51 protein-coding genes (2 of these 51 cut by a window edge) are annotated in these 55,601 nt (G+C 72.5%); 23 read left to right on the forward strand and 28 right to left on the reverse strand.

Annotation, left to right across the window (positions count from 1 at the left end; genetic code table 11):
* Positions 1-351: the 5' portion of a regulatory protein RecX gene (locus MOTC310_RS15690; protein WP_331302432.1), read on the reverse strand. It extends 186 nt beyond the left edge of the window; 351 of the gene's 537 nt are visible here — the first part of the coding sequence; it begins with the start codon at positions 349-351; the stop codon falls past the left edge of the window.
* Between the two features lie 224 nt (positions 352-575).
* Between MOTC310_RS15690 and MOTC310_RS15695 the strand changes: the two genes are divergently transcribed.
* The 3 genes from MOTC310_RS15695 (at position 576) to grpE (ending at position 5,556) form a co-directional block, all read left to right on the forward strand.
* Positions 576-1,994, forward strand: a complete 1,419-nt coding sequence (locus tag MOTC310_RS15695; protein ID WP_331302433.1) for a TAXI family TRAP transporter solute-binding subunit — start codon at positions 576-578, stop codon at positions 1,992-1,994.
* Positions 1,995-2,045: 51 nt separating this feature from the next.
* Complete coding sequence (locus MOTC310_RS15700; protein WP_331293796.1) at positions 2,046-4,838, forward strand: [protein-PII] uridylyltransferase; 2,793 nt, start codon at positions 2,046-2,048, stop codon at positions 4,836-4,838.
* An 88-nt stretch (positions 4,839-4,926) separates the two neighbouring features.
* Complete coding sequence (grpE, locus tag MOTC310_RS15705; RefSeq protein ID WP_419539911.1) at positions 4,927-5,556, forward strand: nucleotide exchange factor GrpE; 630 nt, start codon at positions 4,927-4,929, stop codon at positions 5,554-5,556.
* Positions 5,557-5,574: 18 nt separating this feature from the next.
* Here the strand turns inward: grpE and MOTC310_RS15710 are convergent, their stop codons facing one another.
* The 3 genes from MOTC310_RS15710 to MOTC310_RS15720 all read right to left on the reverse strand — a co-directional run bounded on the left by MOTC310_RS15710 (position 5,575) and on the right by MOTC310_RS15720 (position 7,035).
* Positions 5,575-5,952: a phospholipase A2 family protein gene (locus MOTC310_RS15710; RefSeq protein ID WP_331302435.1), complete on the reverse strand. Its 378-nt coding sequence runs from the start codon at positions 5,950-5,952 to the stop codon at positions 5,575-5,577.
* A 193-nt stretch (positions 5,953-6,145) separates the two neighbouring features.
* Complete coding sequence (locus MOTC310_RS15715) at positions 6,146-6,760, reverse strand: outer membrane protein (RefSeq protein ID WP_331302436.1); 615 nt, start codon at positions 6,758-6,760, stop codon at positions 6,146-6,148.
* Between the two features lie 134 nt (positions 6,761-6,894).
* On the reverse strand, positions 6,895-7,035 hold the full coding sequence (locus MOTC310_RS15720) for a hypothetical protein (protein ID WP_331302437.1): 141 nt from the start codon (positions 7,033-7,035) through the stop codon (positions 6,895-6,897).
* A gap of 466 nt (positions 7,036-7,501) precedes the next feature.
* On the opposite strand from MOTC310_RS15720, the gene MOTC310_RS15725 reads away from it, so the two are divergent.
* The gene (locus tag MOTC310_RS15725) at positions 7,502-8,347 is read left to right on the forward strand and encodes a DUF6502 family protein (RefSeq protein ID WP_331302438.1); all 846 of its coding nucleotides are present in this window, start codon (positions 7,502-7,504) and stop codon (positions 8,345-8,347) included.
* Here the strand turns inward: MOTC310_RS15725 and MOTC310_RS32825 are convergent.
* A complete protein-coding gene (locus tag MOTC310_RS32825) occupies positions 8,302-8,682 on the reverse strand; it encodes a hypothetical protein (protein ID WP_419539912.1) in 381 nt (126 codons plus the stop codon). The two genes, MOTC310_RS15725 and MOTC310_RS32825, sit on opposite strands and share 46 nt — an antisense overlap.
* Before the next feature lie 102 nt (positions 8,683-8,784).
* Between MOTC310_RS32825 and MOTC310_RS32830 the strand changes: the two genes are divergently transcribed.
* Positions 8,785-9,549, forward strand: coding sequence for a hypothetical protein (locus tag MOTC310_RS32830; RefSeq protein WP_419539918.1), 765 nt, complete (start codon positions 8,785-8,787; stop codon positions 9,547-9,549).
* A 229-nt stretch (positions 9,550-9,778) separates the two neighbouring features.
* On the opposite strand, the gene MOTC310_RS15735 is transcribed toward MOTC310_RS32830, so the two are convergent.
* Both MOTC310_RS15735 and MOTC310_RS15740 read right to left on the reverse strand, forming a co-directional pair.
* Complete coding sequence (locus MOTC310_RS15735; protein ID WP_331302439.1) at positions 9,779-10,447, reverse strand: response regulator transcription factor; 669 nt, start codon at positions 10,445-10,447, stop codon at positions 9,779-9,781.
* Positions 10,448-10,459: 12 nt separating this feature from the next.
* Positions 10,460-10,762, reverse strand: coding sequence for a PepSY domain-containing protein (locus MOTC310_RS15740; protein WP_331302440.1), 303 nt, complete (start codon positions 10,760-10,762; stop codon positions 10,460-10,462).
* Between the two features lie 112 nt (positions 10,763-10,874).
* Between MOTC310_RS15740 and MOTC310_RS15745 the strand changes: the two genes are divergently transcribed.
* Positions 10,875-11,045 carry a hypothetical protein gene (locus tag MOTC310_RS15745; RefSeq protein WP_331302441.1) on the forward strand — a complete coding sequence of 57 codons (171 nt, stop codon included), beginning with the start codon at positions 10,875-10,877 and terminating at the stop codon, positions 11,043-11,045.
* 33 nt (positions 11,046-11,078) lie between these two features.
* Here MOTC310_RS15745 and ada read toward each other — a convergent pair whose 3' ends face one another.
* On the reverse strand, positions 11,079-12,143 hold the full coding sequence (gene ada, locus MOTC310_RS15750; RefSeq protein WP_331302495.1) for a bifunctional DNA-binding transcriptional regulator/O6-methylguanine-DNA methyltransferase Ada: 1,065 nt from the start codon (positions 12,141-12,143) through the stop codon (positions 11,079-11,081).
* Positions 12,144-12,324: 181 nt separating this feature from the next.
* On the opposite strand from ada, the gene MOTC310_RS15755 reads away from it, so the two are divergent.
* Positions 12,325-13,311 (forward strand): alginate O-acetyltransferase AlgX-related protein, encoded by a 987-nt coding sequence (locus MOTC310_RS15755; protein WP_331302442.1) that lies wholly within the window; start codon positions 12,325-12,327, stop codon positions 13,309-13,311.
* A 22-nt stretch (positions 13,312-13,333) separates the two neighbouring features.
* Here MOTC310_RS15755 and MOTC310_RS15760 read toward each other — a convergent pair whose 3' ends face one another.
* Positions 13,334-14,080 (reverse strand): YebC/PmpR family DNA-binding transcriptional regulator, encoded by a 747-nt coding sequence (locus MOTC310_RS15760; RefSeq protein WP_331293676.1) that lies wholly within the window; start codon positions 14,078-14,080, stop codon positions 13,334-13,336.
* A 229-nt stretch (positions 14,081-14,309) separates the two neighbouring features.
* On the opposite strand from MOTC310_RS15760, the gene MOTC310_RS15765 reads away from it, so the two are divergent.
* Positions 14,310-15,350, forward strand: a complete 1,041-nt coding sequence (locus MOTC310_RS15765) for an SDR family oxidoreductase (RefSeq protein ID WP_331302443.1) — start codon at positions 14,310-14,312, stop codon at positions 15,348-15,350.
* Between the two features lie 95 nt (positions 15,351-15,445).
* A complete protein-coding gene (locus MOTC310_RS15770) occupies positions 15,446-16,420 on the forward strand; it encodes an MBL fold metallo-hydrolase (protein WP_331302444.1) in 975 nt (324 codons plus the stop codon).
* Here MOTC310_RS15770 and MOTC310_RS15775 read toward each other — a convergent pair.
* The 4 genes from MOTC310_RS15775 to MOTC310_RS15790 are packed head-to-tail and all read right to left on the reverse strand — an operon-like array spanning position 16,381 to position 19,809.
* Entirely contained in the window at positions 16,381-17,169 is a 789-nt protein-coding gene (locus MOTC310_RS15775) for an HAD-IA family hydrolase (protein ID WP_331302445.1), read from the reverse strand. The genes MOTC310_RS15770 and MOTC310_RS15775 overlap by 40 nt on opposite strands.
* Complete coding sequence (rpe, locus tag MOTC310_RS15780; RefSeq protein ID WP_331293683.1) at positions 17,163-17,849, reverse strand: ribulose-phosphate 3-epimerase; 687 nt, start codon at positions 17,847-17,849, stop codon at positions 17,163-17,165. Before rpe ends, MOTC310_RS15775 begins: the two co-directional genes overlap by 7 nt.
* Before the next feature lie 20 nt (positions 17,850-17,869).
* Positions 17,870-18,730: a phosphoribulokinase gene (locus tag MOTC310_RS15785; RefSeq protein WP_012320495.1), complete on the reverse strand. Its 861-nt coding sequence runs from the start codon at positions 18,728-18,730 to the stop codon at positions 17,870-17,872.
* A gap of 23 nt (positions 18,731-18,753) precedes the next feature.
* Positions 18,754-19,809 carry a class 1 fructose-bisphosphatase gene (locus tag MOTC310_RS15790; protein WP_331302446.1) on the reverse strand — a complete coding sequence of 352 codons (1,056 nt, stop codon included), beginning with the start codon at positions 19,807-19,809 and terminating at the stop codon, positions 18,754-18,756.
* Between the two features lie 194 nt (positions 19,810-20,003).
* On the opposite strand from MOTC310_RS15790, the gene MOTC310_RS15795 reads away from it, so the two are divergent.
* Together MOTC310_RS15795 and MOTC310_RS15800 are read left to right on the forward strand one after the other, a co-directional pair.
* Entirely contained in the window at positions 20,004-20,951 is a 948-nt protein-coding gene (locus MOTC310_RS15795; RefSeq protein ID WP_331293798.1) for a LysR family transcriptional regulator, read from the forward strand.
* On the forward strand, positions 20,948-22,192 hold the full coding sequence (locus tag MOTC310_RS15800) for an NAD(P)/FAD-dependent oxidoreductase (protein WP_331302447.1): 1,245 nt from the start codon (positions 20,948-20,950) through the stop codon (positions 22,190-22,192). The genes MOTC310_RS15795 and MOTC310_RS15800 overlap by 4 nt, the downstream gene beginning before the upstream one ends.
* A 2-nt stretch (positions 22,193-22,194) precedes the next feature.
* On the opposite strand, the gene MOTC310_RS15805 is transcribed toward MOTC310_RS15800, so the two are convergent.
* The 3 genes from MOTC310_RS15805 to MOTC310_RS15815 all read right to left on the reverse strand — a co-directional run bounded on the left by MOTC310_RS15805 (position 22,195) and on the right by MOTC310_RS15815 (position 25,186).
* Complete coding sequence (locus MOTC310_RS15805) at positions 22,195-23,436, reverse strand: MFS transporter (RefSeq protein ID WP_331302448.1); 1,242 nt, start codon at positions 23,434-23,436, stop codon at positions 22,195-22,197.
* Positions 23,437-23,517: 81 nt separating this feature from the next.
* Complete coding sequence (locus MOTC310_RS15810) at positions 23,518-24,432, reverse strand: amino acid ABC transporter substrate-binding protein (protein WP_331302449.1); 915 nt, start codon at positions 24,430-24,432, stop codon at positions 23,518-23,520.
* 118 nt (positions 24,433-24,550) lie between these two features.
* The gene (locus MOTC310_RS15815; RefSeq protein WP_331302450.1) at positions 24,551-25,186 is read right to left on the reverse strand and encodes a glutathione S-transferase family protein; all 636 of its coding nucleotides are present in this window, start codon (positions 25,184-25,186) and stop codon (positions 24,551-24,553) included.
* A 193-nt stretch (positions 25,187-25,379) separates the two neighbouring features.
* Here MOTC310_RS15815 and MOTC310_RS15820 point away from each other — a divergent pair, with 193 nt between their 5' ends.
* The 4 genes from MOTC310_RS15820 to MOTC310_RS15835 all read left to right on the forward strand — a co-directional run bounded on the left by MOTC310_RS15820 (position 25,380) and on the right by MOTC310_RS15835 (position 29,875).
* A complete protein-coding gene (locus MOTC310_RS15820) occupies positions 25,380-25,760 on the forward strand; it encodes a response regulator (RefSeq protein WP_012320502.1) in 381 nt (126 codons plus the stop codon).
* A 57-nt stretch (positions 25,761-25,817) separates the two neighbouring features.
* Positions 25,818-27,791: an AI-2E family transporter gene (locus tag MOTC310_RS15825; protein WP_331302451.1), complete on the forward strand. Its 1,974-nt coding sequence runs from the start codon at positions 25,818-25,820 to the stop codon at positions 27,789-27,791.
* 132 nt (positions 27,792-27,923) lie between these two features.
* Positions 27,924-29,543 carry a hybrid sensor histidine kinase/response regulator gene (locus MOTC310_RS15830; RefSeq protein WP_331302452.1) on the forward strand — a complete coding sequence of 540 codons (1,620 nt, stop codon included), beginning with the start codon at positions 27,924-27,926 and terminating at the stop codon, positions 29,541-29,543.
* Positions 29,544-29,560: 17 nt separating this feature from the next.
* Positions 29,561-29,875: a plasmid stabilization protein gene (locus tag MOTC310_RS15835; RefSeq protein ID WP_331293704.1), complete on the forward strand. Its 315-nt coding sequence runs from the start codon at positions 29,561-29,563 to the stop codon at positions 29,873-29,875.
* Between the two features lie 51 nt (positions 29,876-29,926).
* On the opposite strand, the gene MOTC310_RS15840 is transcribed toward MOTC310_RS15835, so the two are convergent.
* On the reverse strand, positions 29,927-30,817 hold the full coding sequence (locus MOTC310_RS15840) for a ketopantoate reductase family protein (RefSeq protein ID WP_331302453.1): 891 nt from the start codon (positions 30,815-30,817) through the stop codon (positions 29,927-29,929).
* A gap of 8 nt (positions 30,818-30,825) precedes the next feature.
* Positions 30,826-33,909, reverse strand: a complete 3,084-nt coding sequence (gene ydiJ, locus MOTC310_RS15845) for a D-2-hydroxyglutarate dehydrogenase YdiJ (protein WP_331302454.1) — start codon at positions 33,907-33,909, stop codon at positions 30,826-30,828.
* Between the two features lie 106 nt (positions 33,910-34,015).
* Between ydiJ and MOTC310_RS15850 the strand changes: the two genes are divergently transcribed.
* The 6 genes from MOTC310_RS15850 to rpmG all read left to right on the forward strand — a co-directional run bounded on the left by MOTC310_RS15850 (position 34,016) and on the right by rpmG (position 39,459).
* Complete coding sequence (locus MOTC310_RS15850) at positions 34,016-34,354, forward strand: hypothetical protein (RefSeq protein ID WP_331302455.1); 339 nt, start codon at positions 34,016-34,018, stop codon at positions 34,352-34,354.
* 137 nt (positions 34,355-34,491) lie between these two features.
* Entirely contained in the window at positions 34,492-36,813 is a 2,322-nt protein-coding gene (gene rnr, locus MOTC310_RS15855) for a ribonuclease R (protein ID WP_331302456.1), read from the forward strand.
* A 23-nt stretch (positions 36,814-36,836) separates the two neighbouring features.
* Complete coding sequence (locus MOTC310_RS15860; protein WP_331293712.1) at positions 36,837-37,301, forward strand: DUF983 domain-containing protein; 465 nt, start codon at positions 36,837-36,839, stop codon at positions 37,299-37,301.
* Entirely contained in the window at positions 37,258-38,001 is a 744-nt protein-coding gene (locus tag MOTC310_RS15865) for an NUDIX hydrolase (protein ID WP_331293714.1), read from the forward strand. The genes MOTC310_RS15860 and MOTC310_RS15865 overlap by 44 nt, the downstream gene beginning before the upstream one ends.
* Positions 37,998-39,185, forward strand: coding sequence for an MFS transporter (locus MOTC310_RS15870; RefSeq protein ID WP_331302457.1), 1,188 nt, complete (start codon positions 37,998-38,000; stop codon positions 39,183-39,185). Before MOTC310_RS15865 ends, MOTC310_RS15870 begins: the two co-directional genes overlap by 4 nt.
* 106 nt (positions 39,186-39,291) lie before the next feature.
* Positions 39,292-39,459 (forward strand): 50S ribosomal protein L33, encoded by a 168-nt coding sequence (gene rpmG, locus MOTC310_RS15875; RefSeq protein ID WP_012320513.1) that lies wholly within the window; start codon positions 39,292-39,294, stop codon positions 39,457-39,459.
* Between the two features lie 390 nt (positions 39,460-39,849).
* Here rpmG and MOTC310_RS15880 read toward each other — a convergent pair whose 3' ends face one another.
* The 5 genes from MOTC310_RS15880 to MOTC310_RS15900 all read right to left on the reverse strand — a co-directional run bounded on the left by MOTC310_RS15880 (position 39,850) and on the right by MOTC310_RS15900 (position 47,561).
* The gene (locus MOTC310_RS15880; protein ID WP_020092569.1) at positions 39,850-40,767 is read right to left on the reverse strand and encodes a LysR family transcriptional regulator; all 918 of its coding nucleotides are present in this window, start codon (positions 40,765-40,767) and stop codon (positions 39,850-39,852) included.
* 76 nt (positions 40,768-40,843) lie between these two features.
* Positions 40,844-42,505: an OFA family MFS transporter gene (locus tag MOTC310_RS15885; RefSeq protein ID WP_331302458.1), complete on the reverse strand. Its 1,662-nt coding sequence runs from the start codon at positions 42,503-42,505 to the stop codon at positions 40,844-40,846.
* A gap of 258 nt (positions 42,506-42,763) precedes the next feature.
* Complete coding sequence (locus MOTC310_RS15890; RefSeq protein ID WP_331302459.1) at positions 42,764-43,450, reverse strand: metal ABC transporter permease; 687 nt, start codon at positions 43,448-43,450, stop codon at positions 42,764-42,766.
* 164 nt (positions 43,451-43,614) lie between these two features.
* Positions 43,615-46,314 carry an aconitate hydratase AcnA gene (gene acnA / locus MOTC310_RS15895; protein WP_331302460.1) on the reverse strand — a complete coding sequence of 900 codons (2,700 nt, stop codon included), beginning with the start codon at positions 46,312-46,314 and terminating at the stop codon, positions 43,615-43,617.
* A gap of 428 nt (positions 46,315-46,742) precedes the next feature.
* The gene (locus MOTC310_RS15900; protein WP_331302461.1) at positions 46,743-47,561 is read right to left on the reverse strand and encodes a tetratricopeptide repeat protein; all 819 of its coding nucleotides are present in this window, start codon (positions 47,559-47,561) and stop codon (positions 46,743-46,745) included.
* A gap of 126 nt (positions 47,562-47,687) precedes the next feature.
* On the opposite strand from MOTC310_RS15900, the gene MOTC310_RS15905 reads away from it, so the two are divergent.
* Complete coding sequence (locus tag MOTC310_RS15905; RefSeq protein WP_331302462.1) at positions 47,688-49,088, forward strand: leucyl aminopeptidase family protein; 1,401 nt, start codon at positions 47,688-47,690, stop codon at positions 49,086-49,088.
* On the opposite strand, the gene chrA is transcribed toward MOTC310_RS15905, so the two are convergent.
* From chrA to MOTC310_RS15925, 4 genes are all read right to left on the reverse strand, one after another.
* The gene (gene chrA, locus MOTC310_RS15910) at positions 49,089-50,471 is read right to left on the reverse strand and encodes a chromate efflux transporter (RefSeq protein ID WP_419539913.1); all 1,383 of its coding nucleotides are present in this window, start codon (positions 50,469-50,471) and stop codon (positions 49,089-49,091) included.
* Positions 50,429-51,601, reverse strand: coding sequence for a M20 aminoacylase family protein (locus MOTC310_RS15915; RefSeq protein WP_331293800.1), 1,173 nt, complete (start codon positions 51,599-51,601; stop codon positions 50,429-50,431). The genes chrA and MOTC310_RS15915 overlap by 43 nt, the downstream gene beginning before the upstream one ends.
* A 65-nt stretch (positions 51,602-51,666) precedes the next feature.
* A complete protein-coding gene (gene cueR / locus MOTC310_RS15920) occupies positions 51,667-52,125 on the reverse strand; it encodes a Cu(I)-responsive transcriptional regulator (protein ID WP_331302463.1) in 459 nt (152 codons plus the stop codon).
* Positions 52,122-53,903, reverse strand: coding sequence for a heavy metal translocating P-type ATPase (locus tag MOTC310_RS15925; protein ID WP_419539919.1), 1,782 nt, complete (start codon positions 53,901-53,903; stop codon positions 52,122-52,124). Before MOTC310_RS15925 ends, cueR begins: the two co-directional genes overlap by 4 nt.
* Positions 53,904-54,077: 174 nt before the next feature.
* Here MOTC310_RS15925 and MOTC310_RS15930 point away from each other — a divergent pair, with 174 nt between their 5' ends.
* Entirely contained in the window at positions 54,078-54,689 is a 612-nt protein-coding gene (locus MOTC310_RS15930) for a glutathione S-transferase family protein (protein ID WP_331302464.1), read from the forward strand.
* Here the strand turns inward: MOTC310_RS15930 and MOTC310_RS15935 are convergent.
* On the reverse strand, positions 54,671-55,601 hold the 3' portion of the coding sequence (locus tag MOTC310_RS15935) for an ATP-binding protein (RefSeq protein WP_331302465.1). 341 nt of this gene lie beyond the right edge of the window; the window shows 931 of its 1,272 coding nt (coding positions 342-1,272); its start codon lies beyond the right edge, outside the window; its stop codon occupies positions 54,671-54,673. The genes MOTC310_RS15930 and MOTC310_RS15935 overlap by 19 nt on opposite strands.

A 55,601-nucleotide genomic window follows, 5' to 3' on the forward strand; every position in this document is an offset into this window, starting at 1 on the left:
TTCCGCCTCACCGTCCGGCAGGGCGTCGCGCTCCGCCAGCATGGCGGCCTCCACGACGTCGCGCGGGACCCCCTTGGCGGCGAGCTTGGCCGAGACGCCGCGGGTCGACGTGCCGCGGCGGCGCAGGGTGGCGAGGCGGGTGTCGGCGAAGCGCGCGTCGTCCACGAGACCGGCCGACACCGCCCGCGCCACGGTCGCCGTCACGAGGTCGGCGAAGAGCTCGGGATCCTCGCCCCGGGCCCGGGCCCGCTTCTGGACGCGGCGCGCGAGTGTCCGGCGCAGCATCTCGGTCGAGGCGCTGTAGCGCTCCAGGTAATGAAGCGCCGCCCGCTCGAGCCAAGCCGGGCTCACGGGGCCGGGCGGCTTGATCTCCCGGTCGCGACGTTCTGGCGCGGATCCTGCAACGAATGGAGATTTCACCGGTTCTTCACGATCTCGACAGGTTTGCGTTCCATGACTCGGGTATGGAACGCGCGCAACGCGACAGGCTCGGCCATGGCCCGAACCACCGTTCTTCGACCGGCGATCCGCAGGGCCGATGGCGCCGGCGGCTGCACGGCGCGGCGGCCGTTCTGATGCGGCGCGAATGGCTCCTGGTCCTCGTGGCCCTGGGGCTGGCCGCGGCCGCGGCCGCGATCGTCTACCTGTCGCGCCCGAACACCCTCACGGTCGCGGTCGGTCCGCAGGACGGGCCCGAAGCCGCGCTGATCGAGGCCTATGCCAGCGCCCTCGACCGGGCGCGGGAGGATGTCAGGCTCAAGGTCGTTCGCTACGGCGACGTGCGCGACAGTGCCCTCGCGCTGCAGCGGAACAAGGCCGACCTCGCGGTGGTGCGGCCGGACGTGTTTCTGCCCGAGAACGGCCTGACCCTGGCGATCCTGCACGACGAGGCGATGGTCATCGCGGCGCCCGAGGCCGCCGATCTCGACGACGTGCCCGCCCTGGCGCGCAAGCGGCTCGGCATCGTGGTCCGCCACAGCGCCGACCTGTCGTTCCTCACGAACCTGCTCTCCTTCTACGACCTCGTGCCGGACAGCACGGGCGAGGACGCGGCGGAGGCCGGCCACGCCGCCGAGGCGGAGCCCGGTCACGTGGTCGTGGTGCCCCTGAAGGTCGGCGACGTCACGGCCGCGCTCACGGAGAAGCGCGTCGACGCGGTGGCGGTGATCGCGAGCCCCGCCTCCAAGCCGGCCGCCGCCGTGGTCCGCGCCGTCGAGCTGGGCTCGCCGGACCGGAAGGTCGGCTTCGTCTCGATCCCGGACGGCGACGCGATCCTGCAGCGCTTCCCCGAACTCCAGTCGGTGACGATCCCGGCCGGCACATTCGGCGGCCGCCCGAAGCGGCCCGACGAGGAGATCAAGACCGTCGGCGCCTCCTATCGCCTGATGGCCCGGGGCACGGTCAGCCGCGTCGCGGTCGCCTCGGCGACGCAGCACCTGTTCGAGTGGCGCTCGCGGCTCGCCTCGGCGGCACCGGTGGCCAAGCTGATGAAGGCGCCGGACTTCGACACGACGGTGGCGGCGACCTCGGCGCGCCTGCCGAACCACCCCGGCGCCGTCGACTATTTCGAGCGCGAGCAGCAGACCTTCCTCGATCGCTACGAGGATTACATCTACCTGTTCGCCTTCTTCGGCGGCACGATCGGCTCGTGCTTCGCCTGGATCGGCCAGCGCCTCGCCCGCAAGCGCCGGGAGCGCGTGGATTTCGTCCTCGACCGGCTGCTCGACATCATGCGCGAGGTGCGCGCGGCGACCAGCGCCACGGAACTCGACGCGATCGCGATCGAGACCGACGGGCTGGTGGCCGACGTGGTCTGCTACGCCCGCGAGCGCAGCATCGACGCGCGGACGGTCAGCGCGCTGATCCTGGCGGTCGACGGCGTCCACGCGGCCATCGCCGACGCGCGGCGGCAGACGAGCGAGACCGAGCCCCGATCGGCGACCCGCAATCGCACGGCGCGGCTGCTCGCTCTCGACCTGCCGGCCGCGGAATAGCGGCGGGCGCCGCATGGCTGGCGGCGTAGGGATATCATGCTAACGGGAACCATGTTCGATCCCGTCGCCGCCCTCGATACGGTCCTCGAGAACCTCGACCGCGAGGCCCGCGAGCCCACCAAGCTCCGGGCCGCGCTGGTGCCGCAGCTGCGCCGGGTGATCGAGGAGGGGCACCGCGCCGCCGAGGCGCAGCTTCTCGAGGACCGCAACGGGCTGCTCTGCGCGCAGACGCTGTCCAACCTGACCGACGCGGTGGTTCGGGCGATCCACGATGCCGTGGTCTGGCGGCTCTACCCCAACGACAACCCGTCGACCGGCGAGCAGCTCGCGGTGGTCGCCACCGGCGGCTACGGCCGGGGCACGATGGCGCCGGGATCGGACATCGATCTGCTGTTCCTGCTGCCCTACAAGCAGACCGCGTGGTCGGAGAGCGTCGTCGAGGGGATGCTCTACGTCCTGTGGGACCTGAAGCTGAAGGTCGGCCACGCCACCCGCTCGGTCGAGGAGTGCCTGCGCGAGGCGCGGGCCGACATGACGATCCGCACCGCCCTCCTGGAGGCGCGGTTCCTGTTCGGCACCCGGGTCCTCTACGAGGAGCTCGTGACGCGCTTCGACGCCGAGCTCGTGGTCGGTTCCGCGGCCGAGTTCGTGGAGGCGAAGCTGCGCGAGCGCGACATGCGCGTCTCCAAGGCCGGCACCTCGCGCTACCTCGTCGAGCCGAACGTCAAGGACGGCAAGGGCGGCCTGCGCGACCTGAACACGCTGTTCTGGATCGCCAAGTACACCTACCGGGTGCGTGATCAGGCCGAACTCGTCAGCGCCGGCCTGTTCACCCCGGAGGAGTACGCGCTGTTCGAGCGGTGCGAGGAGTTCCTGTGGCGGGTGCGCTGCCACATGCACTTCGCCACGAAGCGCGCCGAGGAGCGCCTGTCCTTCGGCCTGCAGCCGCGGATCGCCGAGCGCTTCGGCTACGAGGCCCGGGGCGGCCTCTCCGGCGTCGAACGTTTCATGAAGGCCTATTTCCGGATCGCCAAGGATGTCGGCGATCTCACCGCCATCGTCTGCGCGGAGCTTGAGGCGCGCCACGCCAAGCGGACCCCGGTGCTCGACCGCTGGATCGGTCGGTTCCGCGACCGCTTCCGGGCGACCGCCATGGAGGCGGAGGATTTCTGGATCGACCACGGCCGGGTGAACCTGCGCGCGGAGGACGCGTTCGAGCGCGACCCCGTGAACCTGATCCGGCTGTTCTGGCTCGCCGACCGGCACAACCTCGCGATCCATCCGGACGCCAAGCGGCTGGCCAACCGGTCCCTGCGCCTCGTGAACCCGTCGCTGCGCGTGGACCCCGAGGCGAACCGGCTGTTCGTCGAGATCCTCACCTCGCGGAACGCGCCGGAGGAGGCGCTGCGCGAGATGAACGAGGCGGGCGTGCTCGGCCGCTTCATCCCGGATTTCGGCCGCATCGTCGCGATGATGCAGTTCAATATGTACCACCACTTCACGGTGGACGAGCACCTGCTGCGCACGGTCGGGGTGCTGGCCGACATCGAATCGGGCCGGGTCCAGGAGACCTACCCCCTCGTCTCGCGCCTCGTGCACTCGATCCACAACCGCACGGCGCTCTACGTGGCGATCCTGCTGCACGACATCGCCAAGGGGCGGCCGGAGGATCACTCGATCGCGGGCGCCGCCATCGCCGAGAAGCTCTGCCCCCGCTTCGGCCTGAACCAGGCCGAGACCGAGACCGTGCGCTGGCTCGTGGAGCACCACCTGCTGATGTCCATGACGGCGCAGAGCCGGGACCTCTCGGACGCCAAGACGATCGAGCGCTTCGCCGCGAGCGTGCAGAGCCTGGAGCGGCTGAAGCTCCTGACCATCCTGACGGTGGCCGACATCACCGCGGTCGGGCCCGGGGTCTGGACCGCCTGGAAGGGCACGCTGATCCGAACCCTGTACGACGAGACCGAAGTCTACCTGTCGGGCGGCCATTCCGAGATCGCCCGCACCGACCGGGTACGCCTCGTCCAGATGGGCCTGCGGGAGCAGCTGCCGGGCTGGGGCTCGGAGGAGTTCGACGCCTACGCGGCCCGTCACAGCCAGGCCTACTGGCTCAAGGTCGACGGCTCGCGCCAGCTCAAGAACGCGATCTTCCTGCGCGACGTCGTCCGCGACGGGCGGACCAGCGCGACCGACGTCGCCCTCGACCCCGTGCGGGGCGTGACCGAGATCACCGTCTACTCGCCGGACCATCCCCGCCTGCTCGCCATCGTCACCGGCGCCTGCGCGGCGGCCGGCAGCAACATCGTCGACGCGCAGATCTTCACCACCACGGACGGGTTCGCCCTCGACACGATCTTCATCTCCCGCGCCTTCGAGCGGGACGACGACGAGCTGCGGCGGACCAAGCGCATCACCGCGGCGATCGAGCGGGCGCTCAAGGGCGAGATCAAGATCGCCGACCTCGTCGCCGACAAGCACCCGCCGACGAGCACCCGCGCCAAGACCTTCCCGGTGCCGCCGGACGTCATCATCGACAACGCCCTGTCGAGCCGGGAAACCGTGGTGGAGATCACCGGCCTCGACAGGCCGGGCCTGCTCTACGAGCTCACCACCGCCTTCAGCCGGCTGTCGCTCAACATCACGTCGGCGCATGTCGCGACCTTCGGCGAGCGCGCCGTGGACGTCTTCTACGTCACCGACCTCACCGGCACGCGGGTGACGCAGCCCGACCGGCAGGCCGCGATCCGGGCCGCCGTGATGGACGTGTTCGCGCACGACGTCGCGACCCTCAAGGCCGAGGGTCTGGAGGCGCTGGTGGCGGCGCCGCCGCCGCGCGAGGCGTGAGCGTACGGGTTGATTTCGCGGCCCCGTGGCCAGATATCAGCGCCGATTCCATCATCGCCCACCGATTCCCGCCCACGACTGAAACGTGATGACGAGCAACGACATGCCACAGGATGACCAGCGCCAGACCACGGTCGAAGCCGGTGCCGGCGCGGCCCAGGACCCCGCACCCGCGGGCCAGGGCGGCGAGTCGGCCTCCGTCGATCCGGTCGCGGAGGCCCTGGCCCTGCTGACCGCCGAGCGCGACGAGCTGAAGGACCGGACGCTGCGCACGCTCGCCGAGATGGAGAACCTGCGCCGCCGGACGGAGCGCGAGGTCGCCGACGCGCGCGCCTACGCGGTGACCAACTTCGCCCGGGACGTGCTCAACGTCGCCGACAACATCCGCCGCGCCCTCGACAGTGTCCCGGCCGACGCGAAGGCCACGGCCGACGGCGCCCTGAAGGGGCTGATCGACGGGATCGAGCTCACCGAGCGCGACCTCGGCAAGACCCTCGAGCGCCACGGCGTGAAGATCGTCGAGCCGCAGGGCCAGAAATTCGACCCGAACCGCCATCAGGCGATGTTCGAGGTGCCGAATGCCGAGGTTCCGGCCGGCACCGTCGTGCAGGTCGTGCAGGCGGGCTACGTCATCGGCGAGCGCGTGCTGCGCCCGGCCCTGGTGGGCGTCGCCAAGGGCGGCCCGAAGGCGGCCGCCAACCCGGCCGACGCCGCCTGAGCGTTTCCGCGGCGCGCCCTACTGACAGGGCAGCGCCGCGGCAAAATCCGAGATGAACTGCGCGGTCTGGCGCGTCTGGGCCGGCGCGGCCGGATCCCGGGCCACGAGCCCCGCCTCGGCGCGGAGGCGGCCGTTGCAGGCGCAGGTCGGCAGCATGCCCGAGGCCGGCTCGGGCGAGCAGGCATCGTGGTGTGCGCAGGCGAGATCCAGCGCGTCGATCGGCTTGTAGCCGGGCCCGCGGCTGCCGGGGCCACAGAAGTTTCCGTAGATCAGGATGGCGCCGCGCCCGGAGGGTCCGGGCGGGACGATCTCCTGGGCCCGCGCCGGGACGGCGCAGGCCGCGAGCGCGACGGCGAGCAGCATTGTCGAGAGAGGGGTCGGGCTGGGAATGCTCACGGCCGATCCTGTCGGAGAGAACCCCGGGTCCCGCGGGGCACGACCCGCGCGGCATCCGGCCTCACCGACATCCCTCGGCCGTCGACAGGCTCGCGCGGCCGACAGATTCGCGAAGCCGAATGCCCGGCATTGCGACCCAGCTCGACCGTTCCGTCAAGCTCTCTGCCTGCGAATACTGCTCAGAATCGGTAATTCACACCAGCCCGAGCCGGCGCAAAACCGATTGCTGTTTGCCGGCACCATAGAACGCCGGAACACTGGCGTTGTAGTACGTGGCGGCGTTCGTCCCGCGGCCGAGATGGAGGTAGAGCGCCTCGACCTTCGCGGAGAGCTTCTCGGTGAAGGCGTACTCGATGCCGCCGGCCGCGTAGACGGTCCGGTCGGTCGACGGCAGGGCGTAGGAGTAGGAGCCCGCACAGATCGAGCGCGCGCCGCCGCCGCAGGCGAAGCCGCAGGTGCCGTAGACGAGGACGCGGTCGAACGCGTGGCCGAGCCGGGCGCGGACCGTCCCGAAAGAGTCGAGGCTCGGTCGGACCCCGTAATACGGCGTGCTGCCGAGATAGGCGGCGTCCGCCTTGGCGAAGGCCGTGCCCTGGATGTCGGTCTCGACGCCGCCGCCGACGCCGGAGCCCGGCATGGACTGATAGTTGTAGCCGATCTGACCGCCGGCGAAGCCGCCGGACCGGCCGCCGCCCGTAACGGTGCCGTAGGTCGGGTCGGTGAAGCCGCCGCTCCCGGTCGGGAACGCGTGGCCCGCATTCACGCCGGCATAGAAGCCGGTCCCGGTGAAGACCGGCAGCGACGGCATCGGCGGCGGCGCGCGGGGGGCAGATCCGCCGCCTGGGCGGCGAGGGCCGGGCAGCCGCACGCGGCGCCGGCGAGGGATGTGTGAGTTCCAGCGTTCACGGGAGCCTCGTTCTGGAACGCGGCGGCGCCGCCCGATCAGAGGGCCAGGAGGAGCAGGCCGACGACGGTCACGGACAGGATCAGGCAGAGAGCGAGATCGAGGATGGCCGCTCCACCGCAGGTCGGCACGGGTCGGGCGCTTTCAGAGGCGGACAGGGCGATCACGACCGGACCCACCGGACCTCGTCGGGACGGGCCGCGATCCTCACGGCTCTCGCGGCGCGCCGGGGCGAGGTGGCACCCGATGGTGCCGCCGCCCCGTCTGAGGGGAAGACGGGAGCGGCGGCCTGCGGCGCCCTCTGTGGACTGGCGCGGTGGACCGTTTCCGCGACAGCGACACCGAGGACGGGCAGCGTGAGCGCGGCGACGACGCAGACGAGGCGCCGGAGCCGCGGAAGGGGATCGGCCAGGCGCGCGCGGTCAGCCTGGGCGTAGGGTAGCGTGAGCGGCGGCAGGGTCTTCGCCACGAGGATGCGCGTTTCAACCATCATCGCTCGGTGCCTCCGGTACTGCGTGGGAAATTTGACCACGCGATTGATCTACGTGTGCAAAAATCCCACGTCAACGCGAAGGCGATGGTTTCATGTGCGCCGCCGCACCATGTGGGATTGTATCCCACGTCACAAGCCGTCACGATGAGCCGATGTTTGAGACTGCCGATACACCGCGGGAGGGCGCCGGCCTGCACGCGCCGCTGGCGCGGCTGCTGCGCCCCCTCGTGCGCCTGCTCGTGGCCCGCGGCATCACCTTCCCGGCCCTCACGGACCTGCTGCGCGAGCTCTACGTGAACGTCGCCGAGTCCGACTTCGCCCTCGCCGGCAAGGAGCAGACCGACAGCCGCGTCTCCCTGCTCACCGGCATCCACCGCAAGGAGGTCCGGCGTCTGCGCGGCGCCGGCGCCCCTGTCAGCGCCGTGCCGGCAGTCGTCTCCCGCACCAGCCGGATCATCGCCCGCTGGATCGCCGACCCGGCCTTCACCGACGCGCGGGGCCAGCCCCTGAAGCTGCCGCGCACGGCCGAGGGCGGCGCGCCCTCGTTCGAGTCGCTGGTCGCGGGCGTCACCCGGGATCTGCGGCCCCGCGCGGTTCTCGACGAGTGGCTCGACCGCGGTCTGGCCTTCACCGATCCGCAGGACCGGATCGTGCTGGCGGAGGCCGCCTACGTGCCCCGCGGTGACGGCGCCGAGGGGCCGCAGCTCTACTATTTCGGCCGCAACCTGCACGACCACATCGCGGCCGCCGTGGCCAACATCCTCGGCGACGCGCCCCGGTTCCTGGAGCGGGCGGTCCACTACGACGGGCTGTCCAAGGACCTCGCCATCAGGCTCGAGGCGCGCGCCCGCGAGATCGCCATGGAAGCGCTGCAGCAGGCCAACCGGGAGGCGCACGCCGCCTGCGAGACCGACCCCGGCGGCACGCATCGCTGGAACTTCGGCCTCTACGTCTACACCGAAGCGGCGCCGCTGGCGCAGCCCGCGGACGAGCGGTGAGAACCCGGCCGGTGCGCGCCTCGCACAACCGCCGGTTCGTCCTGCGCCTGCTCGCGGGCGCCGCGGCCCTGCTGCCCGGCACCGTCCGGTCGCAGGAATCGCCGCGCGACCAGGGCATCGGCGGCACCGGCATGATGCGGACCGACGAGCCGCGGAACGGGTCCCTCGGCGAGGGCGACCGCGGCATCGGCGGCACCGGCGTGATCGGCACGATCCGCCGCTTCGGCTCGATCGTCGTCAACGACCTGCGCATCGCCTATCCGCCCGAGGTGGAGGTGCGCATCGACGGCGCGGCCGCGCAGGCCGCCGACCTGAAGATCGGGCAGGTCGTCCACGTGGTGGCGCGGCCCGAGAGCGGCGGGCTCGCCACGCGGCGGATCGACGTGACCAGCGAGGTGGTCGGTCCGGTGGAGTCGGTCGCGCCGGGGCGGCTCGTGGTGCTCGGGCAGCGGGTCTCGACCGCGGGTATCGGCGGCGCGTGGCGGCCGGGCGCGCGGGTCGCGGTGAGCGGGCTGCGCCGGCCCGACGGCGTGATCGTGGCGAGCCTGATNGCCCGGGCCAGCGCCCGCTCCACCTGCCCGCCCATGGCCCGCGCCTGCTCGGCGATCTCGGCCGCCAGCGCCGGGTCGGCCGATCCGGTCCGGCGCGCCAGGGCGTCCAGCACCGCCAGCGGGGTCTTGAGACCGTGGGCCATGTCGGCGGCCGCGTCCCGGGCGCGGATCAGGGCCCGCTCCTGCGCGTCGAGCAGCCGGTTGAGGTCGGCGACCAGCGGCCGGACCTCGTCGGGGAAGTGCTCCGGCAGCCGCGCCCGCCGCCCGGCATGGACCGCCAGGAGCTCCGCCTGCAGCACCCGGAACGGGCCGAGCGCCCGGTGCACGAACAGGCCCATCGCCAGCGTCAGGACGGCGAACAGGGCGATCAGGGCCGGGACGAGCAGGCGCAGGAAGGTGGTCCGGCTCGCCGCGAGGCCGCGCCGGTCCTCCGCCACCGCGACGCGCAGCGCGGTCTCGGAGCCCGGCGCGCCGATCTGCAGCGGCCGCACCACCGCGATCAGCCGGCCGCCGTCGGGCCCGGTCGTGTCGCGGGTGACGGGGGCCTGGGCGTCTGCCCCGGGCCGGCCCAGGTCGAGGCTCTTGTCCCAGAGCGAGCGCGAGCGCAGCAGGTGCGATCCCGCCTCGACCTGCCAGTACAGGCCGCCGTAGGGCGTGGCGAAGCGCGGGTCCGGCAGGTCGCGCGAGAGCGTCGGCGCCCCGTCCGGCGCGAGGCCGACCCGCCCGGCGATGAGCTTGGCGGTCCGGTCCAGATCCTCGACGGTGCGGGCGTCGAGCACCCGGTCGAGGATCACCGTGAGGCCGATCCCGGCGAGCACCAGCGCCAGCGCGATCAGCGCGGAAGCCGCGAGGCCGAGCCGTAGGCGGAGGGAATCGCGCCTCACGATCCGCCGGGTCCGGGAACGCGGTAGCCGTGGCCCCGCCGGGTCTCGATCACCCCCGGCCCGAGCTTGCGGCGCAGGCGCGTCAGCAGCGCCTCCAGGGCGTTGGCCTCGCGCTCGGTCCCGACCCCGTGGAGGTGGTCGAGCAGCTCGCCCGCCGGCACGACCTGCCCCTGCCGGTGCAGCAGGAAGGCCAGCAGCCGGTATTCCAGGGCGGTCAGCTCCGCGGGCCGCCCGTCGACGCTGACCGCGCGGGTGCGGGTGTCGAGCTCCACCGCGCCGACGCGCAGCACCGGCGAGGCGTGGCCGGCAGTGCGGCGCAGGATCGCCCGGAGCCGCGCCACCAGCTCCTCCATGCGGAACGGCTTGGCGAGGTAGTCGTCGGCGCCGGCGTCGATGCCCTCGACGCGCTCGCGCCAGCCGTCCCGGGCGGTGAGGATCAGGACCGGCAGGGCGACGTCGGCGGCGCGCAGGCGGCGCAGCACGCCGAGCCCGTCGAGCCGCGGCAGGCCGAGATCCAGCACCATGGCGTCGTACGCCTCGGTCTCGGCGCGGAACCACGCCGCCTCGCCGTCCGCCACCACGTCGGCGGCGTAGCCGGCCCGCTCCAGCCCCTGCCGGATGTCGGCGGCGATGCGCGGCTCGTCCTCGACGATCAGGACGCGCACGGCCCGGCCTCCTCAATCATCGTCGTCCTCGTCCAGGATCCTGAGCGTGCCGGCATCGACCTTCACGGTCCGGCGCTTCCCGTCGGCGCCGAGGATGCGGAGCTTGTACAGCCAGTGCCCCTCGTCGTGCTTGAGATCGACCGACACGACGTCGCCCGGCACCGCCGCCCGGGCCGCCGCCAGCACCGCGTCGAGGGGGCGGATCGCGCCGCTCTCCAGGGCCCGGCGGGCGCGGTCGGCATCCTCGGAGGCGCAGGCGGGAGCGCTGGCGAGGGCGGCGAGCAGGCAGAGGAAGGCGGCGCGGCGGGTCGTCATGCGGGCACGCGGTAGCGCGGGTTGCCTGACGGGACGCTGACAGGCGGCGTCAGGGTCGCGGGGCGGGGCTTCGGCACAAGGGCGGCCATAGCGTTTCCGGAGACCTGAGACCATGTCGCTCTTCGTCGGTATCCTCCTCGCCTGCGCGGCCGGCCTCGCCGGCACCCTCCTCTGCCCGGACGACCGGGCCGGCCGCTCGCGCCTGCCGCTCCTGGCCGCGCTCCTGGCGGGCGGCCTCGCCTGGCACGCCCCCCCTGGCGGTCCCGGCGGCGGCCGCCGCTAGGGCAGAGCGCGAGGAGCACCGGAGCGCGGGGCCTCAGCCCTCGGCCTCCCGGTCGAGCAGCGCCCGCTTGCGCGCGACGCCCCAGCGATAGCCCGACAGGGCGCCGTCCGAGCGGACGACCCGGTGGCACGGGATGGCCACCGCGACCGGGTTCGCCCCGCAGGCCTGCGCGACCGCGCGCGTCGCCGTCGGCAGGCCGATCGCCCGGGCGATCTCCGCGTAGGTCGCGGTGGATCCGACCGGGATCTTGCGCAGCGCCGCCCAGACCCGCTGCTGGAACGCCGTGCCGCGGATGTCGAGCGGCAGGTCGAGGCCGCTGCCCGGCACTTCCACGAGCCCGATGACCCGCGCCATCCAGCCCTCGAAGGCCGGGTCGCCGCCCTCGATTTCCGCGGCGGGGAAGCGGTCCTGGAGATCGCGCAGGAGCGGCTCGGGCGCGTCCCCGAGGAGGATCGCGCAGACGCCCGCCTCGGTGGCGGCCACGAGGATCGCCCCGAGGGTGCAGGCGCCGATGCCGAACCGGATGCGCAGGCCCGCGCCGCCGGTCCGGTAGGCGGCGGGCGCCATGCCGAGGCGCGGCGCGCCCCCCGCGTAGAACCGGCTCGCCGCACCGTAGCCGGCCTCGTACAGCGCCTCCGTCACCGAGGCGGCGCCGGGCAGCCGCCGGGCCAACGCGGCGGCGCGGTGGGCAGCCGCGTAGGCCTTGGGCGTCACGCCGGTGGCGTCCTTGAACACCCGGTGGAAGTGGTAGGCGCTCAGGCCGGCGGCGCGGGCGAGGTCGGCGAGGGACGGCATCGTGTCGGCCGTCTCGATCAGGCGGCAGGCGCGGGCGACCGCCTCGGCCCGGCGCTCGGCCAGGGCGGGCTCGTCCGGACGGCAGCGCCGGCACGGCCGGAAACCGGCCGCCTCGGCGTCGGCGCAGGTCCGGTGGAAGCTGACATTCTCGGGCCGGGCCGCCCGCGCGGCGCAGCTCGGCCGGCAATACACCCCGGTGGTGCGGACCGCGTACACGAAGGTGCCGTCGGCCCGCGCGTCGCGGGCGGCGAGGGCCGCCCAGCGCTCGGCCTCACTGAGATCTGTCCGGGGAACGGGGCTCATGGCGGCGGCACTATGCGGCTTGGCGCGGGCGTTGAGGAGGGGCATGACGGGGCCTGCCGGGTGGGGGATGACGCGCGCAGCACTGTGTCGGTCCGCCGCTGCGCCGGCATCCCGCTCCTTGCTGCCGAATCGGATATCCGCGGCGGCCGCCGGAGCGGGCGACCCGCCTCACGAGTGCGCCATGACGTCGAGCACGCCCGAGCATATCCATGTCGGCCAGGACGGCTGGCTGTTCCTGAAGACGGGAACGAACGACGTGCTGGGCCAGTACGAGCGGCCGGAGGAGACGACGGAGCTGATCTGGCAGTGGCGCAGCCTCGTGACGACGCGGGAGCGGCGTCTGCGCGCCCTGGGCATCCTGTACCGCCACGTCGTCGCCCCGGAGAAGCTGATGATCTACGATCACCGGCTCGACGGGCTCACAATCCGGCCGAGCGCGTCGCCGGCCTACCGGCTCCTCCACAGCGAGCCCCCGGCAAGCCGTTTCCCCAATCCGGTCGGATTGTACGCGGCCTGGCGCCGACGGAAGCGCTGGCGGCAGACCTGCATCGATCTGGTGACGCCGATGCGGGCGCAGCGCGACGCGGCCGACCTCTACTGCCGGACCGACACCCACTGGTCCGCCGACGGCTGCTATCTCGCCTACGCGGAGATCTGCCGGGCGCTGGGCGCCGAGCCGCGGCAGGATCTCCGGGAGCGGCCGTCCTTCGAGACCGACCACGACGGCGATCTGGGCAGCGCCTTCGATCCGCCCCGGCGGGCCCGCTCGCGCACCGTCCTGATGCAGCAGGACGCGGTCCGGACCTACGGCAGCCCGATCGTCGAGGCGCGGGAGAAGGCCGGCCTGCTGCACACGCTGCATGTCGGCGCGCACGTGGTCTACGGCAACGCCGAGGCCACCGACCCGCGCCGGCTGGCTTTGTTCGGCGATTCCTTCTCGCACGTCATGCCGTACATGCTGACGATCATGCTGGCCGAGACGTTCCGCGAGGTGCACTTCGTCTGGAGCACGTCGCTGGACTGGGCCTATATCGAGCGCGTCCGGCCCGACATCGTGCTGACCGAGGTGGCCGAGCGCTTCATGGTGCAGGTGCCCGACGACACCTTCTCGGTGGAGCGCTACGCGCAGGACCGCTTCGGGGCGGAGCTCGCGGCCGCGGGCACCTGAGGGGCCGGCGGCCAAGCCGTCCTCAGGCCTGCAGCTTGGCCACCAGATCGTCCGACAGGGCGAAGTTGACGTAGACGTGCTGGACGTCGTCCTGGTCCTCGATCACCTCGACGAGGCGGATCAGCTTCTCGCCGGTCTCGTCGTCGACGTTGATGGTGTTCTGCGCCTTCCAGATCAGACCCGTGCGGGCGGGCTCGCCGAAGCGCGCCTCGAGCGCCTTCGTGACCTCGCCGTACGAATCCTGGGCGCAGATGACCTCGTGGCCGTCCTCACCGGAGCTGACGTCGTCGGCGCCGGCCTCGATGGCGGCCTCCAGCATCGTGTCGGCATCGGCCACGGAGGCCGGGTAGGCGATCACGCCGACGCGGTCGAACATGAAGGCGACCGCCCCGGTCTCGGCCAGGCTGCCGCCGGACTTGGTGAAGGCCGAGCGCACGTCCGAGGCCGTGCGGTTGCGGTTGTCGGTCTGCGCCTCGACGATCAGCGCGGCCCCGCCCGGCCCGTAGCCCTCGTAGCGGATGTCCTCGTAGTTCTCGCCGTCGGCGCCGGCCGCCTTCTTGATGGCGCGCTCGATGTTGTCCTTGGGCATGTTCTCGGCGCGGGCCGCCAGGATCGCGGCGCGCAGGCGCGGATTCATCGCCGGGTCGGGCGTGCCGAGCTTGGCCGCCACCGTGATCTCGCGGGCGAGCTTGCCGAACACCTTCGAGCGGACCGCGTCCACCCGGCCCTTCCGGTGCATGATGTTCTTGAACTGCGAATGGCCTGCCATGACGGTTCGGACTTTTGTTCGTTGGCGAGGGCGGGCGTGCGGGAGCCCGCCGTCGCGGCTGTGAGGTCGCGCCGTATATAGGCCGTCGCCTCCAGACGAAGCAACGCGGCCGCCGCCGTGCGATACGGCGCGGGCGGACACGATCGCCCAGACTTCGCAATCCCGTGACCGCGGAAAGAATGGCCGCCTGGAGCGTTGGCGCTGGACTTCACGCGCAGATGGAAATCTGATGTCGAGCCGGAACGGACGCAGCACGGTCATGGTCACGGGCGCGAGCGCCGGCGTCGGCCGCGCCGTAGCCCACGAATTCGCCCGGCACGGCTGGAATGTCGGCCTGATCGCCCGTGGCGAGGCGGGACTGAGGGGTACCATCCGCGACGTCGAGCGGGCCGGCGGCCGCGCGCTGGCCTTCGCGGCCGACGTCGCCGACGCGGACGCCGTCGCCCAGGCCGCCGACGCGCTGGCCGAGGCGTTCGGCGGCATCGACGTCTGGGTCAACAACGCGATGGTCACGATCTACGCGCCCGTTCAGGAGACGAGCCCGGAGGAGTTCCGCCGCGCCACCGAGGTCACCTATCTCGGGCAGGTGCACGGCACGCTGGCGGCGCTCCGCCACATGGTGCCACGGGACCGGGGCACGATCGTTCATATCGGCTCGGCGCTCGCCTACCGGTCGATCCCGCTCCAGGCGAGCTACTGCGCCGCCAAGGCCGCCGTGCGCGGCTTCGTCGATTCCCTGCGCAGCGAGTTGCTCCACGACGGCAGCCGCGTGCGCCTGACCATGGTGCAGCTGCCGGCGGTGAACACGCCCCAGTTCGACTGGGCGCGCTCGCGGCTGCCGCGCAAGCTCGAGCCGGTGCCGCCGATCTACCAGCCGGAGGCGATCGCCCGGCACGTCTTCCGGGCGGCCCACGACGCGCCGCGGGAATTGTGGATCGGCGCCTCGGCCTGGAAGGCGATCATCGGAAACATGCTGATCCCGGGCTGGATCGACGGCTACCTCGCCCGGCACGGCTATCGCGGGGAGATGACCAGCGTGAAGGCGCAGAAGAACCGCCCCGACAACCTTTACGACCCGGTGGACACCGATCCCGGGGCGCACGGCCGCTTCGACGACCGCGCGACCGGCCACGTCGCGGCGGCCGACCCGCACTGGCTCAAGTTCGGGATCGCGGCGGCGCTCGGCCTGGTGGCCGGCACGATGCTGTTCGCCACCGAGGCGCACGGGCGGGCCGAGGCGCGCGCCGATCGCCGGCTGGGCCGACGCTAGGACGGGCGCCTTCGCGGGCCGGGCGCGCAGCCGCGAGGGCCTTGCGGAAGACGCCGCTTCGCGCCCAACCCGGCGCGGGTTTCTGGGAGGATCCGATGCCGGTCACGAACCGTCGCGATCTGGTGCGGGGTGCGCTCGTCGGAGGGGCCGCCCTGGGGCTCGGCGGCGGCGCCCGCGCCACCGCACCCCTGGGCGGCGCACAGGCCCCGGGCTTCTACCGGACCCGCGTCGGCAGCTGCGAGGTCACGATCCTCAACGACGGGGCGCGCAGCTTCCCGATGCCGGACCGCTTCGTGCGCAACGTCCCCCGGGACGAGGCGCTCGGCGCCGCGCGGGCGGCTTACATGCCGCCCGGTCAGGTGACGGTGCCGTTCAACCCGACGCTGATCAACACGGGCGCGAAGCTCGTCCTGATCGACACCGGCAACGGCCCGGTGCCGGGCGCGCCCGTCGGCCGCCTCCTGGCGAACCTCGCGGCGGCCGGGATCAGACCCGAGGAGATCGACCTCGTCCTGCTCTCGCATCTCCATCCCGACCACACGAACGGCCTCAGGACGGCGCAGGGGACCCTCGCCTTCCCGAACGCCGAGATCCGGGCCGCAGCGCCGGACTGGGCGTTCTGGATGAGCGACGACAACATGGCCCGCGCCGCCGACCCGGTGACGCAGGGCTACTTCGCCAACACCCGCCGAGTTCTCGGCGACCTGAAGGACCGGATCGGCACCTACGCGTGGGACGAGGAGATCGTGCCCGGGATCACCGCCCTCGCCGCCCCCGGCCACACGCCGGGCCACACGGCCTTCGCGGTCGCCTCGGGTGCGGACCGTCTGCTGATCCAGTCCGACGTGACCAACATCCCGGCCTTCTTCCTGCAGCACCCGGACTGGCACGTGATGTACGATCACGACGCCGATCAGGCGCAGGCGACGCGCCACCGCTTCTACGACACGGCCGCGTCCGAGAGGGCCCTCGTGGTCGGCTACCACTTCCCCTTCCCGTCGCTCGGCCACGTGGAACGGGACGGACCGGGCTACCGGCTCGTGCCCATCGCCTGGGCTGGCACGCTCTGACCGTCCCGGGATTCGTGCCACCGGATCAGGGAGGCCAGATCCACGACCCCGCCCGGCCATTCGACGCCCGCGAGGTGCCGGTGCGGCCGGTCCGGCTCGCCGAGATCCGAGACGGCGGAGAAAGCGCCGTCGAGCCGGTGGCTCTCGGTGTAGCGGCTCCGGGTCGCCAGGACCGGCAGCCCGGCGGCCCGGGCCGAGCTGATGCCGGCGGCCGAATCCTCGAAGGCCACCGCCTCGGAGGCCGGGATCTCCAGGCCGGCGAGCGCCAGCAGGAACACGTCGGGGGCGGGCTTCTTGCGGCTCGCCTCGTCGCCGGCCGCGATCACGTCGAAGGGCGCGACGTCCGGCGGGAAATTGGCGGCGAGGAGCCGGTCGACGTTCGGGCGGCTCGTCGTGGTGGCCACCGCGAGCCGGATTCCCGCGGCCCGGGCCTCGGCGATCAGCCGGGCGATCCCGGGACGCAGCGGCAGGCCGTTCCGTGCGACGAGGTCGCCGTAGGCGCGCGTCTTGCTGGCGTGGATCTCCGGCGCGCGGGCGTGGAGCGCCTCGGCTTCCGCCGGGTGCTCGGTGTCGATGTAGTGGGCGAGCCGCTCCTTGCCGCCCATGACGGCCAGCAGGTCGGCGTAGAGCGCCTCGTCCCACCGCCAGGGCAGTCCGAGCTCCGCGAAGGCGCGGTTGAACGCCTGCCGGTGCAGGTCCTCGGTCTCGGCGAGGGTCCCGTCGACGTCGAAGATCAGCGCCCTCAGCACGACAGGTCGCGACCGGAGGCGCCCTCCGCGCCCTCGCGGATCGCCGCGATGCGCTCGGCGTAGGCGCCCGGGCCTCCGCTGAACACGGCGTTGCCGGCGACGAACGTGTCGGCCCCGGCGCGGCTCGCGACCTTCACGGTCTCGGGGTCGATCCCGCCGTCGACTTGGATGCGGATGTCACGGCCGGCCACCATGGCGCGCACCCGCGCCACCGATTCCATCGCGCTCTTGAGGAAGCTCTGGCCGCCGAAGCCGGGATTGACGGTCATCACCAGCACGAGATCCACGAGGTCGAGCACCGGCTCGACCATGGCGGCCGGCGTGCCCGGGTTGATCGCCACGCCGGCGCGCTTGCCGAGGTCGCGGATGGTCTGGAGCGAGCGGTGGATGTGCGGCCCGGCCTCGGCGTGGACCGTGATGCCGTCGGCCCCCGCCTGCGCGAAGGCCGCGAGGTACGGATCGGCCGGCGCGATCATCAGGTGCACGTCGAAGTACTTCTGCGTGTGCGGCCGGAGCGCTTTCACCACCGGCGGCCCGAAGGTGATGTTGGGCACGAAATGCCCGTCCATCACGTCGAGGTGGATCCAGTCGGCCCCGGCCGCGTCCACGGCGCGGGTCTCCTCGGCCAGCTTCGAGAAGTCGGCGGACAGGATCGACGGGGCGATGACGGGTGCGAGCATGGGAGGCTTTCGGGGTCGGCTCAGGCCAGCCGGCGGCGGCGCTCGACGAGCTGCATGATCATCGGCGTCAGGATCAGCTGCATCGCCAGGTCGAGCTTGCCGCCGGGGATCACGATGGAGTTGGCCCGGCTCATGAAACTGTCGTGGATCATGGAGACGAGATACGAGAAGTCGATCCCCTTCGGATCCTTGAAGCGGATCACGACCATCGATTCGTCGGCGGTGGGAATCCAGCGGGCGATGAACGGGTTCGAGGTGTCGACCGTCGGCACCCGCTGGAAGTTGATGTCGGTGAACGAGAATTGCGGGCAGATGGTCTGCACGTAGTCGGGCATGCGCCGCAGGATCACGTCGGTCACCGCCTCGGTGGAGTAGCCGCGGAACGAGCGGTCCCGGTGCAGTTTCTGGATCCATTCGAGGTTGATCACCGGCACGACGCCGATCTTCAGGTCGGCGTAGCGGGCGATGTCGACGTCCTGGTCGGCCACGCAGCCGTGCAGACCCTCGTAGAACAGGAGGTCGGAATCGGGCGGGAACGTCTCCCAGTCCGAGAAGCTGCCCTCCGGGATGCCGTAGGCCTGCGCGTCGTGCTGATCGTGGGCGTAGTGACGGGTCCGGCCCGTCCCGGACTCGGCGTAGCTGCGGAACACCGCCTCCAGCTCGGGCAGGAGGTTGGCCCGCGGCGCGAAGTGGGAGAGCGTCGGCTCGTTCGCCATCATCGCCCGCATCGTGTCGCGGTCGAAGGCGTGGAAGCCGTCACCCTCGATGAAGACCGCCCGCACGTCCTCGCGGCGGAAGATCTGCTCGAAGGTGTTGCGCACCGAGGTGGTCCCGGCCCCGGAGGAGCCGGTCACCGAGATGATGGGGTGCCGCGCCGACATCGTTTCGTACTTCGGGCTCCGAGCTACGAGCGCATCAGGCCCCGCTGGCCGAACAGCGGCGAGCGGCCGGCATCGGGCTTGCCGCCCGCGTAGTAGGTCGCCACGCAGGACACCTCCTCGGTCGAGCCGCAGACCAGCGGCGCCCGCTCGTGGATGCCGGTGGCCACGAGGTCGAGGATCCGCGTCTGGCCGTCGGTGGCCGCGCCGCCGGCCTGCTCGACCAGCATGGCCACGGGGGCGACCTCGTAGAGCAGCCGCAGGCGGCCGCGGGCGTAGTTCTTCCGGGCGTCGCTCGGGTAGAGGAACACGCCGCCGCGGGTCAGCACGCGCTGGATGTCGGCCACCAGGGAAGCCAGCCAGCGCATGTTGTAGTCCTTGTCGCGCGGGCCCTCGGTGCCGCGCTGGCAATCCTCGATATAGGCCTTCACCGGGGCGTCCCAGTGCCGGACGTTCGAGGCGTTGATGGCGAATTCCTTGGCGGAGGCCGGCACCGACATGGCCTGGCTCGTCAGCTTGAACCGGCCCTCGGCGCGGTCGAGCACGTAGGATTGGGTGCCCTCGCCGAGCGTCAGGATCAGCGCCGTGGCCGGGCCGTAGGTGACGAACCCCGCGGCGACCTGCGTCGAGCCGGGGGTCGTGAACGAGGCCAGCGGGTTCGCGGGATCCTTGATCGACGGCCGGATGCCGAAGATCATGCCCACGGCCATGTTCACGCCGATGTTGGAGGAGCCGTCGAGGGGATCGATGGCGACGGCGAGCGGCGCGTCCGGGTTCAGACGCATCACTTCCTCGGCCTCCTCGGAGGCGACCTCGGCGACCGGAGCGCCCCGCAGCGCCGCGGTCACGCTCTCGTGCGCGATGACGTCGAGGGCCTTCTGGACGTCGCCGTCGCTGTTGTGATCGCCGGCCGCCGCGAGGTCGCCGCCGAGCGCGCCGCGCCCGATCCGCTCGCTGATCTCCACCGCCGACCGCGCCACGGCCGCGATCACCGCGGCGGCGTCCTTCAGCGCCGGATTGGCGTCCACGGCCTGCGCCAGGCAGGTCTCGAGGGGCGTCCCGATCGCCGCTGAAATTGCCATCGGCCTACTCCTCCTGCTCGGATCCCGTCCGCGGGGATCGCGCGTTCCGCGCCGGCTCTGTAGCGGCCGCCTCGCTGCCAGGATAGCGGTCTCTGCCGCCGGATCGACAGGAACCCGCGGCCGGGCCTTCAAGATTTCTGTGCGATCTTGTGCCATAGGACGAAAAAAACGAGATGCCCGCCGAGAAATCCGCCATGCGCAACCTCTCCCTCAAGCAGCTCCAGGCGGTCGCTGCCGTGGCCCGCCTCGGCACCATGACCCGGGCTGCGCAGGAGCTGAACGTCACCTCGGCCGCCCTCTACGCGCGCATCCGCCAGCTGGAGGAGGAGGCCGGGCTGCTGCTGTTCGACCGGACGCCGGGCGGCCTCAAGCCGACGGATGCCGGGCGCGAGATGCTCTGGGCGATCGACAGCATCAACACGGTGCTAGAGACCTGCACCGACCGCCTGCGCACCCTGCGCGGCGCGGAGGGCGGCCGCGTGGCGCTGGGCGTCGTCTCCACCGCCAAGTACTTCGCCCCGCAGGTGATCGCGGGCTTCGTCAAGAAGCATCCCGGCGTCGAGATCAGCCTGTCGGTGCGCAACCGCGGCCAGACCGTGGAGGCGCTGCGCGGCTACGAGATCGACTTCGCCCTGATGGGCCGCCCACCCCGGGATTTCCCGATCGAGGCCGCCACCTTCGGGCCGCACCCGATCGTGCTGATCGCGCCGCCGGGCCACCCCCTGGCGGGGAGGACCGACCTGAACCGTGAGGATCTGGCCGACCAGCCGTTCTTCCTGCGCGAGGAAGGCTCGGGCACCCGCATGGTCTTCGAGGAGTTCATGAGCGGCGTGCTGGTCAAGCGGGCGCCGCTGGACATCGACACGGGATCGAACGAGACCATCAAGCAGGCGGTGATGGCCGGGCTCGGGATCGCGCTGCTCTCGGTGCACTCCGTGGCGGCCGAGCTGGAAAGCGGCCGCCTCATCCTGCTCAACGTCAGGGGCCTGCCGATCCGGCGCGACTGGTACGCGGTCCGGCGCGCCGACAAGGTGCTGGGTCCGGCCGCCTCCGCGGTCTGGTCCTACCTGATGTCGGACGGCGCGCGCAGCCTCCCGGGCGTCGCCCAGAGCGGCCTCGTGCTGGCGGGAGCCAAGGCGTGAGCGCCGCCGCCGGCGTCGTCGTGGCCGGGGCCGGGCAGGCCGGGTTCCAACTCGCGGCCTCCCTGCGGGAGGGCGGGTTCCGGGACCCGATCACTATGGTGGGCGACGAGACCGCCCTGCCCTACCAGCGCCCGCCCCTCTCGAAGGCCTACCTCGCCGGCAAGACCGACCAGGAGGGCCTGTTCCTGCGCCCGCCCGGCTACTTCGCCGAGCACGCCATCGCGCACCGTCCGGGGCTGCGCGCCGTCGCGATCGACCGGGATGCGCACCGCCTGCAGCTCTCGGACGGCGCGGAGCTCCCCTACGACCACCTCGTGCTCGCCACCGGCGCGCGCAACCGCCCCCTGCCGGTCCCGGGCGCCGAACTCGCGGGCGTGCGCCAGCTGCGCGGCCTCACGGACGCCGACGCCCTCAAGGCGGCGATCGCCGCGGCCCGGGCCATCGTGGTCGTCGGAGCCGGCTTCATCGGGCTCGAATTCGCTGCCGTCGCGGCCGCGCGCGGCCTTCCGGTGACGGTGATCGAGGCGGCCGAGCGGCCCATGGCCCGGGCGGTCTCGCCCGAGATGGGCGCGTTCTTCGGCCATGCCCACGCCGCGATGGGGGTGCGCTTCGCCTTCGGGGCCGGCGTGACGGCGATCGTCGGGCGGGACGGCCGCGCCGCCGGCGTCGCCCTGGCGGACGGACGGGAACTCGCGGCCGACCTGATCCTCGTGGGGATCGGCGTCCTGCCGAACCGGGAGCTCGCCGCGGAGGCCGGCCTGCCGGCCGAGGACGGCGTGCGGGTCGACGCGTTCCTGGCGACACCCGACCCGGCCATCTCGGCGATCGGCGACTGCGCCCGCTTCCCCACCCCCTTCGCCCGCGGGCTGAGCCCCGACGGGACGGTGCGAATCGAGTCCGTGCAGAACGCCATCGACCAGGGCCGGTGCCTCGCGGCGCGCCTCACCGGCAAGCCCGCCTCCTACGGGGCGCTGCCGTGGTTCTGGAGCGACCAGGGTCCGCACAAACTGCAGATCGCCGGCCTGTCCGGACCCGGCGATGCCCGCGTGGTCCGCGGCTCCGGCGACGCCTTCTCGGTCTTCCGCTTCCGCGACGGGCGGCTGAGCGCGGTGGAATCCGTCGACCGTGCGGGCGACCACATGATCGCCCGGCGCCTGCTCGCCGCCGGGACGCCGCTGACCGACGATCAGGCGGCCGATCCGGATTTTGATCTGAAGGGACTCGCGCTGCGGCGAGCCTGACCTCAGCCGGGGAACGCCACCGGCGCCGGCTTCTGCCGCAGGGCGATGGCGGTGACGATCCCGAGCGCCAGGATGGTGACGGCGCAGCCCAGAAGCGCGCCGAACTGCCCGAACCGGAGCAGCGCCTGCCCGATCACCGCGACGCCGAGCGCCTGCCCGCAGAAGAACGAGAAGGCGTGGAGCGCCACCGCCGAGGCGCGGGCCTTCGGCGCGACCTCGGTCACCTGGGTCTGGTAGGTGTTGTGCAGCATGTAGAAGCCGAGGCCCATGGCGGTGAGGGCGGCGCAGTCGACCGGCCATGAACCCGCGAGCCCGACCACGGTCAGCGAGGCGCCGCAGATCAGGCCGCCGCCGATCAGCATCCGCGGCAGGCCGAGCAGCCGCACCAGCAGCCCGACGAGGGCCGAGTAGGCCAAGCCCCCGACCGCGAACCCCGCCAGCACGAGCCCGGCCTCGCGCGGGCCACCCTCCCCGCGGGCCTCAATCAGCGGGGCCAGATGCGGGAACACCCCGAAGATCGCGATGGCCTCGACGAATACCGCCGAGAACAGCACCCGCGCCCGCGGATTGCGCAATATCGTCCGGTAGCGCGTCACCGCCTCGCCGAAGGCCGGGCGGCGGGCAGGGGGGCGGCCGGCCCGGTCGAAGCCGAGGACGGTGGCCGCGCAGGCCACGGCCGCCACGGCGGCGGTGACCGCGAAGACCCCGCGCCAGCCGATCGCCGCCTCGATCAGGCCCGCGAAGGTCGAGCCCGAGAGCTGGCCGAGGATCACCGCCACGAGGAAGCGTCCGATCGCCACCTGGCGGCTCTCCATCGGCACGCGGTCGCCCAGGAGGGCCAGCGAGAGCGGAATGCAGCCGCCCGCGGCCGCCCCCGCCAGCATGCGCAGGCCGAACAGGCTGCCGATATCCGGCGCCACGCTGCACAGGGTCAGCGCGACGGCGAGCACCGCGAGGCAGGTGCTCATCACCCGCTCCTTCCCGAGCGCGTCGCCGATCGGGCCGAGCACCGGCTGGATGAACGCGTAGGGCAGCGCGAAGGCGGTGGAGAGCAGCGCCACCGTGTGGGCGTCGCTCGCGAGATCCCGCGCGAGCACGCCGACGAGGGGCTCGACCGAGCGGAGCGCGAAGGTGCTGCCGAACCCCGCGCAGGCCAGCACGACGATCAGGCGCGGGATCGACGTGGACGGCGGCGCGGCGACGGCCGCGCTGGACGGGAGAGCCGGCTCTGTGCTGTCGGTCATGGCACGCTTCGCGACGCGGGCGGGATCAGACTCGCGGCATCGCATCTCCCTCGCCGGAGCGGAACCCCGCCGCGCGACAGATCAGTGCGCGTAGAACGCGGGATCCGGATTGTCGGTCGGGTGCGCGAAGGCCCAGCGCAGGGCTGAGGACAGCGGCACGTTGTAGGTCAGGCCGCGCGGCGGCACGGGCTTCAGGAACCAGCGGTCGTACAGCACCGTGATCTCGGGGCTCCGGTAGAGGTCGGCCGTCGCCCGGTCGACCACGGCCTTGAAGGCCGGGTCGTCCTTGCGCAGCATGATCCCGTAGGGCTCCGGATTGGACAGGGTCTCCTCGCTGACTACGTAGGCGGAGGGCTCCTTGGACTGGGCCGCAACCACGCTGAGCTGCACGTCGTCCATGACGAAGGCCGCCGCGCGGCCGGTCTCGACGAGGAGGAAGCCCTCCGGAACGTCCTTGGCGGCGATCACCGTGATGCCGAGCTTGCGCTCGTTGTTGGCCTTGATCAGCATCAGGATGTTGGTCGAGCCGGCCACCGACGAGACCGTCTTGCCGCGCAGGTCGTCGAGGCTGGCGATGTGCTGGTCCTTGCGGGACACGAACCGGGTCGCCGTCAGGAAGTGCGTGTTGGTGAAGTCGACCTGCTTCTTGCGCTCGGCGTTGTTGGTGGTCGTCCCGCACTCGAGATCGACCGTGCCGTTGGTCATCAGCGGGATGCGGGAGGAGGAGTTGACGAACTCCATCCCGACCTCGAGGCCCGGCATCTTCAGCTCGCGCTTCACCGCGTCGGCGATCCTCAGGCAGATGTCGACCGCGAAGCCGACGACCTTCTGGTTCTGGTCCAGGTAGCTGAACGGCGTGGCGGTGTCGCGCACGCCGAGGACCAGCCTGTTGCTGTCGTGGATCTTCTTGAGCGTGCCGGTGAGGTCGGCGGCCTGCGCGGCCCCGGCGGGGGCGGCCAGGAGGAGCGCGGCGAGGCAGGGAGCGGGCAGACGCATGGGCCGACGGGTTCCGGTCGCGCGAGGGGGCCGCCCGCGGGGTGAGCCCGCGGCGGGGGACCGGACCGCGCGCCGGGGCCGGCCCCCGGCCGGAGCCCCAGCAAGAGTCCGGCCGCGCTCAGGCGGACGCGGCCGCCTGGTGCGCCTCGGCGAGCTGCGCGTCCGCGGCCGCGACCTTCCGGGAGGCCGGACGGGACCGGATGCGCTCCACGTAGGCGGTCAGCACCGGATCGGGCGCGACGAGGCCGAAGCCCGTCGTCCAGCCGAGGGCGCCGCCCCACAGCACGTCGGCGGCGCTGAAGCGCGCGCCGAGCAGGTACGGGCCTGGCGTCAGGGCCTCCTTCACCCGGGCAATGACGCTGTCGTAATCGGCGTAGGCCGACATGGCGCGCGGGCCCGGCTCCCGCTGCAGGTGCCGGTCGATCACCGCGGGCTCGAAGCAGGAGCCGTAGAACACCATCCAGCGCAGGTAGGCGGCCCGGTCGGGCTCGGTCGGCGCCGGGGCGAGCCCCGCCTCGGGGAACAGGTCGGCGAGGTAGAGGTAGACGGCCGCCTGCTCGGTCACCAGGGCGTCGCCGTGGCGGATCGCCGGCACCTTCGCCATCGGGTTCACGGCGCGGTAGGCGTCCTGGAGGTGCTCGCCGGCGCGCATGTTGAGCGCGTGCAGCCGGTACGGGACGCCGAGTTCCTCGAGCAGCACGCGCACGCCCGACGAGCGCGTATTGGGCGAGTGATAGAACTCGATGTCAGGCATGGTGGTCTTTCCGCCCCGGGAGGATCGTCGATTCGTTGGGGCGTACGCTCTTACCGGCCGAGGAGCGGGTCAACCGCCGACCGAAGCGCCACTTCACCAGGGACCGGAATCGCGGCAGGAACGTTGGGCGATTGTGCGATGCCGCGCGTTGGGCTTCCGACCGGCATGACGCGAGCCGGGGGTACGAGTTCTGATGGCGAAGATTCTGCTGGTCGAGGATCACGAAGAGATCTGGGATTTCCTCTCCCGCCGCCTCAAGCGGCGCGGCTACGAGGTCATCCTCGCGCATGACGGCGAGGCCGGCGTCCGGCAGGCCCGCTCGGGCCAGCCCGACGTGATCCTCCTCGACATGAACCTGCCGGTCCTCGACGGCTGGTCGGTCGCCCGGACGCTGAAATCCGGCACCGACACGCGGGCGATCCCGATCATCGCGCTCACGGCCCACGCCATGTCGGGCGATCGCGACAAGGCGATTCAGGCGGGCTGCGACGACTACCATCCGAAGCCCGTCGATTTCTCGAAGCTGCTCAGCCAGATCAGTGCCGCCCTCGGCGAGACCGCGCAGGCGAGCTGACCCGGCAGCGGACGCGCGACCCGTGGCCCCGAGACCTGATGTGAGTGGAGCGTGTCCGTGAGCGAGGATCCCGTCACTGCCCAGCGCCTGCGGCAGGGCCTGCCGGTCTTCGTGGCGCTGGCGTCGATCCTCCTCGTGGTCGCCACGATGGCGGCGCTCTACCTCGCGCGCGAGATCCTCGTGCCGGTGACGCTGGCCATCCTCCTGAGCTTCGTCCTCGTCCCGGCGGTGCGGATGCTGCGGCGGCTGCGCGTGCCGCGCGCGCCGGCGGTGATGCTCGTGGTGGTGATCGTCTTCGGCGCCCTGTTCGGCATCGGCAGCCTGATCGCCAGCGAGGCGTCCCAGCTCGCCTCCGACCTGCCGCGCTACACCCAGGTGATGCGCACCAAGATCAAGGATCTGCGCGGGGCGACGGCCGGGACCGGCACGCTCTCGCGGATCGTCGACATGGTGCAGGATCTCAGCGCCACCCTGCAGCCGCCGCCGGCCGCGGAGGTCCGTGGCGAGCCGGGATCGCGCACGCATCCGCTCACGGTGGAGCTCACCCCCGCCCGCGCCAGCGTGGTGGACACGCTTCAGACCTTCGTGGGACCGATCCTGCACCCCCTGGCCACGACGGGCCTGATCCTGATCTTCACGATCTTCATCCTGCTCCAGCGCGAGGATCTGCGGAACCGGGCGATCCGGCTCGCCGGCGGCTCGGGCGACCTGCGCCGGACCACGGCGGCGATCGACGACGCCACGAGCCGGCTCAGCCGGTTCTTCCTGGCCCAGCTCGCCCTCAACATCGCCTTCGGCCTCGTCATCGGTATCGGGCTCTGGGTGATCGGCGTCCCGAGCCCGACCCTGTTCGGCGTTCTCGCGGCAATCCTGCGCTTCGTGCCCTATATCGGCGCGGCGATCAGCGCCCTGCTGCCGCTGATCCTCGCCGCCGCCGTCGATCCCGGCTGGAGCATGGTGATCGCCACGGCGGCGCTGTTCCTCGTGGTCGAGCCGATCTGCGGCCACGTGATCGAGCCGCTGCTCTACGGCCACTCCACGGGCCTCTCGCCGATCGCGGTCATCCTGGCGGCGACGATCTGGACCTTCCTGTGGGGGCCGATCGGCCTCGTTCTCGCCACGCCGCTCACGGTGTGCCTCGTCGTGCTCGGCCGGCACGTGGAGCGGCTCTGGTATCTCGACGTGCTGCTGGGCGACCAGCCCGCCCTGTCGCCGCCCGAGATCTTCTACCAGCGCATGCTGGCCGGCGATCCGGTGGAGGCGATCGACCAGGGCTGGCAGTTCCTGAAGGAGCGCGCCCTGGTCACCTACTACGACGAGGTCGCCCTCGCCGGCCTGTTGCTGGCGCAGGAGGATCTGTCGCGCGGCACCCTCGACCGCGCGCGGCAGGATGAGGTCGGCGCGGCGATCCGAACGGTGGTGGACCGCCTCGGCACCGCCCCCGTCGGGCGCCGCACCCGGCGGGGATCCGGCCGCGGCCCCGACACCGAGACCGCGGCGGCCCTGGCCGCCATCGGGCCCGACCGGCAGGTGGCCGGCATCGTGCTCGACCGCGAGGATCTCGCGCCCAACTGGCGCAGCGAGACGCCGGTCCTGTGCGTGTCGAGCCGCGGCCCGTTCGACGAGGCGGCGACGCTGATGCTGAGCCAGATCCTCGCGCGCCACGGACTCGCCTCGCAGATCCTGTCCATGGCGGCGATCCGCGCCGGCGAGCGGCCCGAGAATCCGGACGGTCTGGCGCTGATCTGCTTCTCCTACCTGGAACCGGTGAGCCTGTCGCAGATCCGGTTCACCGTCCGGCAGGCCCGGGCCGCGGTGCCGGGCGTGCGCATCCTGGTGGGCTTCTGGCGCGAGCGCGATCCGGCCACTCTGGAGCGGCTGCGCCGGGCGACCTCGGCGGATTTCCTCGTGACGTCGCTGAACGAGGCGCTGTCGGCGGTGCTCGGCGCGTGCCGCGAGACGGCGCCGTCCCGGCTCGTCCCGGCGCCCGTGAGCGCGCTGTCCGCGGCGCCGCGGCCGGCCGCAGCATGAGGCGCCGACGCGGAAGGACCGCCGGGGATGCGCCGTCGACATCGCGCGTCGGGCCGCTAATGTCGCTCACACCGGTCGTGATCGGCCACGCGCAGACTTATTTCCCGGCCCGGAAGGTCACGAACGCCTCGCATGTCTGAGACGCCAGAAACCCCACCCTCCGGACCGAGCCCACCGATCCGGGACGGCGCCCCGAGCGACATCACCGACCGCAAGAGCGACATCTTCTTCGCGGCCGTCGAGACGACGCGGATGCCGATGATCGTCACCGATCCGCGCCAGCCGGACAACCCGATCATCTTCGCCAACCGGGCGTTCCTGGCGATGACCGGCTACACGCCGGAAGAGCTGATCGGGCGCAACTGCCGCTTCCTTCAAGGTCCCGATACCGACCGGAACAGCGTCGCGCAGGTCCGCGCGGCGATCGCCGAGAAGCGGGAATTCGCCACCGAGATCCTGAACTACCGCAAGAACGGCTCGACCTTCTGGAACGCCCTGTTCGTCTCGCCGGTCTACAACGCCGACGGCGAGCTCGTGTACTACTTCGGCTCGCAGCTCGACGTCTCGCGGCGCCGCGACGCCGAGGAGGCGCTGGGCCAGGCCCAGAAGATGGAGGCGCTCGGCCAGCTCACCGGCGGCATCGCGCACGATTTCAACAACCTGCTGCAGGTGATCGTCGGCTACGTCGACATCCTGGCGGCCGGCCTGGAGAAGCCCGACGCCGACCGCGCGCGGCTCGGCCGCGCCACCGAGAACATCCGGCAGGCGGCCGAGCGCGCCACGACGCTGACGCAGCAATTGCTGGCCTTCGCCCGCAAGCAGCGGCTGGACGGCCGCGCGGTCAATCTCAACACCCTGATCGAGGGGATGGGCGAGATGGTCGCCCGCTCGGTGGGCGAGGCGGTGAAGGTCGAGCTCGACCTCGCGGCGGATCTCTGGAACTGCCGGGTCGACCCGACCCAGGCCGAGGTCGCGATCCTGAACGTGTTGATCAACGCCCGCGACGCGATGCCGGAGGGTGGCACCGTCCGGATCTCCACCGAGAACAGCGAGATCGCCGCGCGGGGCCGGGAGATCGGGCCGCTGCGCGACGGCCGCTACGTCAGCATCGCCATCAAGGACACCGGCACCGGCATCCCGCCCGCCGTGCTCGCCCGGGTGATGGATCCGTTCTTCACCACCAAGGAGGAGGGCAAGGGCACGGGCCTCGGCCTGTCGATGGTCTACGGCTTCGCCAAGCAGTCGGGCGGCGCGGCCCAGATCGAGTCGACGGTCGGCGCCGGCACGACGGTGCGGCTGTCGTTCCCCGCGACCGACGGCGACGTCAACGCCCCTGCGAAGGTCTCGCTGCGGGCCGTGGACCGCCAGGGCACCGAGACGATCCTCATCGTCGACGACCGCGAGGACGTGGCCGAGCTCGCCCGCACGATCCTGCGGGACTTCGGCTACACGACGCTGGTGGCGAGCAATGCCCGCGAGGCCCTGGAGATCCTGGATTCGAGCGAGAAGGTCGACCTGCTGTTCACCGACCTGATCATGCCGGGGGGCATGAACGGGGTGCTGCTGGCCCGCGAGGCCCGCCGGCGGCAGCCGAAGCTTAAGGTCCTGCTCGCCACCGGCTACGCCGAGGCGAGCCTGGAGCGAACCGATATCGGGGGCTCGGAGTTTGACCTCCTCAACAAGCCCTACCGGCGCACGGAGCTGGTCCGCCGCGTCCGCGCCATCCTCGACGGTCCGACCGGGGTGGGCTGAGCTTCGGGAGACGGCCCATGTCCCAGGGCGACAAGTCGAAATACACGGACAAGCAGAAGCGCAAGGCCGAGCACATCGCCGACTCGTACGAGTCCCGCGGCGTGCCGGAGAAGGAGGCGGAGGCCCGGGCCTGGGCCACCGTCAACAAGGACGACGGCGGCGGCAAGAAGCCGGGCGGATCGGGCCGCGGCAAGGCCACCGGCCACCCGGCCGCCCACAAGGGCGGCGCGTCCGGCGGCAAGGCTTCGGCCGGACGGACGGCCGCGGAGCGCTCCGCCTCCGCCCGGAAGGCCGCCGCGACCCGCAAGGCCAACGCCGCCGCTCGGGCCTGACCGCCCGTCGCGAGCCGGGCCTCCGGCCTCCGTGCCGGTGCGGGGCCGATCTCAGTCCCGCCGCTCGGCGAGCTTGACCAGCGCGTGCAGCAGCCGGTTCGCCGGCGTCGGGATACCACGCGCCGCGCCCCTGCGCACGATCGTGCCGTTGAGGTGGTCGATCTCGCTCGGCCGGCCGCGGGCGAGGTCCTGCGCGGTCGACGAGCGCTGTCCGGCCATGGCGGTGCTGAGCGCCATCACGTCGTCGAGGATGCCGGGCGACACGGACACGCCCTCGGCCTCCGCGACGCGCGCGCATTCCTGGACGACGTCCGCGATGACCGCGGCCACGCCCTCGCCCTCCACCAGGCGGCCGTAGGGCAGCTGCGTCAGGGCCGACAGGGCGTTGTAGGCGCAGTTGATGATCAGCTTCGCCCAGAGCGCATCGACGGCCTTCGCCGAGACGGTGGTCGGAATGCCGGCCGCCGCGAACGCGGCGGCGACGCGCCCGCTCGTCTCGGACGCGCCGAGGATCAGGTCGCCACGCCCGTTGTGCCGGACGTGGCCGGGGCCGGCCATCGCGGTGGCGACGTAGACCGCCACCGGCACGACCGGCCGGCCCAGCAAGGCGGCGAGCCGCTCGGCGTTGTCGACGCCGTTCTGGAGGCTGAGGATCGTCGCGGCCGGATCGAGGTGGGGGGCGATCATCGCGCCCGCCGCCTCGGTGTCGCCCGACTTCACGCAGACCAGCACGAGGTCGGCGCCCGACACGCCCGCCCCCGTATCGGTCGCCCGGACGGGCACGGAGGCCGTCCCGGCCGCGCTCTCCAGCACGAGACCGTCCTTCTCGACCGCCTCGACCAGGGCGGGACGGCCGATCAGCGTCACCGCGTGGCCGGCCCGCGCCAGGAGGAACCCGTAGTAGCAGCCGACTGCGCCGGCCCCCACGACGGCGACGGTCATAGCGGGGCTCACGGCGCCACCGCCGCGGCGCGCTCGGGATGGAAGGGCGCCGCGCCCGCCTCAGCCGCGCGGACATGCTCGAGCAGCGCCTGGGCCGGGTGCCGCAGCCGCACGCCGTCGACCAGCTTGGCCTGGGAGCGACAGGAATAGCCGTCCGCCAGCAGGGTGCAGCCGGGCGCCTCGGCCACGTGGCGGGCCCAGCTCAGGCCGTAGATCGCCTCGGAGGTGGCGCGATGGTGCCTCTCGTGCCCGTAGGTCCCGGCCATGCCGCAGCAGCCTGCGGCCGGCACCTCGAGCCGGAGGCCGAGATGGGCGAACACAGCCTGCCAGTCCCGCACCGCGCCCGGCGCGTTGGTGCGCTCGGTGCAGTGCGGCAGCAGCCGCATCGTTGGCCCGCGCGGCCCCGGCGCGATCCGGTCGAGGCGGGCGGCGAGCCATTCCTGCAGGAGGTGGACCTTCGGGAGATCGCCGCCCAGCGCCTGCGCGTACTCGGACCGGTAGGTCAACGTCATCGACGGGTCGATCCCGACCAGGGGCACGCCGTGCCCGGCGAGGTCGCGCAGCATCGCGGCGTTCGAGCGGGCGACGGCGGCGAACCGCGCCAGGAAGCCGTGCACGTGCAGCGGCTTGCCGTTCGGCCGGTAGGGCACGAGCCAGGGCCGGAAGCCGAGAGCGGCGAGGAGGGCGCAGCTGTCGGTCACGACTTCCGCGTCGAAGTGGCTGGTGAAGGCGTCCTGCACCACCAGCACGGACCGCGCGCGCTCCCGCGGGTCCAGCCGGGCCAGGGCGTCCGGGGTCGCGACGGCGACGCCGCGCTCCGCCAGCCGCGCCGTCAGCGCGACCGGCGACAGGGCCGGGATCGCCACCAGCCCGGACCGGGCCAGGAGCAGTCGGGCCAGCGGATTAGCCAGGATCGCGTTGAAGAGGCGCGGCGCCCGCGCCGCCAGCGGCAGCAGCGGCTCCAGCGCCGCCACGAGATGGTCCTTCAGCGGCCGCGCGTAGCGCGTGTGGTAGAGCGCCAGGAACTTCGCCCGGAAGGTCGGCACGTCGACCTTGATTGGGCAGGACCCCGTGCAGGACTTGCAGGCGAGGCAGCCGTCCATCGCCTCCTTGACGGCGTGGGAGAAGTCGTCGGCCTCGGACCGGCCGCGGAGGCGGCTCCGCAGGGTCGCCGCCACTTCGGAGAGCCACCCGGCGCGCTGCCGCGCCAGCTCGGCGGCCGGGTCGACCCCGGCCTCCGCCGCGCGGCGCAGCCACTCGCGCATCAGCGAGGCGCGGCCCTTGGGCGAGTGGCGCCGCTCCCGTGTCGCCTTCCAGGACGGGCACATGGCCTCGTCCGCGTCGAAGCTGAAGCAGGCGCCGTTGCCGTTGCAGTGGAGCGCTTCGTCGAAATCCTCCCGGACCGGCGCCGGGATGGCGCGGTCCCGCTCGCCCCGGCGCGGGACGCCGTCGATCCGGGTCAGGCCCGCGCCCCTGGCGGAGGCGATCTTGCCCGGGTTCATCCGGTCGTCCGGGTCGAAGGCGCGCTTGACCGCCTCCAGCGCGGGCATCAGCGGCCCGAACGTCGCCGGCACGAATTCCGACCGGAAGCCCTTGCCGTGCTCGCCCCAGAGCAGGCCGCCGTACTTGGCGGTGAGCGCGACCACCCCCTCCGTGACCTCGCGGATCAGGCCGTTCTGCGCCGGGTCCTTGAGGTCGATGGCCGGCCGCACGTGCAGCACGCCGGCATCGACGTGGCCGAACATGCCGTAGCGCAGCCCCTTGCCGTCGAGGAGCGCGCGGAACTCCGCGATGTAGTCGGCGAGCCGCTCCGGCGGGACCGCCGTGTCCTCGACGAACGGGATCGGGCGCGCGTCGCCCTTGGCGGCGCCGAGCAGGCCCACCGCCTTCTTGCGCATGGTCCAGAGCCGCTCGATCGCGTCGCCCCGGGCGATGGTGAAGCCGAGGCGCCTCGTGTCGGTGCCGCGCTCGGCCTCCAGCGTCCCGGTGAGCCGCGCGAGGGCCGCCTCCACGGTCGCGGCGTCGTCGCCGACGAACTCCACGAGGTTGATGCCGTCCACCGGCCGCCCGGCCGGATCGTCGGGGAAGAAGGCCCGCACCTCGGCCCAGATCGGGTCCTTGCGGGCCAGCGCCAGGACCGTGGAGTCGATCGTCTCAACGGAGGCGGCGCCGAACGGCAGCAGCGCCTGCGCGTCGCGCAGCGCCGCGTCGAAGTCGATGTACGAGAGCGCGACCAGCACGGCGGCCTTGGGGATCGGCAGCACGTTCAGCCGCGCCTCGGCGATCAGCGCCAGCGTGCCCTCGGAGCCGCAGATCACGCTCTTGAGGTCGAACCGGCCGCCCGCGTCGCGCAGATGCGCGAGGTCGTAGCCGGTGAGGCAGCGGTTGAGCTTGGGGAAGCGCTCGGCGATGAGCGCCGCGTTCTCGGTGACGACGGCGTCGACGGCGCGGTGGATGGCGCCGACGCGGTCGTCGCGGCCCTTGGCGGCGTCGAGGCCCTCCGCGTCCAGGGGCTCGGCGGTCCAGACCGTGCCGTCGGTGAGGACGCAGGTCAGCGCGAGGACGTGGTCCCGGGTCTTGCCGTAGAGGCACGAGCCCTGCCCGCAGGCATCGGTGGAGATCATCCCGCCGATCGTGGCGCGGTTCGAGGTGGAGAGCTCCGGCGCGAAGAACAGGCCGTGCTTGGCGAGTTCCCGGTTGAGCTGGTCCTTCACCACGCCGGGCTCCACCCGGACGACCCGGTTCGCGACGTCGATCTCCAGGATGCGGTTCATGTGCCGCGAGGTATCGACCACGAGGCCGTGGCCCAGCGACTGCCCGTTGGTGCCGGTCGCCCCGCCCCGGGGGCGGATCACGATCTCGGCGAAGCGCGGATCCTCGAGGAGCCTGGCGATGCGAACGAGGTCGTCGCGGGTGCGGGGAAAGGTCACGGCCCCCGGCTCCACCTGGTAGATCGAGTTGTCGGTGGAGAAGACCGTGCGGTCGGCGTCCGACAGGGTCAGGTCGCCCTCGAAGCCGCGCAGCTGCAGTTCGGCGCAGGCCGCGGCGTAGAGCGGCACGGCCTCGGTGTGGCGGGTCAGGACCGGGATCATCCGCGCCTTCTACACCCGGCGGAGCGCGGTAGACCATCGGCGACGGGATGAAGCGCGCGCTGGCATCCGGCTTGCCACGCACCCGCGATCTTCGGGACGGATGCCCATGAACGCGAGCGTCGAACGAGTCAGGGACGCCCTGGCCGAGCTGATCAAGGCCGCCCTTCTCTCCGATGACGGCCTGAGCCGCGCCTGCCGCGACACGGGTCGCGCCAGGCTCAGGGCCCTCGCGGACGATCCTCCCGAGCCGGAGAGCCTGCGGATGGACGGCGCCTGGGCGCTCGCCATCCGGAAGGCCGAGACGCCGGAGCTGGCGCCGCAGGAAGGACGGGTGAACCTGACCCTGCCGCGCGCCTGCCCCTTCACCCTGGACGAGCTTCTCGCGCCCGGTCTCGACATCGACGAGGCCGTCGGTCGCATCCGGAAGAGCGCCTCGACCGGCTGATCGCGCCTGTTGAGGAGTGCCGGCACGGCGTTGCCGCGGGCGGGCCGGACACCCATGTTAGCCGCACAGGACCGACGCCTCGGTCCCGCGCCCGCACGCGGGTCTTGTCTATCGCAGAACTGTCCGGCACCCCCCTTTTGGCACGACGCATCACCGCCCCGGCGGCCGAGCCCGCCGCTCCGCAGCCCTTCCCCACCCGCGAGCAGATCCTCGCCTTCGTGGCCGAGTCGAAGGAGCGCGTCGGCAAGCGGGAGATCGCCAAGGCCTTCGGCATCAAGGGGGCCGCCAAGATCGACCTGAAGCGCGTCCTGAAGGAGATCGAGGAGGACGGCGCCCTCGACCGCGGCCGCGGCGGCCTCGCCCCGGCGGGCCACCTGCCGCCGGTCGTGCTGGCCGACATCCGCTCCCGCGACCGCCACGGCGAGTTCCTGGCGGTCCCGGTGGAGTGGACCGGGACCGGCAAGCCGCCCGCCATCGTGCTGACGCAGCCCCGCGGCCCCCGGAAGGGCAACCGTCCGGCCCCGGGCATCGGCGACCGCGCCCTGGTCCGGGTCGAGCGCGACGCCGAAGGCGGCTACACCGGCCGGGTCATCAAGGTCATCGGGAAGAACAAGGCCGAGATCATCGGCGTCTACCGGGAAGGCGCGCAGGGCGGCCGGATCGTGCCCGTGGAGAAGCGCTCGCAGGGCCGCGAGATCCTGATCCCGCCCGGCGAGGAGGGGCAGGCCCGCGACGGCGACCTCGTCAGCGTCTCGCTGGAGCGCGAGACCCGCTTCGGCCTGCCGCGGGGCCGCGTGCGCGAGCGCCTGGGCTCGCTCGGCTCCGAGAAGGCCGTGAGCCTGATCGCGCTCCACCTGCACAACATCCCGCACGTCTTCGCCGACGCGACCCTGGCGGAGGCCGATTCCGCCAAGCCCGCCACCCTGAAGGGCCGCGAGGACTGGCGCGACCGACCGCTCGTGACCATCGACCCGCCGGACGCCAAGGACCACGACGACGCCGTCATGGCCGAGGCCGATCCCGACCCGGCCAATCCCGGCGGCTTCATCCTCACCGTCGCCATCGCGGACGTGGCCGCCTATGTCCGGCCGGGCTCCAGCCTCGACCGGGAGGCGCTGGAGCGGGGCAACTCGGTCTACTTCCCCGACCGGGTCGTGCCGATGCTGCCCGAGCGGATCTCGAACGACCTCTGCTCGCTCCGCGAGGGGGAGGACCGGCCGGCGCTGGCGGTGCGCATGGTCATCGCCGCCGACGGCGAGAAGCGCCGCCACGGCTTCCACCGGGTGATGATGCGCTCCCGCGCCAAGCTCGCCTACGCGCAGGCGCAGGCCGCCATCGACGGGCGGCCGGACGACGCGACCGGGCCGCTCTTGGAGACGGCGCTCCGCCCCCTCTGGGCAGCCTACGCGGCCCTGCGCGCGGCCCGCGACCGCCGCGGGCCCCTGGCCCTCGACCTGCCCGAGCGCAAGGTTCTCCTGAGCGCCGAGGGCGCGGTCGACCGGGTGATCGTGCCGGAACGCCTCGACGCCCACCGGCTGATCGAGGAGTTCATGATCCAGGCGAACGTCGCCGCCGCCGAGACCCTGGAGCAGGCGCGTCAGCCCCTGATCTACCGCGTCCACGACGAGCCCGCCCTGGAGAAGATGCGGGCGCTCGGCGAGGTCCTGGCCTCGGTCGGCATCAAGCTGCCCAAGGAGGGGGCGCTGCGCCCCGCCCTGTTCAACCGGATCCTCGCCACGGCGGCCGAGACCGAGCACGGCGTCTTCCTCAACGAGGTGATCCTGCGCAGTCAGGCCCAGGCCGTCTACGCGCCGGAGAATCTCGGGCATTTCGGCCTCAACCTGCGCCGCTACGCGCATTTCACCTCGCCGATCCGGCGCTACGCCGACCTGATCGTGCACCGGGCGCTCATCACCGCCTGCCGGCTCGGCTCGGACGGGCTCGCCACCGACGTTTCGCTCGGCGAGCTGGCGCAGATCGGCGAGCAGATCTCGGCGGCCGAGCGCCGCGCCATGGCGGCCGAGCGCGAGACCATCGACCGGCTGATCGCCCACCACCTCGCCGATCAGGTCGGCGCGACCTTCGCGGGCCAGATCGCCGGCGTGACCCGGGCCGGCCTGTTCATCAAGCTCGACGAGACCGGCGCGGACGGCTTCGTGCCGGTCTCGCAGCTCGGCGCCGACTATTTCCGCCACGAGGAGGGTCGCCACGCCCTGGTGGGCGAGCGCACCGGGGAGACGTTCCGCCTCGGCGACCGGGTCGAGGTGCGGCTCGTGGAGGCCGCGCCGGTGGCCGGGGCGCTGCGCTTCGAGCTGCTCAGCGAGGGCCGGACCCGCTCCGGGGCCCGGAACGCGGGGCCCGGCAAGAAGGCCGGCGGACGGCCGTTCAAGACCGCCCCGCCCGGCCGGCCCGCCGGCATCCGCAACACCGGGTCGCGCCACCGCGGCTCGCGCCGCTGACCCGAGCGGTGTACAGGCAAGGGATGGCCGCCGACGCGATACCCGAGCGCACCCGCCTGATCCCCGCGATGGCCCGGGGCTTCATCGGCCGCTGCCCGCATTGCGGCCGGGGCCGGATCTTCGGCCGCTTCCTCAAGGTGCGGCCGGAATGCGACGCGTGCGGCCTGGAGCTGCACCACCACCGGGCCGACGACCTGCCGCCCTACGTGGTGATCTTCATCGTCGCTCACATCGTCGGCTACCTGATCCTGGAGACCGAGAGCGCCTACGACGTGCCCCTCTGGGTCGAGATGGGCGTCTGGCCGGTCTTCACCCTCGTCTTCGCGCTGGCCCTGCTCCAGCCGGTGAAGGGCGCCGTCGTCGGGCTGCAATACGCCCTTGGCATGCACGGCTTCGCCGCGCTACCGCGGGGCCGCCCCGCCCCGGGGCTTGAGGAGACGCGCCTTGCCGCAGCCGCAGCGGGAGCCCCAGATCGTCACAGCTCCTGAGCGCAAGCCCGCCGCGGCGCGCCTGCGGCCGCGGGACGCCGCGACCATGATCGTGATCGACCGGCGCGGCAAGGGCGGCCCGAAGGTCCTGATGGGCCGGCGCAACCCGAACCTGGCCTTCATGCCGGGCAAGTTCGTCTTCCCGGGCGGCCGGATCGAGCTCGGCGACCGCCACATGCCGGTGGCCGGGGCGCTCCCGGACTACGCCGAGGCGGCGCTGACCCGGCAGGTGTCCCGGCCCCCGCACCATCTCGGCCGGGCGCTGGCGCTCGCCGCGATCCGCGAGACCTACGAGGAGACCGGCCTTCTGCTGGGCACCCGCGAGCACGGCGCGCCCGACCCGGTGCCGGCGGGCTGGGAGGGCTTCGCGCGGCACGGCGTGCTGCCCGACCTCGAGGCGCTGCACTTCGTCGCCCGCGCGATCACCCCACCGAAGCGCGTGCGCCGCTTCGACACGCGCTTCTTCACCGTCGACCGCCGGATGGTGGCGGCCGAGGAACCGGGGCGGGTTCAGGCCGATGCCGAGTTCACCGAACTCGCCTGGGTCCGGCTCGACGCCGCCCGCAAGCTCGATCTCCCCTCCATAACCCGCGCGATCCTGGACGATCTGGAGGCGCAGATCGCCGCCGATTTCGCGCCCTACCGGACGATTCCGTTCCACTACGAGCGCTACGGGCGGCGCGAACGGGTGGCCTTGTGAGCCGTCCGGACGGATTGCGGCAGGAAGAGCGGCGCGGGATCAGTTCGGAGGACGTGGCGGCGATCTCGGCGGCCGTGACCTGCGTCACCGTCGTCGGCATCGGCCTCAGCCTGTCGATCCCGCTCCTCTCGATCGAGATGGAGCGGCGCGGCGCGTCGAGCACGCTGATCGGGCTCAACACCGCGGTGGCGGGCATCGCCAGCATCTGCACGGTGCCGTTCGTGCCGCGCCTCGCCGCGCGGGTCGGCGTCGCGCCGCTGCTCGGGCTGGCGCTCCTCGTCGGGGCCATCAGCCTCGCGCTGTTCCCGCTGCTGCCGGGCATCGCCCTGTGGTTCCCCCTGCGCTTCGTCTTCTCGGCGACGCTCGGCGCGCTGTTCGTCCTCTCCGAGTACTGGATCAACGCCGCCGCCCCGCCGGAGAGGCGCGGCCTGGTGATGGGCATCTACGCCACCGTCCTGGCGGCGGGCTTCGCGGTGGGACCGCTGCTGCTGGCCCTGGTCGGGACCGAGGGGCTGGCGCCCTACGCGACGGGAGCCGCCCTCATGCTGGCCGGCGGCCTGCCCATCGCCCTGGCCCGCGGCCTGTCGCCGACCATCGAGACGGGCTCCGGCCGCGGCATTCTCGGCTACGTCCGGCTCGCCCCCGGCGCCCTGGCGGCGGCCCTGGCCTACGGCGCGGTGGAGACCGGCATCTTCGCCATCCTGCCGCTCTACGGCCTGCGCCTCGGCTACGACGCGCAAGGGGCGGCCGGCCTCGTCAGCCTGATCGCGCTGGGCAACGTGCTGTTCCAGATCCCGTTCGGCTGGCTCGCCGACCGCCTCGACCGGAGCGCGGTGCTCCTCGGCGCGGGCCTCGCGGGCGCCGCGGGCTCGGCCCTGATTCCCCTCGCGGCCGGTCATCCGGCCGCGTTCGGCCTGCTCCTCCTCGTCTGGGGCGGCATCGCCGGCACCCTCTACACGGTCGGCCTCGCGATGCTGGGCGACCGCACGCCACCGAACGACCTCGCGGGCGCCAACGCGGCCTTCGTGGTGCTCTACAACGTCGGGCTGATGCTGGGGCCGCCCGTGATCGGCGGGGGGCTCGACCTCGTGCCGCCGAACGGCTTCGCCCTGGCGCTGCTCGCCCTGTTCCTGGCCTTCGCCGGATGGCTCGTCGCGGCGGAACGCCGGCGCGTCCGCTCTTGACCTGCCGGGCCCGATCGGGCATTCACCCGCCCGTATTCGGCCGGGCCTTCCCGGCCATTTGCGTTTCGCTCACGCGGAATGCCGCACCCTGCAGGAGCGCCGCGCCATGGCCAAGGCCGTCACCGTCAAGATCAAGCTCGTCTCCACCGCCGACACGGGCTATTTCTACGTCACCAAGAAGAACTCCCGCACGCAGACCGAGAAGCTGACGATGCGCAAATACGACCCGGTCGCGCGCAAGCACGTCGAGTTCAAGGAAACCAAGATCAAGTAAGGCCGCGGGCCGCTTCGCGGCCTGACCGCTCACGGTAAGCCGCTCCGGAGACGGGGCGGCTTTTTCCTTGCCAGGCGCGTTCCCGCGCACGGCGTCGCCGGGATCTCCCGAACCGCGACTTGGCCGGCCGACAGCCCGGCGCCAGCACGACTCGTTAACCGTCGCTCGTCCCGGACGCTGCCCGACCCGCCGGCCGATCACCGGCCCGCGTTCTCGGCCAGCTCGGCGGTTGGAGGGCGGGTTCGATGCAGCGGATCCTGCTGGCGATTCTCATCACCGCGGCGATCCTCGCGCTCTGGCGCGTCCTGACGCTGCCGGTGTACGCGCTTCGGGCGACCCGCGGCTTGCTCGCGGAACGCCGCGTTCCGGCCCGCGCCCGGAGCCGACCGCTCAGGAAGGGCCCGGCGCGGCCAGATCCGGATCGAGCGTCCGTGCCAGGGACCGCGCGATAGCCACGAGCGCCGTCACCATCGGCGTGGACGGCTCGCGCCGCGGGGCGACGAGGCCGATCGTGTGCTCCAGGTCGGGTGCGGTGATCGGGATCGTGCGCACGCCCTCCATGGGACCCAGGGCGTCGACCAGGATCTCCGGCATGATTGAGGCCCAGCGCAGGGTGCGCACGTGGGTCAGCAGCACGATCATCGAGTTCGACTCGAGGGTCGCGGCGGGATCCGCGCCCGCCTCGCGGATCTGCTGGTCGATGATCCGCCGGTTCTGCATGTTCGGCGTGAGCAGGCAGAGGGGCAGGCGGCTGGTCTCGGCCCAGGTGACGCTGGTGCGACCCTCGAAGGGCCCGCCGATCGCCGTCACGAGGCGGTAGCGCTCCCGGTAGAGCGGGACGGAGATCACCCGCCCGAGGGGCTCGTTGTCGAGGTAGGTCAGGCCCGCATCGGCCTCTAGGTTCTCGATCAGCGAGAAGATGTCGGCCGAGGTCGCCGATTCGACCGTCAGCCGCACGTCCGGGTGCCGCTCGCGGTAGGGCGTCGTGAGGTTCACGATCATCGGCAGCGCCGTCGGGATCGCGGCGATGCGGAGATGGCCGGTCAGGCCCCGGCGCAGGCCGGTGACCTCCTCGTGCATGGCCCGCGCGTCGGCCACGATGCGCCGCGCCCATTCCAGGACCCGCTCGCCCTCGGGGGTGAAGCCCTGGAAGCGGGAGCCGCGCAGCACGAGCTGCACGCCGAACCGGTTCTCCAGCTGCTTCACGCCGGCCGAGAGAGTCTGCTGAGTCACGCCGCAGGCTTCGGCGGCGTGCCCGAAATGCTGCTCGCGCGCGAGCGCGAGCAGGAAGTCCAGCTTGTCGATCACGACGAAGGCATCCCGGCACGGCGAGGCGCCGGAAACCTAGCGGCCCGCCGGGCCCGCCACAACCGAGCGTGCCCGCTCAGCGGAACAGGATGAACGCCTTCGACAGGGTGATGCCGATGCCCCAGACGATCGGGATGCCGACCACCGCCCAGGCCAGCGCGGCGCCCGCGCTGAAGCCGCCGCGGCCGATCCCGAAGGAGCCGGACGGCCCCGAGGCCGTGGCGCCGGCGCGGACGTCCAGGGAGGCCCGCTCGGAATCGGACATGAACCAGCGTTGCGCCAGGGGCCGGACGAGCAGGTTGCAGAGGAAGCCGACCGCCAGGAAGCTCGCCAGCACGTACATGGTCCGGCCGTAGAGATCGGCCCCCTGCACGCCCGCGGCGACCTGCGCCTCGCGGATCTTGGTGATGACGAAGGGCCCGACGATGCCCGCCATCGACCACGCCGTGAGCAGCCGCCCGTGGATGGCGCCCACGAACTGCGTGCCGAACACGTCGGCGAGGTAGGCCGGCACGGTCGCGAAGCCGCCGCCGTACATGGACAGGATCACGCAGAAGATCGCGACGAACAGCGCCTGCGAGCCGATGCCGGCGGCCCAGGGCGCGGCCGCGTACAGGAGGCCGCCCAGGGCGAAGAAGATCGCGTAGGTGACCTTCCGCCCGATGCGGTCCGACATCGAGGCCCAGAAGAACCGGCCCAGGATGTTGAAGAGTGAGAGCAGGCCGACGAAGCCGGCCGCGATGGCCGCGACCTGCGCCTTCTGGCCGGCGTCGAGGGCCGAGAAGCCGGTGCCGGGCAGGCCGATCAGCTCGCCGCCGAAGATCTCCTGGAGCATCGGCGAGGCCAGCGCCAGCACGCCGATGCCGGCCGACACGTTGAGGAACAGGACGAGCCAGATCATCCAGAACTGGACGGTCTTGTGGGCGTCGCGCAGGTGGACGTGCCCCGAGGCGATCATGGCGTTCTTGGCGGCCGGGCTGGTCCAGCCGTCCGGGCGCCAGCCGGCCGGGGGCACCCGGTAGCCGAACGCGCCGCCCAGCATGAACAGGATGTACCCCACGCCCATCACCGCGAGGGTCTGCCAGACGCCGGCCGAATCGGCGGTCCGGAAGCTCTTGATCAGGCTGTCGGCCAGGGGCGAGCCGATCATCGCGCCGCCGCCGAAGCCCATGATCGCCATGCCGGTCGCCATGCCGCGCCGGTCCGGGAACCACTTGATCAGGGTCGAGACCGGCGAGATGTAGCCGAGCCCGAGGCCGATGCCGCCGATCAGGCCCATGCCGAGCCAGACCAGCCAGAGCTGGTGGATGTAGACGCCGAAGGCGCCGATCAGGAAGCCGCCGCCCCAGCAGAGGGCCGCCGCGATGCCGGCCTTGCGCGGTCCGGCCCGCTCCAGCCAGCCGCCGAACAGGGCAGCCGAGAGACCGAGCACGACGATGCCGATGGAGAAGACCGTGACGAGGTCGCTGACGCGCCAGTCGCAGGTGGTGGTGAACAGGGCGGTCATCACGCCCATGTCCGGGCAGGCGGCGGGCGCCGGCTTGCCCACGGACAGCGCCCGGGTCAGCGGCAGCCAGAACACCGACAGGCCGTAGGCCATGCCGATGCAGAGATGGATCGCCAAAGCCGCCGGCGGGACCAACCATCGGTTAAAGCCCGGTCTGGCGACGATCCGCTCCCGCGACAAGAGACTCGGTGTCCCCTCAGGCGCGATCGCGCCTGCCACTCCAGCACCCATGATGGACTCCTCCGCCGCGACCTCGTTGGCCGGCCGCTCGGCGGGCGAACATGCGCGATTTGTGTGCAGGGTGCCAGCGCGCGGTACGCTGAGGCGACGATTTTAATCCCTTTCGGGGCAGCCTGTATGCGTACTCCGCGCGCGCAGACCGTTATGCGCCACCGGAGACTGAACCCGCAGCGTCATTCCGGCCCGGGGGGATCCCCGCGACGCGGAGCAGGGCACCGGTCTGTCCGGCTCCCTCCCCCGCGATCGGCCTCACATGGGCGGGGTCAGGCCATCCTTGCCGACCGCGATGAGCTTGCCGTCCGCCTTGGCGCCGTCCTTGGCAACCACGGCGAAGACTTTGGAGCCGGGCGTCAGGATCGCCTTGTCGGCCGGCTCGAAGGCGACGATCGGCGCCGAGGCCGGGACCACGATCTCCTTGGAGCCCTCCTTGCCGTAGCTCACGGTCAGGGTGCGCTCTCCGCCCGCGGTCGCCTTGTCGGTCTTCACGGTGCCGTTGGTCATCGCGCTCTTCACCTTGGGCGCGCCCGACGACTCGGCCTTCACGGTACCGTTGGTCATGGCGCTCTTCACCTTCGCGCCGGCGCCCGCTGTCTGGTCGGTGATCGCGTCCCAGCCGTAATGGCCCTCACCGGTGCCTCGCATCGATTCGGGGAAGAGCACGACCTCCAGGGCCGTCATCGGATTCTCGCCCTTGGTGGCGGTGCCGATGAAGACGCCGTCCTTGATCTGGTCGAGGCTCGACGGGACCACCCAGGCGAACTTCGCGCCGGCCACATCCACCGTCTCGGTCTTGCCGTCCTCGGTCTTGATCGTGAGCGTGCTGCCATCGGCCTTGTCGATGGTCCCGCGGACGCGCTCGACCTGCGCGGCGAGGGCCGCGCTCGACAGCAGGGCCGTCAGGCCGGCGGCGACGAGGGTCTTGCTGAGGTGCTTCATCGGGGTCCCATCCTGGCTTCAGGAGCGGGGTTATGGGGCGGCCCGTGCGCGAAACAAGGTTGCGCGCAAGCGAAATAGCCGGTCTGAGAGACAAATAAGGCGGCGCCCATGGGACGCCGCCTCGTCGATCCCGAGGGGCGGCCCAGGGGCCGCCCGATGGATGGTCACGCCGCGAGCGAGCGCAGCACGTAGGGCAGGATGCCGCCGTTGCGGAAGTATTCCAGCTCGTCGAGGGTATCGATCCGGCAGGTCAGCGGGACCTGCTTCACCGAGCCGTCGGCGGACTTGATCTCCGCGGTCAGCGTCTGGCGCGGCTTCAACTCGCCCGCCAGCCCCTTGATGGTGACGGTCTCGTCGCCCTTCAGGCCCAGCGACTGCCAGGACGTGTCGCCCTGGAAGACCAGCGGCACCACGCCCATCCCGACGAGGTTCGAGCGGTGGATGCGCTCGAAGCTCTCGGCCACCACGGCGCGGACGCCGAGCAGCTTCGTGCCCTTCGCCGCCCAGTCGCGCGACGAGCCGGTTCCGTACTCCTTGCCGGCGAAGATCACGAGCGGCGTGCCCTGTTCGGCGTACTTCATCGCCGCGTCGTAGATGAACATCTTCTCGCCCGACGGCTGGAAGTGCGTCCACCCGCCCTCGACCACGCCGCCGGAGGCGTCCTTCACCATCTGGTTCTTGATGCGGATGTTGGCGAAGGTGCCCCGCATCATCACCTCGTGGTTGCCGCGCCTTGTGCCGTACTGGTTGAAGTCCTGCACGCGCACCTGGTGCGACTGCAGGTACTCGCCGGCCGGCGAGGCCGCGCGGATGTTGCCCGCCGGCGAGATGTGGTCGGTGGTGATCGAGTCGAGGAACAGGCCGAGGATCCGTGCCTCCGCGATGTCTTCCACCGGCTTCGGGGTCTTCTCCATGCCGACGAAGTAGGGCGGGTTCTGCACGTAGGTGGAGCCCGGGTTCCACGCGAAGGTCTCGGCCTCGGTGACCTCGACGTCCTTCCAGTTCTGGTCGCCGCCGAACACGTCCGCGTAGCGGGACTTGAACAGCGCCGAGGTGATGTTCTCCTCGATGAACTGCTGGACCTCGGCCGAGGACGGCCAGATGTCCTTGAGGTAGACGGGCTTGCCGTCGGATCCCTGGCCGAGCGGCTCGGTGGTGATGTCGATCTGCATCGATCCGGCCAGCGCGTAGGCGACGACCAGCGGCGGCGACGCGAGATAGTTCGCCCGCACGTCGGGGTTCACGCGGCCCTCGAAGTTGCGGTTGCCCGAGAGCACCGCCGCGGCCACGACGTCGTTGTCGTTGATCGCCTTGGAGATCGCCTCCGGCAGCGGGCCGGAATTGCCGATGCAGGTGGTGCAGCCGAAGCCGACGAGGTTGAAGCCGAGCGCGTCCAGCGGCTCCTGCAGGCCGGACTTCTCCAGGTACTCGCCGACCACCTGCGATCCGGGCGCCAGCGAGGTCTTCACCCACGGCTTGGAGCGCAGGCCCTTGGCGACGGCGTTGCGGGCGAGGAGCCCGGCGCCGATCATCACCGAGGGGTTGGACGTGTTGGTGCAGCTCGTGATCGCGGCGATCACCACGTCGCCGTGCCCGATGTCGAAGTTCGTGCCCTCGACCGGGTAGCGGCGCGCGAGGTCGGCAGCCCTCTTGAACTCGGTCTCCATCGAGGCGGCGAAGCCCGGCTTGGCGCCGTCGAGGAGAACCCGGTCCTGCGGGCGCTTCGGGCCGGCGAGCGAGGGACGGACCTCGCCCATGTCGAGCTCCAGCGTGTCGGTGAAGACCGGGTCGGGCGTGCTGGCGTCGCGCCACATGCCCTGCGCCTTCGCGTAGGCCTCGACCAGGGCGATCCGGTCGTCGGACCGGCCGGTGACCTTCAGGAAGTCGATGGTCTTCTGGTCGACCGGGAAGAAGCCGCAGGTCGCGCCGTACTCGGGCGCCATGTTGGAGATCGTGGCCCGGTCGGCCACCGCCATGTCGTCGAGGCCGGGGCCGTAGAACTCCACGAACTTGCCGACCACGCCCTTCTTGCGCAGCATCTGGGTGACGGTGAGCACGAGGTCGGTGGCGGTGGTGCCCTCGGGCAGCTTGCCCGACAGCTTGAAGCCCACGACCTCGGGGATCAGCATCGACAGCGGCTGGCCCAGCATCGCCGCCTCGGCCTCGATGCCGCCGACGCCCCAGCCCAGGACCGCCATGCCGTTGACCATGGTGGTGTGCGAATCGGTGCCGACCAGCGAATCGGGGTAAGCCACGTCGGAGCCGTCCTCGGACTTGGTCCAGACAGTCTGCGACAGGTATTCCAGATTCACCTGGTGGCAGATGCCGGTGCCCGGCGGCACCACCGAGAAGTTGTCGAAGGCCGACTGGCCCCACTTCAGGAAGGTGTAGCGCTCGCCGTTGCGCTCGTATTCCAGGGCGACGTTGTCGGCCAGCGCCTTGGGGGTGCCGAACTCGTCGACGATCACCGAGTGGTCGATGACGAGGTCCACCGGGACGAGCGGGTTGATCTTCTGCGGGTCGCCGCCCAGCGCCACCATGGCGTCGCGCATGGCGGCGAGGTCGACCACCGCCGGGACGCCGGTGAAGTCCTGCATCAGCACGCGGGAGGGGCGGAACGCGATCTCGACCTCGGCCTTGCCCTTCTGGTCGAGCCAGCCGACGGCGGCCGCGATGTCGGCCTTCTTGACCGAGCGGTCGTCCTCGTAGCGCAGCAGATTCTCCAGGATCACCTTCATGGAGAAGGGCAGCGCGGCCGCCGAGGCGAGGCCGTTCTTCTCGGCCGCGGGAATGGAATAGTAGGTGTAGGTCTTGCCGCCGGCTTCGAGCGTCTGGCGGGCCTTGAAGCTGTCGAGTGAGGGCACGGCTGGTTCTATCCTCGCTGCGGGTTGTCGAACACGCGCAGGCAAGACCTGCGCTACGAGATCCGTGTTCGGCCTGTGTAGCGCCCGACGGGCGCGCGCCGCCCCGGGAGTGCCCGGGCAGGACGATGCGCGGGGGCGATTTGGACGCCCGTGATGCCGCGCGGCGCAGCCGCGGAGGGATATAGAACTTTTCGAATCTGGCCGCTACCGGGTCGTCATGACAGGCGCGTTTTCCTGTCGGGCCCGGCGCGCAGGGGCGCGATAGCGGTCGGTGGCCGGGTGCGGTCCACCGTTGCTCGTCGGGAAGGCGCCCCCGCGTCGGGGTGCGTCGCCGTTCCGGAGCCGCGCATCGGAGCCCGGAATCGCGGGGTGACAGGCTGTCAGGAATCGCGGCTCGGTCCGAGGCAGCGGACCGGAGCGTCTTCGGATCACCCCTGTCCCGGCGCGCCCGCGCCGGACAGCGCCTTCGCCCGATTCGGCTGCGCGGCGAGCCTGCGCAGGGAGGCGACGTTCGTGGCCGCCTCCTCGGCGCTCATGTCGCGGCGCAGGACGGCCTCGGCATCGGCGAAGCGCCCCTTGAGGCCCAGCACCATGGCGAGGTTCGCCCGCACCCGCGCGTCGGCGCCGGGCTGGTCGGCGGCGAGCCGCAGCGTCTGCTCGGCCTGGTCGAGGTTGCGCGACAGCGCGTAGGACAGGCCGAGATTGGACAGGAGCGAGGGCTCGTTCGGCCGGATCTTGAGGGCGGCCTCGTAGAAGCCCTGCGCGCGGGCCTGCTCGCCGAGCTGCGCGGAGGCCGAGCCCTGCGCCGACAGGATGCGCCAGTCGGGATTGGCGGGGGTGTGCGCGTTGGCGAGCACGTCGATCGCCTCGCGGAAGCGGCCCGCCTCGACCAGCGACTTGCCGTAGGCACCGAGCAGGGCCCGGTCGCGCGGGTTGCGCAGGGCCGCCTGCTGCAGCACCGCGGAGGCTTGGCTGATCTGATCGGTGGCTCGCAGGGCGCGGGCATAGGCCATCGCCGTGCGCCCGTCGGCGGGGTCGGCGTTGAAGCGCTCGGCCAGCCGGTCGATGTCCTGCCGCGAGGGCGCCGCAGCCGCCGCGGATGACCCGCCGAGGGGGCCGATCGAGCCGGTCGTCTCGGGAGAGCTGGTGTTGCAGCCGGCGAGGCCCAGCGCGACGGCGGCCGCGAGGGCGGCGCGGCGCCCGGCACAGGCCTGGGGCTGGGTGACCCGGAACAGGGCCGTCATCATGGTGCGCTCCGCCGGCAACTGGGCCGGACGCGATGGCACGCGCTTCACGCTCCCGGCCGGCCGGTGATAGAGCGTTAACCCTAATCACCGGTTAAGCCGCCGGTCCGGGCGGCATGCGAGAGGCACATGACCCAGGCCGAGATTCCGGCGACGACCCGCGGGCTCCTGCCCGGCGACACGCAGGCCGTACCGGTGACGCTGGTGACGACCGGCGGCTGGGCGGAGGTCGAATCCGGCCTGGAACCCGCCCAGCGGAGTTTCGCCAGGGCCGTCGGCTTCCAGCCGAAGGCGGGCAGCCTCGCGCTCCTGCCCGGCCCGGAGGGCAGCCTCGCGCGGGTCCTGTTCGGTCTCGGCGATCCGGAGGCCGCGGCCTACGACCGACTTCTCGCCGGCAAGCTGCCGGGGCTGCTGCCGGAGGGCGTCTACCGCCTGGATAATGCGCCCGAGCCCGCCGAGGCGGCGCTCTCCTGGCTGATGGGGAGCTACCGCTTCGGCCGCTACCGGTCCGGCGCCGGGATCAAGGCCCGGCTCGCGGCGCCGGCCGGCATCGACGCGGCCGAGGCGGAGCGGATCGCCGCCGCGGTGGCGATGGGCCGCGATCTCGTGAACACGCCGGCCAACGATCTCGGACCCGCCGAGATCGAGGCGGCCGCCCGGGCGCTCGGCGACCGTCACGGCGCCTCCGTCACCGTCACGCAGGGCGAGGCGCTCGCCCGGGAGTACCCGCTGATCCACGCGGTCGGCGCCGCCTCGCCCCGGGCGCCGCGACTGATCGACCTGACCTGGGGTCCGGCGGACGCGCCGCGCGTGACCCTGGTCGGCAAGGGCGTCGCCTTCGACACAGGCGGCCTCGACCTCAAGCCGTCGGCCGCGATGCTGCTGATGAAGAAGGACATGGGCGGCGCCGCCGCGGCGCTGGCCGCCGCCGACATGGTGATGGGCGCGGGCCTGCGCCTGCGCCTGCGCCTGCTGATCCCCGCGGTGGAGAACGCCGTGTCGGGCAACGCCTTCCGCCCCGGCGACGTGCTGGCGAGCCGGGCCGGGCTCAGCGTCGAGATCGGCAACACCGACGCGGAGGGCCGGCTGATCCTCGCCGACGCGCTCGCCCTCGCGGACGCCGACGCGCCCGACCTGATCCTCGACTTCTCGACGCTGACCGGCGCGGCCCGGGTGGCGCTCGGGCCGGATCTCCCGGCCTTCTTCACGGAGGACGACGCCCTGGCCGAGGCGGTGGCGCGGGCCGGCCGGACGGCGATCGACCCGGTCTGGCGCATGCCGCTGCACGCGCCCTACGCGAGCCTGCTCGACTCCAAGGTCGCCGACCTCAACAACGTCTCCGGCGGCCCGTTCGCGGGCGCGATCACCGCGGCCCTGTTCCTGCGCCGCTTTGCTCCGAACACGAGGGCGCACGGCCATTTCGACCTCTACGGCTGGAACCCCTCCACCAAGCCCGGGCGACCGGAGGGCGGCGAGGTTCAGACCGCGCGGCTGACCTACGCGCTGCTCAAGGCGCGCTACGGGGCCTGATCAGGCCCAGCCCGCCTGCCGCAGCAGGATCCCGGCCCCGGCGCACAGCGCCAGGGTCTGGAGCGTCCCGAGCCAGAACCGGAAGACCGCGAAGATCGCCGCCAGGGTCAGCAGCAGGGCGGCCGCATCGAGGCTGCCCGGCACCGGCAGGTCGAGCCTGAGTGGCCCGAGCGGCACGGTCTCGACCCGGGCGAACAGCGTCCGCAGCCCGAACCAGACCGCGAGGTTGAGGATCACCCCCGCCACCGCGGCGGTGATCGCCGAGAGCGCCCCCGCGAGCCGCCGGCTGCCGCGCAGGCGCCCGATCAGCGGAGCGCCGGCGAAGATCCACAGGAAGCAGGGCACGAAGGTGACCCAGGTCGTCAGCAGCCCGGCGAGCGTCCCGGCGAGGAGCGGCGGCAGGGCGCCGGGCGCCCGGAACCCCGCCAGGAAGCCCACGAACTGGAGCACCATGATCAGCGGGCCGGGCGTAGTCTCGGCGAGCCCGAGCCCGTCGAGCATCTCGCCGGGCTTCAGCCAGCCGAAATGCTCCACCGCCTGCTGGGCCACGTAGGCGAGCGCCGCGTAGGCGCCCCCGAAGGTCACGAGCGCCATCTTGGAGAAGAACAGCGCCACCCGCCCGAAGACCGGCGGCACGCCGGGCAGGACCAGCAGCGCCGCCACCGGCAGGAGCCAGACCGCGAGCCAGAGCGCCGCCGTCCGCAGGGAGGACGCGGCGCCGACGCGCTCCCGCGGCAGCGCCGCCTCGCCGATCAGGACGTCCGCCTCCTCCGCCGGATCCGCCGCGCGCTCCTCGGCCGGGCGCCGGCCGCGAGCGAGGCCGAGCAGGCCGGCGGCGACCACCACCAGCGGGAACGGCACGGACAGGGCGAAGAGTGCCACGAAGGCAGCGAGCGCCACGAGCCGGTCCGTCCGGTCGCGCAGGGCGCGGCCGCCGAGCCGCCAGAGGGCGTGCAGCACGATGGCGAGCACCGCCGCCTTCAGGCCGAAGAACAGCCCGGCGACCGCGTCGACATGGCCGTAGAGCACGTAGAGCCAGCTCAGGGCCATCAGGGCGAGGAGCCCCGGCAGCACGAACAGCCCCCCGGCCACGAGGCCGCCCGCCGGCCCGTGCATCAGCCAGCCGATATAGGTCGCGAGCTGCTGCGCCTCCGGCCCCGGCAGCAGGGTGCAGAATCCGAGCCCGTGCAGGAAGCGCCGCTCCGAGATCCAGCGCCGCTCCTCCACCAGGATGCGGTGCATCACGGCGATCTGCCCGGCCGGGCCGCCGAAGGACAGGGCCGCCACCCGCAGCCAGACCGGGACGGCCTCGGCGAGCGGCGGGAAAGCGGGCGGCGCGCTCAGGCTCTGCGCGGCAGACCGGTCTCGATCAGGCGCGCCCACAGGGAAGCCCCGTACGGCGCGGCCGCGTCGTTGAAATCGTAGTGCGGGTGATGGAGCGAGGCACTGTCGCCGTTGCCGATGAACATGTAGGCGCCGGGGCGGCGGCCGAGCATGTAGGAGAAGTCCTCCGCGGTCATCATCGGCGCCACCGCCCGGTCGACGTTCTCCCCACCCACCAGCGCCTCCGCGACGCCGGCCATGAAGTCGGTCTCGGCGGGATGGTTCTCGGTCACCGGATAGCTCGCCCCGTACTCGACCCGGCCCTGCGCGCCGAAGCCGCCGGCGATCTCGGCCACGAGGGCCTCGATCCGCGCCTTGATCTGGCTGCGTACGGCCTGGGACAGCGTGCGCATGGTGCCCCGCATGGTGACGGTCTGCGGCAGGACGTTGAAGGCCTCGCCGGCCTCGAGCGCGCAGACCGAGACCACGGCCGACTGCACCGGGTCGAGGTTGCGTGCCACGATGCTCTGCAGGGCGATGATCACGTGGCTCGACACGAGCACGCTGTCGACGGCGTTCTGCGGCAGGGCCGCGTGCCCGCCTCGCCCCTCGATGGTGACGGTGAAGCGGTCGGTCGAGGCCATGATCGGTCCGGGCCGGACCGCGAAGGTGCCGACCGCCATGCCGGGAATGTTGTGCATCCCGTAGACCGACTCGACCCCGAACCGCTCCATCAGGCCGTCCTCGACCATGGCCTCGCCGCCGCCCCCGCCCTCCTCGGCGGGCTGGAAGATCAGCACGGCCGCCCCGTCGAAATCGCGCGTCTCGGCGAGATACTTGGCGGCGCCGAGCAGCATGGCGGTGTGCCCGTCATGGCCGCAGGCGTGCATCTTGCCCGGCACGGTGGAGCGGTAGGGCAGGTCGCGCACCTCCTGGATCGGCAGGGCGTCCATGTCGGCGCGCAGGCCGATGGCGCGGTTGGAGGTGCGTCCCCGGCCGCGGATGACGCCGACCACCCCGGTGCGGCCGATGCCGGTCACGACCTCGTCGCAGCCGAAGGACCGCAGCGTCTCGGCGACGAAGCCGGCGGTGCGGTCGACGTCGTAGAGCAGCTCGGGATGGGCGTGCAGGTCGTGCCGCCACGCCGTCATCGTGTCGGCGAAGTGGCGGATCCGTTCGAGGACGGGCATCGGGTCGGGGCTCTCGTGGCCTTTGCGGGTGGGCCGGACCAGCAAAGCCGGGGCCAGAGCCGCCGTCAACGGCCGCGCCTGGGGAGCGGTCGGATCGCGCGCCGCCGCGTCGGGCCGTGATCCGCCGCCGCGAGATCGTCGAGGATCGGGCATTCGGGACGCTCGTCGCCGCAGCAGGCCTCGGCCAGATGCTCCAGAGTCCGGGCCATCCCCTCCATCTCGGCGATCCGGCGGCGCAGATCTGCGATCTGATCCTGCGCGATGGCCTTCACCCCGGCGCTCGGCCGGGCGCGGTCGCGCCAGAGCGCCAGCAGATCCGCGATCGCGCCCACGCTGAAGCCGAGGTCGCGGGCGCGGCGGATGAAGCGCAGCGTGTGCAGGTCCGCCTCGCCGTAGTGGCGGTAGCCCGCCTCGGAGCGGGTGGCCGGCGGCAGCAGGCCGGTCGCCTCGTACCAGCGGATCATCTTGGCCGAGACGCCGGTGCGGCGCGACGCCTCGCCGATCGTCAGCGGCGCCGCGCTCATGCCGGCCTCGCGGCGAGGAGGCGCTCGAGGTAGCGCGGCGCGCCGAGGGCCACGGCCCGGCCCGCCACCCGGCCGGCGACGCCGAAACCCGCCACCGCCTCGAAGCTGTCCGGCTCCGCGAGGGCGAGATCGCGATCGCGGGCGGCCGTCACGACGGCGCCGGCCAGCGGGTGCTCGGAGCGGCTCTCCAGCGCTGCGGCGAGGGCCAGCGCCTCGTCCTCCGCGAAGCCCACGGCCGGGACGATCTCGGTCAGCCGGGGCCGCCCCTCGGTCAGGGTGCCGGTCTTGTCGAGAGCCACGACCCGCACGTCGCGCAGGCCCTGCAGCGCCGCGCCGTCGCGGAACAGCACGCCGCGCGCCGCCGCGCGCCCGGTCCCGACCATGATGGCGGTCGGCGTCGCCAGCCCCATGGCGCAGGGGCAGGCGATGATCAGCACCGCCACGGCGTTCACCAGGGCCGGGCCCAGCGCCGGGGCCGGCGCAAGGACCAGCCAGGCCAGGAAGGTCACCGCGGCGATCCCGATCACCGCCGGCACGAACCGCCCGGTGACGCGGTCGACCAGCGCCTGGATCGGCAGCTTGCCGCCCTGGGCACGCTCCACCATGGCGGCGATCTGCGCCACCACGGTGGCGCCGCCGACCGCTTCGACCCGCAGGTCGAGGCTGCCGCGTCCGTTGAGGGTCCCGCCGACCACCGCGTCGCCCGGCCCCTTGCGCACCGGGGCCGGCTCGCCCGTCACCATGCTCTCGTCGATATGGCTGGTGCCGGAGATCACGGCGCCGTCGGCCGCCACCCGCTCGCCCGGACGCACGCGGACGACGTCGCCGAGACGCAGGGCGTCGAGCGGCACCTCGGTCTCCGCGCCGTCGCGCACGACCCGGGCGGTCTTCGGCGCCAGATCCATCAGCCGGGCGATCGCCTGGCCCGTGCGTCCCTTGGCGCGGGCCTCCAGGGTCCGGCCGAGGAGGATCAGCGTGACGATCAGGACGCTCGCCTCGAAATAGAGATGTGCCGCCCCCGCCGGCAGGAGGTCGGGCGCCAGGGTCGAGACCAGCGAGTACAGGTAGGCGGCCCCGGCCCCGAGGGCGACCAGGGCGTTCATGTCGGGATGGCCGCGCAGCAGGCCCGGAACGCCGCGCAGGAAGAAGCGCCGCCCCGGGCCGGCGAGAACCAGCGTGGCCAGCACGGCCTGGACCAGGGCCGTCACCGGGCCCCCGTGAAGGGCGGGGAGGAGGTGGCCGCCCATGTCGAGGACGACCACGGGCGCGGACAGCAGGGCGGCGACGATCAGGTCGCGGCGCAGGGCGCGGGCCTCCTCGGCCTGGCGGGCCGACGGGTCGACCGGATGGCCGGCCTCGACCGGACGGGCCTCGTAGCCGGCCGCCTCCACGGCCGCCACCAGCGCGTCCATCGGCACCGTGCCCTCGGGATGGCGGATCGCGGCCCGGCCCGCCGCGAGGTTGACGCTGGCCCCGGTCACTCCCGGCACGGCGGCCAGCGCGCGCTCGACGCGGGCCACGCAGCTCGCGCACGACATGCCCTCCAGGGCGAGGAGGCTCTGCGTCTCGGGGACGGGGTAGCCGGCCTCCGCCAGCGCCGCCGCGACGTCGCCCGGGCTCGTGCCCGCGTCGAGGACGAGGCTGGCGCGGTTGGTGGCGAGGTTCACCGCCACGTTCCGGGCACCGGGCAGCGCCGCGAGGGCGCGCTCGACGCGGCCGACGCAGGAGGCGCAGGACATGCCCGCGACGGGGAGGCTCAGGGCGACGGATTTCGACATGGCGGTGATCCGGTTCGAAGCATCCATGCCCGCTCAGATGGGGCTTCCCATGATGGGAAGGTCAAGGGCTTGGGCATCAGGCCGGACGGATCCGACGCACGGTGAGGCGCGGCCCGTTGTCGAATCGCCGGTGCCCGGCCAAGGTCCTCGCCCGCATGCGCGACGAGGATCCGGATGAGCGAACCGCTGACGATCTACGGCGACCCGGGCTCCGGGAACTGCCTCAAGGTCAAGTGGGTCGCGGCCCGTCTCGGCATCCGGGCGGTCTGGCGCGACGTGGACGTCCCGGGCGGCGGGACGCGCGGGCCCGAGTTCCTGGCCCTGAACCCCGCAGGACGGGTGCCGGTCGTCGTCCTGCCCGACGGCGCCGTGCTGTCGGAATCGAACGCGATCATCCTCTACCTCGCGGAGGGCTCCGCGCTGATCCCCGCGGAGCCCCTGCCCCGCGCCCGCATGCTGCAGTGGATGTTCTGGGAGCAGTACAGCCACGAGCCCTACATCGCGGTCCGCCGCTACCAGCTCCACTACCTCAGGCGGGCGCCGGAGGATCTCGACCCGAAGCTCGCCGAGCGCGGCGCCGACGCCCTGCGGCTGATGGAGCGGACCCTCGCGCGCTCGGCCTTCATGGCGGGCGAGGTCCTGACCCTCGCCGACGTGGCGCTCGTGGCCTACACGCGCATGGCCCACGAGGGCGGCTTCGACTTGGCAGAGTACCCGGCGACCCGCGCCTGGGTCGGGCGCGTCGAAAGCGGGCTCGGGATCGGACCCTACGCCGGGCCGGCCTGATCGGCCGCGGGCTGCGGCGGCGCGGCGCCGTATTCCGGCAGGCTGACCCGAACGGTCGTCCCCTCCCCCGCCGCGCTCTCGATGGCGAGGCGTCCCCGGTGGCGGTTGAGGCTGTGCTTGACGATGGCGAGCCCCAGGCCGGTGCCGCCGCGGGCCCGGCTCGAGGCGACGTCGACCCGGTAGAAGCGCTCCGTCAGCCGCGGGATGTGCTCGGGCGGGATGCCCGGCCCGTCATCGGCCACCGACAGGACGATCCGGCGCCCGAGCCGCGGGTCGTCCTCGCGGGCGAGACCGACGCTGATCCGGCCGCCGCCATACTTCACGGCGTTCTCGATCAGGTTCTCGATCACCCGGGCGAGCTCGTCGGCGTCGCCGGGAACTGGGTAGGGGCCGCCGCCCTCCTCCAGGCGGATCGTGGCGCCCCGCGCCTCGGCGGGCGGACCCTGGGCGTCGACCATCTGGCGGGCGAGTGCCCCGAGATCGACCACCGCGGTGGGCGCCACGTGCTCGCGCAGCTCGATCCGCGACAGCGACAGCAGGTCGTCGATCAGCCGCGTCATGCGCAGGGCCTGGCCGCGCATGATCTCCAGGAAACGCTCGCGGGCCCGCGCGTCGTCGCGGGCCGGGCCCTGCAGGGTCTCGATGAAGCCGATCAGTGTTGCGAGCGGCGTGCGCAGCTCGTGGCTCGCGTTGGCGACGAAATCGACGCGCATCGCCTCGAGGCGCCGGGCCGAGGTGAGGTCGCGCAGGAACAGGAGCGCGCTGACACCGGACCCGTCGGGCATCGGCAGGGCGCCGATCTGGACCTCGAAGGTCCGCTCCAGCGGCACCCGGGTCGACAGGGCGACGCGGCGCGGGAGGCCTGAACTCAGCACCGCCTCGATCCCGTCGAGGACCTCGGGGTCGCGGAGC

It is taken from the genome of Methylobacterium oryzae, assembly GCF_036441375.1.
Classification (GTDB): domain Bacteria; phylum Pseudomonadota; class Alphaproteobacteria; order Rhizobiales; family Beijerinckiaceae; genus Methylobacterium; species Methylobacterium oryzae_A.

What these genes read in the sequence shown, in the direction of transcription:
- MOTC310_RS15695 (WP_331302433.1), top strand. Translation starts at nt 576, where the DNA reads ATGCGGCGCGAATGGCTCCTGGTCCTCGTGGCCCTGGGGCTGGCCGCG.
- MOTC310_RS15700 (WP_331293796.1), top strand. Translation starts at nt 2,046, where the DNA reads ATGTTCGATCCCGTCGCCGCCCTCGATACGGTCCTCGAGAACCTCGAC.
- grpE (WP_419539911.1), top strand. Translation starts at nt 4,927, where the DNA reads ATGACGAGCAACGACATGCCACAGGATGACCAGCGCCAGACCACGGTC.
- MOTC310_RS15715 (WP_331302436.1), bottom strand. Translation starts at nt 6,760, where the DNA reads ATGCCGTCGCTGCCGGTCTTCACCGGGACCGGCTTCTATGCCGGCGTG.
- MOTC310_RS15725 (WP_331302438.1), top strand. Translation starts at nt 7,502, where the DNA reads ATGTTTGAGACTGCCGATACACCGCGGGAGGGCGCCGGCCTGCACGCG.
- MOTC310_RS15740 (WP_331302440.1), bottom strand. Translation starts at nt 10,762, where the DNA reads ATGACGACCCGCCGCGCCGCCTTCCTCTGCCTGCTCGCCGCCCTCGCC.
- MOTC310_RS15745 (WP_331302441.1), top strand. Translation starts at nt 10,875, where the DNA reads ATGTCGCTCTTCGTCGGTATCCTCCTCGCCTGCGCGGCCGGCCTCGCC.
- ada (WP_331302495.1), bottom strand. Translation starts at nt 12,143, where the DNA reads ATGAGCCCCGTTCCCCGGACAGATCTCAGTGAGGCCGAGCGCTGGGCG.
- MOTC310_RS15755 (WP_331302442.1), top strand. Translation starts at nt 12,325, where the DNA reads ATGACGTCGAGCACGCCCGAGCATATCCATGTCGGCCAGGACGGCTGG.
- MOTC310_RS15760 (WP_331293676.1), bottom strand. Translation starts at nt 14,080, where the DNA reads ATGGCAGGCCATTCGCAGTTCAAGAACATCATGCACCGGAAGGGCCGG.
- MOTC310_RS15765 (WP_331302443.1), top strand. Translation starts at nt 14,310, where the DNA reads ATGTCGAGCCGGAACGGACGCAGCACGGTCATGGTCACGGGCGCGAGC.
- MOTC310_RS15770 (WP_331302444.1), top strand. Translation starts at nt 15,446, where the DNA reads ATGCCGGTCACGAACCGTCGCGATCTGGTGCGGGGTGCGCTCGTCGGA.
- rpe (WP_331293683.1), bottom strand. Translation starts at nt 17,849, where the DNA reads ATGCTCGCACCCGTCATCGCCCCGTCGATCCTGTCCGCCGACTTCTCG.
- MOTC310_RS15785 (WP_012320495.1), bottom strand. Translation starts at nt 18,730, where the DNA reads ATGTCGGCGCGGCACCCCATCATCTCGGTGACCGGCTCCTCCGGGGCC.
- MOTC310_RS15790 (WP_331302446.1), bottom strand. Translation starts at nt 19,809, where the DNA reads ATGGCAATTTCAGCGGCGATCGGGACGCCCCTCGAGACCTGCCTGGCG.
- MOTC310_RS15795 (WP_331293798.1), top strand. Translation starts at nt 20,004, where the DNA reads ATGCGCAACCTCTCCCTCAAGCAGCTCCAGGCGGTCGCTGCCGTGGCC.
- MOTC310_RS15805 (WP_331302448.1), bottom strand. Translation starts at nt 23,436, where the DNA reads ATGACCGACAGCACAGAGCCGGCTCTCCCGTCCAGCGCGGCCGTCGCC.
- MOTC310_RS15810 (WP_331302449.1), bottom strand. Translation starts at nt 24,432, where the DNA reads ATGCGTCTGCCCGCTCCCTGCCTCGCCGCGCTCCTCCTGGCCGCCCCC.
- MOTC310_RS15815 (WP_331302450.1), bottom strand. Translation starts at nt 25,186, where the DNA reads ATGCCTGACATCGAGTTCTATCACTCGCCCAATACGCGCTCGTCGGGC.
- MOTC310_RS15820 (WP_012320502.1), top strand. Translation starts at nt 25,380, where the DNA reads ATGGCGAAGATTCTGCTGGTCGAGGATCACGAAGAGATCTGGGATTTC.
- MOTC310_RS15830 (WP_331302452.1), top strand. Translation starts at nt 27,924, where the DNA reads ATGTCTGAGACGCCAGAAACCCCACCCTCCGGACCGAGCCCACCGATC.
- MOTC310_RS15835 (WP_331293704.1), top strand. Translation starts at nt 29,561, where the DNA reads ATGTCCCAGGGCGACAAGTCGAAATACACGGACAAGCAGAAGCGCAAG.
- MOTC310_RS15840 (WP_331302453.1), bottom strand. Translation starts at nt 30,817, where the DNA reads ATGACCGTCGCCGTCGTGGGGGCCGGCGCAGTCGGCTGCTACTACGGG.
- ydiJ (WP_331302454.1), bottom strand. Translation starts at nt 33,909, where the DNA reads ATGATCCCGGTCCTGACCCGCCACACCGAGGCCGTGCCGCTCTACGCC.
- MOTC310_RS15850 (WP_331302455.1), top strand. Translation starts at nt 34,016, where the DNA reads ATGAACGCGAGCGTCGAACGAGTCAGGGACGCCCTGGCCGAGCTGATC.
- MOTC310_RS15860 (WP_331293712.1), top strand. Translation starts at nt 36,837, where the DNA reads ATGGCCGCCGACGCGATACCCGAGCGCACCCGCCTGATCCCCGCGATG.
- rpmG (WP_012320513.1), top strand. Translation starts at nt 39,292, where the DNA reads ATGGCCAAGGCCGTCACCGTCAAGATCAAGCTCGTCTCCACCGCCGAC.
- MOTC310_RS15885 (WP_331302458.1), bottom strand. Translation starts at nt 42,505, where the DNA reads ATGGGTGCTGGAGTGGCAGGCGCGATCGCGCCTGAGGGGACACCGAGT.
- MOTC310_RS15890 (WP_331302459.1), bottom strand. Translation starts at nt 43,450, where the DNA reads ATGAAGCACCTCAGCAAGACCCTCGTCGCCGCCGGCCTGACGGCCCTG.
- MOTC310_RS15900 (WP_331302461.1), bottom strand. Translation starts at nt 47,561, where the DNA reads ATGATGACGGCCCTGTTCCGGGTCACCCAGCCCCAGGCCTGTGCCGGG.
- MOTC310_RS15905 (WP_331302462.1), top strand. Translation starts at nt 47,688, where the DNA reads ATGACCCAGGCCGAGATTCCGGCGACGACCCGCGGGCTCCTGCCCGGC.
- MOTC310_RS15915 (WP_331293800.1), bottom strand. Translation starts at nt 51,601, where the DNA reads ATGCCCGTCCTCGAACGGATCCGCCACTTCGCCGACACGATGACGGCG.
- cueR (WP_331302463.1), bottom strand. Translation starts at nt 52,125, where the DNA reads ATGAGCGCGGCGCCGCTGACGATCGGCGAGGCGTCGCGCCGCACCGGC.
- MOTC310_RS15925 (WP_419539919.1), bottom strand. Translation starts at nt 53,903, where the DNA reads ATGTCGAAATCCGTCGCCCTGAGCCTCCCCGTCGCGGGCATGTCCTGC.
- MOTC310_RS15930 (WP_331302464.1), top strand. Translation starts at nt 54,078, where the DNA reads ATGAGCGAACCGCTGACGATCTACGGCGACCCGGGCTCCGGGAACTGC.